Source organism: Pseudomonas sp. R151218B TE3479 (genome assembly GCF_053629195.1).
This window is the reverse complement of the sequence record NZ_JBRJHV010000001.1, coordinates 3,146,508-3,202,012: the sequence shown is the minus strand read 5'-3', so window position 1 is coordinate 3,202,012 and position 55,505 is coordinate 3,146,508. Positions and strand designations below refer to the sequence as shown.

The window sequence follows — 55,505 nt, the reverse complement described above, 5'->3', positions numbered from 1 at the left end:
GCCCAGAACGCCGAACCGTCGATATAGCGCACCAGCACCGGATAGCCCGCCGCGACCTGCTCCAACAGCGCAGGCAGCTTGGCGTCCAGGGGATACACCAGCAACCCGTACTCCCGCGCCAGGGTGGGCATATTCTGCTGCAAACCGGCTTCGCCACCGGGCAGGTGCAATGGTTTTTCCAGCAGCCCCGGGGTGATGACAGTGCCTTGCAACGTCAGCAAGGCGGCCAGGGACTGCGGAGCCCCCTGGTACATTTCGCCACGATAGAACGGCACGCTGTTGAGCTCCACCCGCTCGGGCAGGCGCTGGATCTGCGGCGATACGCTGCCCGCGCAACCCGCCAGGGCGACGAGGCAGGACACCGCCAGTACCAGTGATCGAAACGATGAAATGACCGGCGACATGACGACTCTCTTGTTCAGGCACCCGGCATCCGGGCCGGGCTTGGGTCGACGATCATAAGGTGCGCACAGCCCTGGGTATAGCCATAACCATCGTTTTACGGCGGCAATAGAACGAACCGATCCGAACCCCAACGCCATGGATCGATTAGCTGCAACACTTGAGCGACTAGACTGTCCATTGTACTAGGTGCGATATCCCGAACCGGGGATAGAAGGAGGCACAAATGAGCCTGACGACGACAATCCTGATGCTGATATTCGGCTGGCTGAGCGTAGCCACGGCCATGCTGTGGGGGGTGCTTCGAATCGCTCGGCGCCATCATCATGCACCACCTTCGCCATCGGAAAAAGCCGCCAAACCTGCCCGGCGCCACGCCGCCGCACACTGACCTTTCACTTTCAAACCCGTAGCGCTCATCCAAAAAAAAAGCCACCCGGGCCTGGACCCGGGTGGCTTCTGTGTGCCTGGAATCAGGCGTTGTCGGCCAGTGCCTTTTCCCTGGCCCGACGGGACAACATGTTCAACACCTCGATCGCCGCCGAGAACGCCATGGCCGCATAGATATAACCTTTCGGTACATGGGCACCGAAGCCTTCGGCGATCAGCGTCATGCCGATCATGATCAGGAAGCCCAAGGCCAGCATGACCACGGTCGGGTTGTCATTGATGAACTTGGCCAGCGGTTCAGCCGCCAGCAGCATCACCAGCACCGATACAACGACGGCGATGATCATGATCGGCAGATGCTCGGTCATGCCCACAGCGGTGATGATGCTGTCGATGGAAAACACCAGGTCCAACATCAGGATCTGACCGATGGCCGCGGCAAAGCCCAGGGTCACGCCGGACGTGGCCGACTTCGGATCATTTGGCGCTGGGTCCATGCTGTGGTGGATTTCAGTGGTCGCTTTCCACAGCAGGAACAGGCCACCGGCGATCAGGATCATGTCTTTCCAGGAGAACGCCTGGCCCAGGATTTCGATGACCGGTTCGGTCAACTGCACAATGAAGGCAATGGTGCTCAACAAGCCCAGGCGCAGGATCAGCGCCATGCCGATACCGATCCGCCGCGCCTTGGCACGATGCTGTACGGGCAGCTTGTTGGTCAGAATCGAAATGAAGATCAGGTTATCGATGCCAAGCACGATTTCCATCACGACCAGAGTCGCCAGGGCGATCCACGCGGTGGGGCTGGCGGCGAGCTGTAAAAGATAATCCATGGGTCAGTCCTGACTGATGTGACGCGTTAGATGGTTTTGGTAGGGGTTTGTGTTTCGTCAGCTTCTTCCGCCGGCTCTTTCTTCGGGCTGATCAAGCCACCGGTGGCTTCGCTGATCGCCTGTTCGGCGGCCTTGTGGGTATCGTCGATGGCCTGCTTGGCGGTTTCCGCTGCCTGTCCCATCAGTTGCTGGGCACTTTTTTCAGCCTGTTCACAACCCGCCAGTGTCGTTACGGACATCACCAACAGGGCTGCCAGCCCCAGGGATTTGTATGTCATGGAATGAATGCCTCTTGGGAGAATAAAAGGAGCACGAAAGTGGCCCACCAATGGCGAGGCATTCTAGAGACGCGGATACTTCAGGAAAATTCGTATTTTTAGCGGTTATACTTCGGTTTTTACGAATCAATGTGAACCCATGCTCAATTATCGGCAACTGCATTACTTCTGGGTGGTGGCGAAAACCGGCAGCATCGTGCGCGCGTGCGAACAGTTGAACCTGACGCCACAGACCATCAGCGGCCAGATTTCCCTGTTCGAGCAGACGTACAACATCAAATTGTTTCGTCGTGTCGGGCGGCAACTGGAACTGACCGAAGCCGGCCGCCAGACGCTCCCCTACGCCGAACACATGTTCCAATTGGGCGGTGAGCTGGAACTGATGCTGCGGGCCCAGCCCAACGAACAGCAAACCCTGTTCCGGGTCGGGGTGGCGGATGTGGTGCCCAAATCCATCGTCTATCGACTGCTGGCACCGACCATGGAATTGAGTGAGCCGCTGCGCATCACTTGCCGCGAGGACAAGCTCGAACGGCTCCTGGCGGACCTGGCGATCCAGCGCCTGGACCTGGTGATTTCCGACAGCCCGATGCCGACTCACCTGGACATCAAGGGCTACAGCCAGAAACTGGGGGAATGCGGGATCAGTTTTTTCGCCACCGCCGCGCTGGCCAAACGCTACGGGCAGGATTTCCCCCATGGCCTGCATGACGCTCCGCTATTGATTCCCGGGCCGGAAACCGTGGTGCGAAGCCGCTTGCAACGCTGGTTCGCCGAACAACAGATCCAGCCGCGCATCGTCGGTGAATTCGACGACAGCGCACTGATGCAGGCCTTCGGTCAATCCGGCAGCGGGATTTTCATCGGCCCGAGCGTGATCGCCGAAGAGGTCAAGCGCCAATACGGCGTAGAAGTGATCGGCCAGACCGATGCGGTGAGTGAATCCTTCTACGCCATTTCCGTGGAACGCAAGGTCAGCCATCCCGGCATCGTTGCGATTGCCGAAGGTGCGCGTCGCGAGTTGTTCAGTGCTTAGCCATCCATGCAAGTCGCGCGGGGCTTGACGGTCATCAGCAGCAACGCCAGCAGAATCGATACAAAGATGAACCCGGCTGCCGCGAACCCGACACTGCCCAGGCCCAGGTTATCGATGACTCGGCCACCGACCATCGCCCCCATGCCAATCCCCAGGTTGGCCCCGGCAATGTTCAACGAGGCGGCAAACGCCGGGGCCTGCGGGGCCGCCTTCATCAGCCGCACATGACTGACCAGGAACAACGCGGCCTGGGTCACGCCCCAGATGCCCATCGCCGCCGCCAGCGCGAGGGGCGAATGAATGCTCGGCACCAACGCCACCATGCCGCCGATCAGGAACAGGCAGAACACCATCGACGCAATCAACGGATGCCGGTCCACCGCACGGCCGCCCAGGGAATTGCCCAACAACCCGACTGCGCCAAAGCCCATCAGGCACCAGCCCACCAGGGTGCCATCGAATCCGGCGAGGCGCTCGAGGATATCCGCCAGATAGGTGTAGGCGGTGAACATGCCGCTGAACACCAGGATCGACAACAGCACGTGCCCCTGCATCAGTGGGCTGCGCAGGATCTTCAATTGGGAGCGGAAGCTCACCTGATGCTGGTGCAAATTGGTTTTCGGCAAATAAATAAACAGCAATAAGGCCTTGGCGAAGGCAATGACCGCCAGGATCGCAAACGCGCTGCGCCAGCCAAACGCATCGGCAATCAACGTACCCACGGGGATGCCAAACACCGTGGCGCAGACGATGCCGAAGCCGATCCGGGCGATGGCTCGCCCAGCCAACTGCGGCCCGACAATGTCCACCGCCGTTTCACTGGCCAGCGCCCAGAACACCGGCAGGCCCAGGGCGGGGATCAACCGAGCAATGGCCATCACCCAGATGTTGGGGGCGAAGGTGGCCAGCAGGTTGGCCAGGCCGAACATCACCAGCACGCTGATAAACAGCTTGCGCCGCTCGAAGCGAGCGAACCACGCCGTCAGGAAGGGCCCGAATGCCGCCACCGTAAACGCGAACAACGTCACCAGCAGCCCAGCCTGGGGAATGGTGACGTGCAGATCGCGGGCGATGGACGGTAACAGGCCAACGATGACGAATTCCGTGGTCAGCACGGTAAAACCGGCGGCCGACAACAGGAAAATGGGTAACAACATGCAGAACTCCAGCAAAACGACGACACCAGCGCGAGTGGCCTGTGTGGTTAGTTCGTTAGTTCAAGTTCGGATGACAGGAGTCCATAGCCAAGGCGCTGCGACGAGTCATAGCCCGCTATGGCGAGGAGCAGCAACGCAGGATATGGGCTTCTGGCGCCGAACTTGACTAACAGAACTGACCACACAGGCCACTAAAGGCCCGCTGGCGGAAAGAAAGTGAGAACGACAAAGCCTAACAGAATGCGCGCCTCATACAAACGCTTGGCATGGCCCGGATAAGGGTGACGGACTGTCACAGGTCCGTCAGATTTTTCATCGGCTGTGATAAAGTCCGCGGCCTGCAAATGCCGTACTTTCTCTCGGTCCGCTCATGTGGCCTGCCCGCTTGTTGCCCTGATTGGTCGACCGTTGAACACAATAAAATCAGAGATGCCGCTATGACAGCTTCGTCCGTTACCCCTTTGCAACGCCTCAAACGCACCAGCCTGGTGACGCAAATCATCATTGGCCTGATCGCCGGTATTGTCCTGGCATGGCTGGCGCCCGACCTGGCGAAATCCACCGCATTCATTGGCAAGGTCTTCGTGTCCGCGCTCAAGGCTGTGGCGCCGATTTTGGTGTTCGTGCTGGTCATGGCGTCGATCGCCAACCATAAACACGGCCAGGAAACCCATATCCGTCCCATCCTGTTCCTCTACTTGCTGGGCACGTTCGCCGCGGCGGTGGTCGCGGTGGTTGCCAGCACCTTGTTTCCGTCCAGCCTGGTGCTGTCGACCCAAGACGTCGCGGTCACGGCGCCCGGTGGCATCAGCGAGGTGCTGCAAAGCCTGCTGCTGAGCGTGGTGGATAACCCGGTCCGGGCGCTGATGGACGGTAACTTCATCGGCATCCTGGCCTGGGCCATCGGCATGGGCATCGCCATTCGCCATGCGGGCCAGACCACGCGCACCGTGCTCGAAGACCTGTCCAACGGTGTCACCGTGATCGTGCGCCTGGTCATCCGCTTCGCCCCGCTGGGGATCTTCGGGCTGGTGGCTTCGACCCTGGCCACCTCCGGCTTCGGCGCCCTGCTCGGCTACTTGCAACTGCTCACCGTGCTGATCGGTTGCATGCTGTTCGTGGCGTTGGTGGTCAACCCACTCATCGTGTTCTGGAAACTGCGTCGCAACCCTTACCCACTGGTGTTCACCTGCCTGCGCGAAAGTGGCATCACGGCGTTTTTCACGCGCAGCTCGGCGGCGAATATTCCGGTGAACCTGGAACTGAGCAAACGCCTGGGCCTGCACGAAGACACCTATTCGGTATCGATCCCCCTGGGCGCGACCATCAATATGGCCGGCGCCGCCATCACCATCACCGTACTGACCCTGGCAGCCGTGCACACCCTGGGTATTGCGGTGGATCTGCCAACGGCCGTGCTGCTGAGCGTTGTCGCCGCCATTTGCGCGTGCGGTGCATCCGGGGTGGCTGGCGGTTCGCTGTTGCTGATTCCCCTGGCGTGCAGCCTGTTTGGCATTCCCAGTGAAATCGCCATGCAAGTGGTCGCGGTGGGTTTCATCATCGGTGTCCTGCAGGACTCGGCGGAGACAGCGTTGAACTCGTCGACGGATGTGCTGTTCACGGCAGCGGCATGCCTGGGTGAGGAAGAGAAGCTCGCACGTACGGCTTAACGACTGTGGCGGCTGTTTGGTCGCCATCGTCGGATCGCCGCCCGGAGCAAGCTCCTGTGAGAGCGAGCTTGCTCGCGATAGCGGCGGCAAACCCGCCGAGGATGTAACAGACAGCCACAAAAAAGCCCGGGAACGGCCCACACCGTCCCGGGCTTTTTCATGCCCGCGGGGTTAGAACGCGCCCATGTAATCGCGCTTGCCCACTTCCACGCCATTGTGGCGCAGCAATGCATAAGTGGTGGTGACGTGGAAGAAGAACTGCGGCAAGCCGTAGGTCAGCAGATAATTCTGGCCGCTGAAGCGTTTTTCCTTCGGCGTCCCCGGACGGGTAACGATTTCGATGCCTTCCTTGCCATCGATCTGCGCAGGGCTGATGCCGTCGATAAAGGCCAATACCTTGGCGATCAGGGCTTGCAGCTCGGCGAACGTGGTCTCGCTGTCCTCATACTTCGGCACCTCGACCTCGGCCAGGCGTGCGGACACACCCTTGGCGAAATCCACCGCGATCTGCACTTGGCGCACCAGCGGGAACATGTCCGGGTACAGGCGGGCTTGCAGGAAAGCGTTCGGGTCGATGTTCTTCGCGGTGGCGTGGGCTTCGGCCTTGTTCAGAACGTCGCTCAACGCGTTGAGCATCTGCTTGAAAACCGGGACGGAAGCGGCGTACAGGGAAATAGTCATGGCAATCTCATGCAGGTGGCAGGAAAGAATGAATCAAACGGCTGCGATTATAGCCACGCCTTGTTGCGCGGCTTGTCTTTTATTGCGCAAGGATTAGGCTAGGCGGCTTCCACAGCATAGGGAACGCGCGATGAGCATCGAAGAACAACAGCAGGCTGAAGAACCACGGCTCAATAGCACGGAAATCCGCATTCTCGGCGCGCTGGTCGAGAAACAGGCCACCAACCCCGAGACCTATCCGCTGACCCTCAACGCCCTGGTACTGGCCTGCAACCAGAAAACCAGCCGCGAACCGGTGATGAACCTCAACCCGGGCCAGGTCGGCCAGAGCCTGCGGGCGTTGGAAGGTCGCGGTTTTACCAAGCTGGTGATGGGCAGCCGCGCCGATCGCTGGGAGCATCGGGTCGACAAAGCCCTGGAGCTGGTACCGGCCCAAGTGGTCCTGATGGGCCTGCTGTTCCTGCGTGGCCCGCAAACGGTCAATGAGCTGTTGACCCGCAGCGGACGGATGCACGACTTCGAAGACGCCGAACAAGTGGTCCACCAGCTCGAACGTCTGATTGCCCGCGGCCTGGCGTTGCTGGTGCCACGCCAGGCCGGCCAGCGCGAAGACCGCTATGTGCACGCCATGGGCGACCCGGCGGACATCGAAGCGATTCTCGCCGCCCGCCAGCACCCGGTGGAGCGTGGCGCCGGCGGCGGTGTCTCGCTGGAACGCATCGAAGAGCTCGAAGCGCGGATAGCGGCACTGGAAGAACGCCTGGCGCGGCTGGAATAGCAGCGCTTACGCCGACCGGGCGAAGGCCACGGCCTTTTCGAATTGCTCCAGATTGGGCCGCACACCGGTGTACAGCACGAACTGCTCCAGGGCCTGGATCGCAATGACTTCCAACCCGGTGATGACCCGTTTGCCTTCGGCCCGGGCGCGTACGATCAGCGGCGTTTCCGACGGGATCGCCACCACATCGAACACGGTCTCGGCCGCGGCGATGGTCTCGGGTTCAAACGCCAACTGATCGGCTTCCGGGCCGCCGGTCATGCCGATCGGCGTGACGTTGATCAGCATCTGCGGCCGCCGGGCACCCAGTTGCGCTTGCCATTCATAGCCCAAGGACTCGGCCAGGGCTCGCCCGGTGGCTTCATTGCGGGCAACGATCAGCCCGTTCTGGTAGCCCCCATCGCGCAAGGCACTGGCCACCGCCTTGGCCATACCGCCGCTGCCGCGCAGGGCAAAGGTCGAACCCTGGGGCACGGCATGGCTTTGCAGCAACTGGGCGATGGCGATGTAGTCCGTGTTGTAGGCCTTCAGATGGCCGTTGGTGTTGACAATCGTGTTGATCGACTGGATCGCGGCGGCGGAAGGATCCAACTCGTCCACCAGGGCGATGCAGGCTTCCTTGAACGGCATCGACACACCGCAACCGCGAATGCCCAGCGCGCGGATGCCGCCCACCGCCCCAGCCAGGTCCTGGCTGCTGAACGCCTTGTAATAGAAGTTCAGCCCCAATTGTTCATACAGATAATTATGAAAGCGCAGGCCGAAGTTTCCGGGACGCCCCGAGAGCGACATGCACAGTTGGGTGTCTTTATTGGGATTGATCTGCATGCGTGTCTCCTTGCATTCACTTTCGGACAGACGGAAGCACCGCCGCCAAAGGTTTATTCGATGATGATACCGCCAGGCCCGGCCCGATTTCAGGCCGCTGGATGACGCGGCGCGGTAAAGAAAAGCGCTACAGACCTTACACAATATTTACCCAACGGCGTCGCAAATCCTGAAAAAATCGCTGTCATAGCAAGTATCCCCGCGACCCTCATCGGGTCTGTTGCAGACCACAGGCGCCGGGGCCGAAACGAGGAACAGCCATGAATCGTAGACTTCCCATCATCGCCCTGCTCATGGGGGCACTCGCGGTCACCGGCCAGGCATCCGCCCACGGTCGTGGTGGTTGGGAGGGGCCCGCCGTTTTTGGTGCCATCGTCGGTTCGGCCATCGTCGGCTCAGCCATCATCAACCGTGATCGGCCGGTGTATGTGCAGCAACCGGTCTATGTCCAGCCGCAGCCGGTCTACTACCAGGCCCCGCCACCGGTCTACTACCAGCCGCAGCCGGTGTATGTAGAGCGACCGATCTACTATCGTCCGGCGCCGGTGTATTACGGGCCACCACGGGGCTATTACTACGGCCCACCTCGGGGCCATTACGGCCGCTGGTAAACGGTTCCCGGGCTGCACAAAAAAGCCTGTGATCATTGATCACAGGCTTTTTCATGTCCGCTGGATAAACCGGTATTCGTCAGACGTGCTCGCTGCTTTTCAACCGGATCGGCCCATGCTCCACCGGCTCGTGAACAGGTTCTACCACGGGAATCTCGTTGCCATCACAATCATGCAGCTTGCCGTCACTGAAATAGTCGCCTTCGCGCAGCGCCGCCAGGTCCTGGTAGCGCAACACTCGCTCGGTGCCGGCGGCGAAGACTGACTGCTGGTCGGAATTGCCCGTGGTGAAGTGATTGAACGCCAGGTTCAGTACGATCGCCATGATTGCCGAAGAACTGATGCCCGAATGAAAGATGGTCGCGAACCAGCTCGGAAAATGGTCGTAGAAATTCGGCGCGGCAATAGGAATCATGCCGAAGCCGATGGAGGTGGCGACGATGATCAGGTTGACGTTGTTGCGGTAATCAACTTTCGACAGCGTGCGGATGCCGCTGGCAGCCACCGTGCCGAACAGCACGATACCGGCACCGCCCAGCACCGAGGTCGGCACTGCGGCGATCACCCGGCCCATGAACGGCAACAGGCCGAGCACCACCAGGAACACCCCACCGGTCGCCACCACGAAACGACTCTTGATTCCCGTCACGGCCACCAGCCCGACGTTCTGGGCAAAGGCACTCTGGGTGAAGGAACCGAAGATCGGCGCGATCATGCTCGACAGCATGTCAGCCCGCAAGCCGTTACCCAGGCGCCTGGAGTCGACTTTGGTGTCGATGATCTCGCCCACCGCCAGGATGTCGGCAGATGTTTCCACCAGGGTCACCATGATCACAATGCACATCGACAGGATCGCGGCGATATGGAACGTCGGCATGCCGAAATGGAACGGTGTCGGGAAGCCGAACATCGGGCCTTGGCTGACCGATGAAAAGTCCGCCATGCCGAGGAACACCGCGATGACCGTCCCCATGACCATCGCCAACAGAATCGACAACCGGGAGATGGTGGCGCTGCCCATTTTGCTCAGCAGCAGCACCAGCACCAGGGTCACTGCGGCCAGGCCAATGTTCGCCATGCTGCCAAAATCGGCGGCGTGGCTGTTGCCGCCCATCGCCCAACGCGCCGCCACCGGCATCAGGGTCAGGCCGATGGTGGTGATCACAATGCCAGTGACCAGTGGCGGAAAGAACCGGGTGATGCGTGAAAACACCGGGGTGATCAGCAGACCAATCAGCGACGCTGCGATCACCGCGCCGAGGATGGCTTGAAAGCCCCCTTCCCCTCCGCTGCCGACAATCGCCACCATGGTCGCGACGCCCGAAAACGACACGCCCTGCACCAAGGGTAATTGGCAGCCGAAAAACGGCAGGCCGAGGGTTTGCAGCAACGTGGCCAGGCCCCCCGCGAACAATGATGCGGCAATCAATAGGCCGATGTCCGCCGGCGAAAGCCCGGCCGCCTGGCCGATGATCAACGGTACGGCGACGATGCCACCGTACATGGTCAACACATGTTGCAGGCCGTAAGCCATATTCGCGCCGACGCCGAGGTTTTCGTCCTCGGGCCGTGGGAGTGAAACATGGGGCGTTTTCATGGTTCGGGGATTCCCTGTTTTTTGTTATGGGCACACTGTATTCAAAACTTAGGACAAATGTCCATAGAGTTGTATACAACTTACAGTATGCACATCCGGAACAGGCCTGCGGCCAACCGCCTTTTTATTCCTGGAGCAACCCCACAAGCGCGGGCCGCAACAGCTCCCGTGGCGGCACGCGCAGGCTGAACTCCTGTTCCAGCAGATCGATCAACTCATCGGCATCGATGATCACCCGCCGTTCGCTCTCCTGCCCCATGCGGTGCACGGCGTAGCTGTTGCCGTTCAAGGTCTTGCGCAATCCGTCACCCGTGCGGGCCACCATCAACCGGCCCATGAACGGCGACTCCGGATGGTTGCAGACGTACCAATTGCCGACGATGTAGTCGATGTCTTCCTGGCGTTGCAGGTCGAACAGGTACATCGGCCGCCATTCGCCAGCAACGTTGGCGCGCAACAGATAGCCGTCCGCAGGGGTCTCGATGCGGTACGGTTCATGGGGCGTTAACTGGGTCTCACGGCTGTCCAGCAGCAGCGGCGCGGTGGGCACCATGCCGCCAAAACCGACGTCGGTGATGTAGCGCACACCACCGATCGTCACCAGGCTCAGCCGATGGGTCCGGGCAGGCCAGGCGCCCTCAGGCGCATTCATCACCACGCGCCCAGTGATACCGCGGGCATCGAAACCCAATGCCTGCAACAGCGCCAGGAACAACTGGTTGAGTTCATAGCAATAGCCACCACGCCCCTCTTCAAAAACCTTGCGCTCGACCGATTCAAGGTCGATGGGCACAGGCTGACGCAGCAACGTCGACAGGGTTTCAAAGGGGAATTCAGCGGTGTGGCGCCATTGCAGCTGGCGCAAGGTGTCGAGCGTCGGCGCCGGCGGCGCGTCGAAACCCAGACGCCGCAAATAACGGGTCGTATCGCTCAGTTGGGGATGACTCATGGCGGGTGTCCTTTTCCGGGGTCGGCCAGCGCTCACAACAAGCGCACGGCTCATGGGCGCAGGTATAAGGCATTCCCTTCACAGAGACAACAATCGACCGGGACACCCTGCCACGTCAGCGCCGTTTACGCGAAGCCAGCCGGATCCAGGTGGGCGCATGGTCGCTGGGGTGGGGCTGGTTCCGGACCCAGGCATCCACGCCACCTTCGCTCAGGTAGGCGCTGGCGACCGGGTTGAGCAGCAGATGATCGATGCGCAGTCCGGAGTTCTTTTGCCAGTGCTGGCGGAAATAATCCCAGAAGGTATAGAGGCGCTCGTCCGGATACAGATGGCGCAGCGAATCGGTCCAGCCCTGGTCCAGCAACCGCTGGTAACACTCGCGGCTTTCGGGCTGCAACAGCGCATCCTTGAGCCAGGAGCGCGGGTTGTAGATGTCCATGTCGGTGGGCACCACATTATAGTCACCGGCGAGCACCACGGGATGGTCACTGGCCTGCAGCCCCTGGGCGTATTCGATCAGCCGTTCGAACCAGGCCAACTTGTAGTCGAACTTGGGACCCGGTTGCGGATTGCCGTTGGGCAAGTAAAGGCACCCCACCAGCACACCGTGCACCGCCGCCTCCAGATAGCGACTGTGGCTGTCGTCATCCCCGCCGGGCAGGCCACGGCGGCTCTCCAACGGCTGCGCGTCACGGGCCAGGATCGCGACACCGTTCCAGGACGCCTGCCCGTGCCAGATTGCCCCGTACCCCACCGATTCCAGCTCTGCCGCCGGGAAATCCTTGTCCACTGCCTTGAGTTCCTGCAAGCAGACAATGTCGGGTTTTTCCCGCTCTAGCCATTCCAGCAGGTTGGGCAGCCGTGCCCGGATGCCATTGATGTTGAAGGTCGCGATCCGCAGGTTTTTCATAGGGCCAACACTCGAAATGCCACGTCACTAGCTGTGACCGGCAACCGGACGCGGTGGTTGCAACGATCTTCATGAGCCTGTTTTCGGCAAGGGCTTGCCGTTCTCCAGCAACTGCGCGAAGGCGTGTTTGTCGATCGGCCGACTGAGGAAATATCCCTGCACTTCATGGCACTGGTCCGAGCCCAATGAACCGAGCTGGGCCAGGGTCTCCACGCCTTCGGCGGTGACCGTCAGCCCCATGGCCTTGCCCAGGTTGATGATCGCCTGCACCACCGCGCGGTCGTTGCTGCTGTTGCTCATGGAAGCGATGAAGCGCTTGTCGATCTTGATGCCGTCGAATGGATAGGTGCGCAGGTAACCGAGGGACGAATAACCGGTACCGAAGTCGTCCATGTTCAAGCGCACGCCCAGCTCCTTCAGGGCATTCATGACCTGGAGCGCCCCATCCACGTCGTTGAGCATGACGTTTTCAGTGATCTCGAGCTCCAGGCGGCTCGCCGGGAAACGGGTTTCGATCAGCGCCTTGCGCACATCTTCCACCACATCGCTGCGCTCGAACTGCGCCGGCGACAGGTTGACCGAAACCATCAGTTCCCCCGGCCAGGTCAGCGCGGTTTCGCAGGCCTCGCGCAACACCCAACGAGAAAGCGGGACGATCAGGTCGGTTTGCTCGGCCAAAGGAATAAAGGCATCAGGGCCCAACATGCCTTGGGTCGGATGCTGCCAGCGAACCAAGGCCTCGACCGCCACGATATTGCGCCCATCGACGGTGTAGCGCGGCTGGAAATGCAGGATGAATTCGTTGTTCTTCACGGCTTGGCGCAAATCGCTTTCCAGTTGGCGACGCTGCTGAATCTGATCGTTCATTTGCGAGGCGAAATAACACCAGGTTTTCTTGCCCTCGGACTTGGCCTGGTACAAGGCAATGTCGGCGCAACGGATCAGTTCACCGGGCACATAACCCTGGCGGCGGCTCACCGCGATACCGATGCTGGCGCCAATGTGCAGCGAATGGGTTTCGTAGAGGATCGGTTGCTGCAGCCTGTCGATCAGCCGCTCACAGAATCGATCGATCTCGTTGGTGTTTTCCACTCCGCTGAGCACCACCACGAACTCATCGCCCCCCAGGCGCGCCACCAGGTCTTGCTCGCGGGTACCGTCGCGCAACCGCTGGGCCACTTCCAGTAATACCGCGTCGCCGGCCGGATGACCGAGGGAGTCGTTGATCGGCTTGAAGTTGTCCAGGTCCACCATCAGCAACGCCAGGGGGGCGGAATGCTCCTTGGCCACCAGCGCATCATCCAGGTGCCGCGCCAGCTTGTTGCGGTTTGGCAAACCGGTCAGCGCATCGTGCATCGACAGATGCTGGACCTGGGCGTGGGCCGCCACTTCGTCGGTGATGTCACTGGCGGTGCCGCGATAACCCACCACCTCGGCCTTGCTGTAGATCGGGCGCGCCGACACCCGACAGAAGCGCAACTGCCCGGAATGATCGCGGTAGGAGCAGCGCAAGTTGCTGGCGCTCTGTTCTTCCGTCAGCTTGCCTAACCAGAGGGCGATTGGCGTGGTGTCGCAATACAACAACTGCTCGATGTCCTGCCCCAGCCATTGCTGGTCGGAAAACCCGGTGACCGTACTGAAGCGCCCCGACAGATAAGTGATGCGCTGCTGACCGTCGATTTCCCAGATCCAGTCGGAGGCGGCCTCGGCCACGGCCCGGAAGCGCTCTTCGCTGGCCTCAAGGGCGTGCGCCGATCTTTCCAGGCTGTCGTAACTGGCGTCCACGTGCCGTGCCGTGCGCAATGCATAGCGAAAAAAGTAAGCGGTCAGCAGTGCCAGAATCAGCAATGCGCCCCCCAGCGGCGGCACCAGGGACCAGAGCAAGTGCTGGCCCGGACGTTCCAGTCGGGACACCAGGCTGTAGCCGGTACTGTCCAGCGGCACGGCGGGCTGGCCGGGCTCAAGTTCGGTATCCTTCTTCAGATTCAAATCGATGAGGCCATAGCTCTTGCCCAGTTTGCGTAGCTTGACGGGCGTCAGCTGGTCGACGAACAACAGGACCGAGGTGCCTTTGGCCTCGACCTGGGGCCGTTCATCGTTGGGCAGAATCACCGAAGCAGTAACGACGGCCGGCCAGCCCTCGAACAACGTGTAACGGATCGTCGCCATTGTCAGGTCGGGCTGCGCCTGGAGCTGGTCCACCAGCTCCGTGAGCGGTGCGTTCACGTAAACCCCGGCATCACCTTGGACATTGCGCCCACGCACCACGGCATATTTGGTGCGTTGCCGATCGATGACAAACACGCCTTCGTACTCATCGTTGGTGAACAGGGTCTTGCCCATGTTTTGTTCGGCGTAGGCCCATTGCACATCGACTTCACCGTTGAGGCGCTCGTAGCCCGTGGTCCAGTAGGCATAACTGGCGATGTAGTTTTTCGAAGCAGTGATGCGATTCTCGAGGGCGCGTTCGATATAGAAATGCGTCTTGCGCACATCCTCCGCGTCGAGCTTTTGCGCAATGTTGAACAGCGCGGCAATCGCCACCAGGACACCCAGGACAAACAGCCCCGCGACGGCCACGACCAGGCGACGGGTAATCGGGGTATGACGTGCAGTGCTCGAAGGGGTATCGGCAGTGGAATCCATTGACCTGCTCCTATCCTGTCAACGCTGGCTTCGATACCTGGAAAGGTGAGGACCGAGGCCAGTCACTCCCAACCTTAGCAGCCACTACTCGATCAGTTGGCGAGCCCACGGTCTTTTGCGAAAGAGCCTACACACCTTTTGAAGGTCACCAGCGCGATGCCTGAATAGTTGACCGTGGCCCACGGCCGATGATTCCAATCGATCTCAACGATCCGAGCGCGCCAACGTATCGAGCCCGTTTTCTGTCGATAACACCGCCACCCGGTTGCGGCCATTGTGCTTGGCCTGGTAAAGCGCCGCATCGGCGCGCTGGATGAAGACTTCGATGTTGTCCAGGCTGCTGGGCACAAAGGCATAGCAGCCCAGACTCACCGTGAGAAAGCCGGTCGGGGAGCCGGAATGGGTGATGTGCTTGTCGATGACGCTGCGGCGGATCTGCTCGGCCAACGCCATGGCCCCCGAAAGGTTGGTGTCGGGCAGCAGTACGGCAAATTCTTCGCCGCCATACCGTACCGCCAGATCGGCCTTGCGATGGCAGCAATCCTTGAGCACCTTGGCCACTTCCGCCAGGCAGTGATCCCCGGCCACGTGCCCATAGGCGTCGTTGTAGCGTTTGAAAAAATCGATGTCGAGCATGATCAGGCTCAAGGGACTGCGCTGACGAGCGCCCCGACCGAACTCGATATCCAGGGCCCGTTCGAACAGACGCCGGTTCGCCAGCCCGGTGAGGCTGTCATGGGTGGCGATCAGTTCCAACGCCTCCTGCGCCTTGCGCAAGTCCGCTTCGATCTTTTCGCTGTTGCGTACCTGGCGCACGAAGACCCAGCCGAACAAGCAAATGCCCAGGACCACCAGGCCCACGATGAGGCTGGATTGGAAAGCCCGGTCGTGCCAGCCCGCCAGGATCGATTCTTCGGACAGCGCGGCGGTGACCACCAACGGGTAAGCCTGTAAATGTTGATGCCCATACAGCCTGACGACACCGTCGACATCTGAACGGATGATCGCATCGCCAGACATTCCTCTCGAGAGGGCATGGTTGTAGATATGTTCCTCGGCCAACGGGCGACCAATCCGCGCCTCATCGAAGGGGCGCCGGGCCAACAGCGTCCCGTCGGCCAAAGCCAGGGCCATCTCGCCTTGCTCATCCAGGCTGAAGCTTTTGAAGAACCGGTCGAAGTAGGACATTTTGATGCCGGCCAGCAACACGCCCTGGAAGTTGCCGTCGCGGTCATTCAAGCGCCGGGAAACCGGGATGATCCACTCACCGTTTTGCCGGCTGCGGATCGCCGGACCGATATGGGCGATCAGGGAGGCGTTCTGCTGGTGGAAAACGAAATAGTCTCGATCCGCCACTCCTGCGCCCCTGTGCAGGTCGTCGAAGGAGGTAGTGATCCAGTGGCCGTGCTTGTCGAACAGGAACAGGCCATGCAACTGCTCAAGCGATTGCACGCGTCGGGCGAAGGTTTGCTGCAAACGTGGCTGAACCGCAGGACCAAAACCGTCGACCTGCATCCAATCCGCCAGACTGGCCAGGACCAGATCGGCCTGGAGGAAGGTGTCCTGGGCCTGCTGGGCCATGGCCCGGGTAAGGGTGGCCGAGGCGATGCGGGCCGACTCCACGTCGTGGTTGCGAGATTGCTCCAACTGCAGGTAAAGCAAACCGCACAGGCACAGGCACACTGCCGCGATAAACGTAACTGCGGCTTTGAGCAGCGGCAGGCGTTTCAGGGCATCGGCAGGGATATGAAAAGGATCGTAGATGGAGATTGGCAAGCGAATTCCTGAAGAGGGCAAAGCATGCGCGAATTCGCGCATAACCCCCAATATTCGTGAGCTTAGCCTACCGCTTGTGAGGCGGCAATTTGCCTGTGCAGTGGAGCCGATGGGTGGCTGGAGTGGATCCAAAAAACCGCCCCTGTGCCAGCAAAAATGCCCGCTTCAGAACGAAGAAATTTCCGCTTGTCGAAGGGGGCTGCCGAAGGCAGCGATCTTTTGATCTTGATCTTGATGGTTCACTTTCGACTCAATTGTCTGGGACAAGATCGCAGCCTCGTTGCACTCGACAGCTCCTACACGGGGCAAGCTCCCCTCGCTACCGATCCTCTTTACAAACAAACCTTCCTGGGGGCTATCTAAATTGCGTAACGCACCATAACGTATGGTCGCCTTTGACTTCCAGGTGCAACGTCGACCATGAGCCAACCGACCCGAATCGCTGATGAACAAGCCCTGACCCGACCCGGCGCCGTCAGCCTGCGCGAAGCGTTCTGGTTCTGGCTCAAACTGGGTTTCATCAGTTTCGGCGGCCCAGCGGGGCAGATCTCGATCATGCACCAGGAGTTGGTGGAACGGCGGCGCTGGATTTCCGAGCGGCGCTTCCTGCACGCCCTCAATTACTGCATGTTGCTGCCGGGGCCTGAGGCCCAACAATTGGCGACGTACCTGGGCTGGTTGATGCACCGAAGCTGGGGTGGAGTGATCGCCGGCGCGTTGTTCGTACTGCCTTCGCTGTTCATCCTCATCGCGTTGTCGTGGCTGTACATCGCCTTTGGCGAAGTGCCGGTGGTGGCGGGTATCTTCTATGGCATCAAACCGGCCGTGACGGCCATCGTGGTGCATGCCGCCCACCGAATCGGCTCCCGCGCACTCAAGAACAATTGGCTGTGGGCGATTGCGGCGGCATCGTTCATCGCGATCTTTGCCCTTGATCTCCCCTTCCCACTGATCGTGCTGGGTGCGGCTGCCATCGGTTATTTCGGCGGTCGCTGGGCACCGGAAAAATTCAGCCTGGGCGGTCACGATACCCAGCACAAATCCTTCGGCCCCGCCTTGATCGACGACGACACGCCGACCCCGGACCACGCCCGGTTCAGCGCCGCCAGGTTGGCTCGCCTGGTGGTCGTCGGTGCCCTGTTGTGGATCGTGCCCATGGGCCTGCTGACCGCCGTGTTCGGCTGGGGCGGCACGTTGACGCAAATGGCCTGGTTCTTTACCAAGGCCGCGCTGCTGACCTTCGGCGGTGCCTATGCGGTCTTGCCCTACGTGTACCAGGGCGCCGTCGGGCACTTCGGCTGGCTGACGCCGACCCAAATGATCGACGGCCTGGCCCTGGGCGAAACCACGCCCGGGCCGCTGATCATGGTCGTGGCCTTCGTCGGTTTCGTCGGAGGCTACGTGATGCAGGTGTTCGGCCCCGAGCAGGCCTTCCTCGCCGGGGCCGTCGCGGCCACGCTGGTGACCTGGTTCACGTTCCTGCCCTCGTTCCTGTTCATCCTGGCTGGCGGCCCGCTGGTGGAATCGACCCACAATTCGTTGAAATTCACCGCACCGCTGACCGCGATCACCGCGGCGGTGGTCGGGGTAATCCTCAACCTGGCCTGCTTCTTCGGTTATCACGTGCTCTGGCCCAACGGTTTTGCAGGTGCCCTGGACTGGCCGTCAGCGATTATCGCGATTGCTGCGGCCGTTGCGCTCTTTCGCTACAAGCGCGGGGTGATCCAGGTGTTGCTGGCGTGTGGGCTGGCCGGGCTGGCGGTGCATTTGCTGCGCTAAACGAGGCGCTTGCTCAGGTACGTCGCCGAGGCCGGGCACAAGGTCTTGAACTGGGCCGTCGCGCTGATCGACGCGGGCGCCAGCGAGCGATCCTCCGGCAGATAGCCCTGGCCGGTAAAAAACGCGGCGGCGCTGTCGGTCAACAGATGGAGCCGCTCCACCCCCTCGCGTCTTGCAAACGCTTCGACAGCGGCCAGCACCGCCACACCAGCCCCCCGGCCCCGCTGCCCCTCAAGGACAACCAACGAACGCAGCAACCGCTCGGCCCCCTCCCCCTCGATGCCAGCAAACCCCACGTCGACACCCTGGTGGTTGAAGCTGAAGAACTGTCGACCGGAATATGACAGGTCGTCCACGGGTAGCCCGGCCTGGGTGAGCGCATCGCGCAAGGGTCCCAGGTCGTTATTGCTTAGAGCTGTCATGTGCATGGTGGGTGCTCGTCTATGTCTTGCCTTGATCATCGGGCACCCCGAATTTGGTTACAACCCACGGGGTGCATCGGAGAGCGGGGTTCAATAGGATTGCTCGAAAGTAAGCCACTGGCGTACATTAGCAATGATTTTTATTGAAACTCCAATTTTTACCCGTCGGGTCAAAGAACTGATGGATGACGATGATTTCGCTGTCCTACAGAAAATACTGGTCTGCAATCCTTCCGCTGGTGAGGTTATGGAAGCCACCGGGGGGATCCGAAAGATTCGTATCGCAGCCAAAGGCCATGGCAAACGGGGGGGAGCCAGGGTGATCTACTACCACTTCGTCCATGCTTCGCGGATCGCGTTACTGATGATATATCCGAAAAATGAACAGCAAGACTTGACTGTCGATCAACGAAAAGCGTTGAAATTGATTGTCGAGCACTGGAGATAACCATGAGCAAATTTTTCGATGAGCTGATGGAAAGCGTACAACAGATGGATGAAATCGTCCGAGGCGAGCGCCAGCCGTCACGGGAATTCATCGTCGATGCGTTGCAAGTGAAAGAGATACGCAAGGCTACCGGCCTGACCCAAGCCAAATTCGCAGCATTGATCGATGTCCAACTGGGCACGCTTCGCAACTGGGAGCAGGGACGACGCGAGCCTACCGGCCCCGCTAAAGCGCTGCTGCGGGCGATTCATAATGATCCGAAACACGTGATCAGCGCCTTAGCCGTTTAAGCATTGCCGAAATGAACAGAACGCTCAGGCAATGCTTTCATGTGGCGAAGGCGCTTGCTCCCATGACCCAGCGCAAATGGACACCTCTGCCCATCAGCTAAGCTCAACCTATCATCACGACAGGGAATCGACATGAGCAAGGCAGACGAGCTAGCGGCCAAACTGAGAAAAACCCAGCAGACCCGCGCCGATACCGACAACTGCGCCGACCTGGCGATCGAGCACTGGCCGGCCCAGGTCTACGAGCTGTATCGCCAGATCGAAACCTGGCTGGCGCCCGTGTGCGAGGCGGGCCTGGACATCCGGCGCAACCCCACCCACGTCTTTGAAAGTCATTCCAGCGGTTCGACGTACAACTACGCCATCGACCAACTGATGATCGAAGGCAATCATCGCCGCATTTCATTCGACCCGATTGCGCGCTTCTCGGCCAAGGGAGAGGGCTGCATTGAAGTCCATATGAAGGGGCAGGAACACTGCATCGTGCGCACGCTTGGCGAGCATGGTGAATCGCGCTGGCATATCCAGGCCCTGCGCTCGACGGGGCAAGAGCGCCCTGAACCTGCCACTCTGGACGAAGACGCCTTGCTCTCGCTGGTAGAAGAAGGCCTTGGCCTGTAACGCAAATGGGCGACCCTTGGTCGCCCATTTTCATTGGAGAGCACGCTAGATCTGCGGCGCTGATTCGAGTGCTGGATCGCCTCCGGGCACCGGCAGCGTCAGTTCTTGGGCCGGCCTTCCCACAAGTCCATTCAAGGCATTGTCGATTTCGTCAGCCGCACCTTGCGCGTATCGAACATCCGCCCAGCTCCAGTACGGATCGGATATCAGCCCGCCCACGGCCTGTGCGCACAATTCATCGCTGCTGATGCCCATCTTCCCGGCCGCGGCGATCACGGCCATAAGGGCTTGCTCTAATTGGGAAATTCGCTCGGTCGTCACAATGAACCAACGTGATGGATAACAAACCCAAAGCATAACAAGCCATCAATGTGCCACCAACTCCAGGCGCCCAACGGTCGCCCTTCCTGACGACGACGTTTCACCACCACTTCCGCCAGCTCACGGCGATGAGCCCGCTGCAATACCAGAAGTGGCTGCGGTTGAACGAAGCCAAACGCTTGATGCTCAACGAATACATGGACGTGGCAAGTGCGGCCTTCAAGGTGGGCTGTGAAAGCCCTTCGCAATTCAGCCGCGAATACGCCCGCTTGTTTGGCGTCCCGCCCAAGCGGGACATTGCGGCGATGCGTGGGCCGGCCAATCACACCAAGGCGGTTTGATAGATTCAGGTTTGACTCATTGTGGCGAGGGAGCTTGCTCCCTCGCCACAATGGCCAAATTTCAACCGTCAGATAGCAGCAACATCCTTCGACGTTTTCAGAACGCTCATCGGCTTGTCAGCCCTCTGCGCCAACGTCACGCACCTCAACGCCAAGATCATCGTCGGATCGACCAGCGCCACCCTGTGCCCATTGATATCGAACGCTTCGCAATGTTCCAGCACCAGCGGCAACTCCGTACACCCCAGGATCAACACCCCCGCCCCCAACTCGCACAGGTGCTCAGCCGCCAGCAACAATTGCTCCCTGCAGAGCCCCTGTGTGAAGCCAGCCTTGATACCCCGCGGTCCGTAGATGGCGTCCATGACCATCGCCTGGTAATCGACACCTGGCGTAAGGAGCTGGAGCCCGGCATGACGCGCCGCCTGGTGATAAACCTGACTCTGCACCGTACCGGACGTCGCCAGCAGGCCAATCGCCTTTCCCGAACCATAAGTGCGCGCGATCCACGCCACCGTCTCGCTCAGCATGTTCACGATGGGCACCCTCAGGTGCGCCTGGATCCGCTCAACGAAGGCATGGGCGGTGTTGCAGGGAATTGCGATGGCGTTGGCACCGGCACTTTCGAGACGTTTGCATGTGGCGTACATCGCCATCGTCGGATCGGCCTCATCCCGCAACAGGTTCGCCGTCCGATCCGGGATCTGGGGGTTTTGCTCGACCACCATCTTGATATGGTCCTGGTCCTTTCCCGCTGGCGTATTGGCCACCACCTTGGCCATGAAATCCACCGTGGCGGCAGGCCCGACGCCCCCCACGATGCCCAGCTTGAAGGGTGGGCGCCTGGGCTGCTGGTTCAGCGTCGCGAAGTCAGCATAGATCTCATTGATGTCCAGCACGGTGACCCCGCGACGTTGCAAGTCGGCACAGACCAGGGAAAGCTCGGTCATGCCAGGCAGGGTCACCGTCGCACCCTGGGCCTGCAATGAGAGACACGCCCGATAGACCGCCTCAAGCGGCACGCCTTCGAGATGACCGTCCTTGATGCCATTGAGGCCGTACATCGCCTCCATCAACCCTGCTTGAGCGTCTGCATCGGGGTAAACGATCTGAAAGTCTTTGCCGAAATGTCGCTCGAACAATCCGCAATGGCGCACAAAGTCGGAGGCGATCACTCCCAACGTCGCCTGGGACGGCACCGTGTGGCTGACGTGCTGGGTCAAGGCGGCCATCATGTCCAGCACGGGAATGGCCAGCGCCTCCTCGATTTCAGCGCGAAAGGTGTGGCTGGCGAAGCATGGAAGCATCACCGCATCGAAGCCACTGTCCTCGAACGACTTGCACACCTGGAACACATAGAACTTGCGCGACGTCATGTTCGCGCCCTGGTCCAGCGGCAGCAGCACATCCTTGAAAGGGTGCTGCTCGAACAGGAAATGGTAGCGCCCCTGATCCTCGAGCACCGCCCGGGACTTGACCAACTTGTAGAACAGATCGCCCCCGGCCAGCGACCCAAGCCCACCGACGATCCCCAACTTGCGCACCACAGAAGCCTTGTGGCTGGACTTCGCTTTAGCCTTCATGAGTCTCTCCTCAAGCCACCGGCACTGGCTCGGATCGTGACCGATCCAGTGCATGTCCACCCTCTTCCTCGCCGGCTTCTTCGTGGGGTCCGGATTTGGCGACAACCGCCGTCGCAATGCTGTTACCCACCACATTGGTGGCCGTGCGGGCCATGTCGAGAAACTGGTCGATGCCGATGATCAACAGCAGTCCCGCCTCGGGAAGATTGAACATCGGCAATGTGGCGGCGACCACGACCACCGAAGCCCGGGCGACACCGGCCATGCCCTTGCTGGTGATCATCAGTGTCAGAAGAATCAGCAACTGCTGAGTGAAACTCAGATCAATGTTGTAGGCCTGGGCGATGAACAGGATGGCAAACGCCTGGTACATCATCGAACCGTCAAGGTTGAACGAATAGCCCAAGGGCAATACGAAGCTGGACACACGTTTTGGCGCGCCAAATTTCTCCAGCGCCTCGATGGTTTTCGGGTAGGCGGACTCACTGCTGGCGGTGGAAAAGGCCAGGAGAATCGGTTCACGGATGAGCTTGCCGAGGTGGAAAACAGAGCGGCCGAGGAACAGGTAGCCGGCACCGAACAGCAACGCCCAGAGAATCAGGATCCCCAGGTAGAACTCGGCGATCAGCTTGCCGTAATCCACCAGCAAGCCAAGCCCCTGGGTGGTGATTGCCGAGGCGATGGCGGCAAACACCCCAATCGGCGCGAAAGCCATCACGTAGTCGGTGATCTTGAACATCACCTTCGCCAACTCTTCGATGGAATCGCTGATCCGGGTGTAACCCGCCCGCTTCACCCCCGCCAACGCAAAGCCGAAGAACAGCGAAAACACCACGATCTGCAGGATCTCGTTGTTGGCCATCGCTTCGGCGATGCTGCGGGGAAACACATGGCCGATGAACGCCTTGAGACTGAAGTCGCCGGTATTGACCGGCACGGCCGCCGTTGCGTGCTGGGCCACGTCCATGTTCAGCCCCGCACCAGGTTGAAACAGGTTGACCAGCCCCATTCCGATCAGCAGCGAGACGACCGAGGCGGTGACAAACCAGGCCATCGCTCGGACCCCGATCCTGCCGACAGAGCGAGAATTGCCCATGCTGGCGATACCGCCCACCAACGTTGCGAATACCAGGGGCGCGATGATCATCTTGATCATGCGCAGGAAAATATCAGTGACTATCGAGAAGTAACTGGCGATCTCTTTGGCACTTTGCTCGCTCCCTGCGAAATGGTGACACGCCCAACCGACCAGCACGCCCAGGGCAATGCCCATTGCAATTCGACGTGGGAGCTTATTCTTCTTCACGGTGCTGTCCTCAAGTAGTTCTTGGAATTTTTTACTTGGCAGGATCGATTCTAAGGAGCGGATCCGGGAGGATGATGAGTAATCCGGCTAACCCCATGCGCTTTCAGAATAGTTAGCGAAAGGCCGCGCTATACCGGGGGATTTCCCACTAAAATCGCGCTCTCACAGGGGGAGTTTCTCGATATGCAACTCAAATGGCTGGATGATCTTCTGGCGATTGGCGAATGGAATAACTTTTCCCGCGCGGCCGAGGTTCGATGCGTAACACAATCGGCCTTGTCCCGGCGTATCCGCTCACTTGAGGAATGGGTGGGCGTCAAGCTGGTGGACCGGGGCACCTACCCTGTCCAGCTCACCCCCGCGGGCGTCACATTCTGCGATGAAAGCCGAGAGGCCCTCGCCGGATTAATGAGGTTGCGCTCGACGCTGCGGGACGTGGAACGAATGCCGGGACGCTCCATCCAGATCACCGCCGGCCACAGCCTGTCGATGACCTTCCTGCCCAAGTGGCTCTCGCAGTTCCAGCAACACAACGAGCAGTTCAACGCCCGGGTGGTGGCCGCCAACATTCATGACGCCGTCATTGCCTTGGAGGAAGGCAGTTGTGACTTGATGATGGTCTACCATCACCCGCTTGCCCCCATCCTGCTGGACGCCGAGCATTTTGGCAGCCTGGTGCTCGGCCACGACGCGTTCATCCCCTTATGCGCGCCCAACCGCAAGGGCGAACCGCTGTTCCGCCTGCCCGGTCGCGCCGGCAAACCGGTGCCCTACCTGGCCTACACGGCAACGACATTCCTCGGGCGCGTCGCCGACATCGTCATCAACAACGGCCCTGAACCGATCGCGCTGGAGCGCTGTTATGAGGCGGACATGGCGATGCTGCTGATGCGCATGGCCATCGAGGGCTACGGCGTGGCCTGGTTGCCGCAGAGTGCGGTGGCCGACGAGTTGGAGCGTGGGTTGTTGGTTCGGGCCGGCGGCGAGCAATGGAGCACGCGATTGGAGATTCGCTCGTACTGTGCGATTGCCAATCGCAATCCGACGATGCGCAAGTTGTGGAAGACGTTGGAGGGTGCTTCGTTGCATCGGCTGGGCAGCGCACCGAGTGCGAACTGATCAACACCACCCAAGCGTTGTTCGCAAAGGGTAGGTACACACCGATTGACTGTGAGAGCGAGCTTGCTCGCGACGACGGCATCACATCCAGCATCGCCATCGACTGAACCACTGCTATCGCGAGCAAGCTCGCTCCCACAGCGGATTGAGGGTGTACGCAACATTTGTGTGCCCACCAAACCCTGTGGGAGCGGGCTTGCTCAAGAAGACGGCAGCACATCCAGCATCCTGCAAACTGACACACCGCTTTCGCGAGCAAGCCCGCTCCCACACAGGGATTTGTGGTGAACGCACTATCTGTGAACAACCCGGAAAAAACTGTGGGAGCGAGCCTGCTCGCGATGACGGCGTCACATTCAGCATCACCATCAACTGACCCACCGCTATCGCGAGCAAGCTCGCTCCCACAGTGAATTGAGGGTGTACGCAACATTTGTGTACCCACCAAACCCTGTGGGAGCGGGCTTGCTCAAGAAGACGGCAGCACATCCAGCATCTTGCAAACTGACACACCGCTTTCGCGAGCAAGCCCGCTCCCACACAGGGATTTGCGGTGAACGCAGTATCTATGAACAACTCGGAAAAAACTGTGAGAGCGAGCTTGCTCGCGACGACGGCATCACATCCAGCATCGCCATCGACTGAACCACTGCTATCGCGAGCAAGCTCGCTCCCACAGCGGATTGAGGGTGTACGCAACATTTGTGTGCCCACCAAACCCTGTGGGAGCGGGCTTGCTCAAGAAGACGGCAGCACATCCAGCATCCTGCAAACTGACACACCGCTTTCGCGAGCAAGCCCGCTCCCACACAGGGATTTGTGGTGAACGCACTATCTGTGAACAACCCGGAAAAAACTGTGGGAGCGAGCCTGCTCGCGATGACGGCATCACATTCAGCATCACCATCAACTGACCCACCGCTATCGCGAGCAAGCTCGCTCCCACAGTGAATTGAGGGTGTACGCAACATTTGTGTACCCACCAAACCCTGTGGGAGCGGGCTTGCTCGCGAAGACGTCAACACAACCAGCATCCTGCAAACTGACACACCGCTTTCGCGAGCAAGCCCGCTCCCACACAGGGATTTGTGGTGAACGCAGTATCTATGAACAACTCGGAAAAAACTGTGGGAGCGAGCTTGCTCGCGATGACGGCATCACATCCAGCATCGCCATCAACTGCCCCACTGCTATCGCGAGCAAGCTCGCTCCCACAGGTTCCAGGCTGCACAGGATGATGAGCAAGGCAATGCGGGCGACCTTGTGAGGTCACCCACTTCCATTACGACGCCAAAACCTGCGCCTGCAATCGCCGCCCGATCACATCCAGCAAATCACACCCGTCGCGCAGGGGAATCGCCAGCACTTGGGCAAAATCCTGGAGTACCACCGCGTCCGTACTGATGTCGGAACGCATGGCGAGGTTTTCCAGTAACTGGGTGACAGCGGCGATGCGGTAAGCGGCGGTGTCGTGCAACACGTCCAACGGTGCTTCAGTGTCGATCAAGAGCGCGTGGAAATTGTTTTCGATACCGGTGATGGGCATGGGGCGGGACATGGGGTTACTCCTGCGGGAATGGGAGGTCAGTGGCGGATTGGGATGCCACTGGCGAAGGGAGCGAATCCGGGATTGAGATTCGGATACTTGGCAGGAAATGTTCGTGGGTGACGCTAGACGAAAGCCACCTTGGATTGGCTGTGGCTTTCGGAGGATTGGGGGTGAGTTTTTTCATTGGCTTGTACCTAGGTTATGTAAAGGAACTGCCTTCACCACTTCCACTTGGTGGGTGGCAGCTGTACGCGGGTGTGGAAGACCGAGAACCTAGGACCCGGCGCACCCGAAGGCGCCCCGCGTACAGCCGCCGTAATTTAACAGCAGACCTAGGAAAAGCGTCTGCTTTTTAATTTAGCGGTGCAACGCGCTAGGTTTTCACAAGGGCTTCCACACCCTCTCGCTGAATTTGCAGCGACGGAGAAAACTTAGCGCACGAGGTGATTGGGTGGATAGTCAGCGGGAGCGACGCAGCTTGAGGGAAATTTCCGATGGAGGTGTCCGGAGCTGGACTCAGCAGTTCAGGCGGTGGGATGCAAAGAATGATTTCGATACGAATGAGCGCTCAACGCCATAAGCAAGGGCTGAGGTTTCATCGTATTGTTGAGCGCACCCGTCCTACACAAGGTGAGCCTGGCCGATGCCGAAGCTGTGTTTTATGACGAAATGGCTCTTGAGCGTGAGGATAATGATCATGATGAAAAGCGGTGGATTATCATGGGGCAAGACGCCTGCGGTCGTGTACTCGTCGTTGCATACACCTACCGTGAGCCAGATTTCGTTCGTCTTATCAGCGCACGACTAGCCTCCAAAAAAGAACTACGTCAGTACCTGGGAGGTTGAACCCATGAAAGAAGAATACGATTTCAGCACAGCCAAGCGTGGGGCGGTTGCAAGCAGCAAAGGCAAAACCCGCATAACCATCATGCTTGATGAGGACGTGATCGAGGCCGCTCGCGAACGCGCCGAAAGTGCTGGTACTGGATATCAGACACTCATCAACAATCTACTGCGTCAGGCTTTGATATCTGAAACTGCCCACAATCTGTCACCGGCAGCCCAAAAGCGAACCCGAACAGTTAAACCCTATGCAAACGGTATTACCCGGTCCGACGTGAAGGATCTGGAAAAGCGCCTAGCCGCCATGACTGAGGAGCTGCACAAGATGGTGGACGCATCCAAGCCCGGTAAAGCCAAAGCGTCGGTATGAACCGAGAAGATCGATTTACTCAGGAGCAAGGCACTGTCTTACCTCAGTGCCTTCACCCACAATGATCCGCTTGCCCATTTTCTCCCCCACCTCCAACGCCTGCCCATCCCGCTGCTTTCCCCGCCGCGCCAAACCCACCAGGCGCGGAATCAACTCTCCCTCCGGCAAGTGCTGCCAGAATCGCCCCGGCATGTGCTGACGCAACGCCTGGGGATTGAGCCGCGCCGGGTTGAAGATGTGCCTGTAATAGGTTCGCCACAGCTCAGCGCCGGGATCTTCAGCGTGACGCGCCCAATGCTGCCACTGCTCGGGACAACGTCGCTGGTAATCCAACGACTGCCCATCGAAACGGATACCGTCGCGAGGCGTTGCGATCAGCCAGCGTTGTTGCCCCAATCGCTCGGCAAAATGGCCGCTGGCACTTTCGAGGATGTCATGGGCCGGCTGGTGAAAGGCGACCAAATCCAGTTGCAGTCGCTCGGCCAATGCTTGCGGCAAGGGGATGAAGCGCACGAAGGCATGCAGGTGATGAGCCTCGCGCTGGACCTGCTTGATCCGCCGCTGCAGCTCACTGCCCAGGCGGTCGCCCGCGAGCATTGCGGTGCGGTCGCCATGGGCAACCCGCCAAAGTACTTCGTACAGCAGGTTCCAGCGCTGTTCGCCCTGGTAGCGGCCAGCCTGTTCGAGTTGGGTCAGCAAGGCCGCGGGAACCCGCGTACGGAACGGGCCCGGCCCTTGGGGCAGCGGCGCCGGCACGGCCAACAAGTCGGCCATCGGGCCCTGGGCCCATGTGACATCGCTCGGGTCGATGCCGTGGCCGAGCAGCGTTCGAGCCTGGTCCCGCCACGTAGCGAAATCATCCTCGCAATCCAGGGCAATCACGACCAAAGCCCCATCTGTACAGGCCGCTGGGGGTCACGCAACCGCGCCCGCAGCAAACCGCTGCGCACCTGGGCGTCGGCAGGCCGGTAATCGCTGGTGACAATGAACGGTCGCGCCTTCTCCAGCACGCACCGCAACTGCACCAGGTCGTCATAACGCACCCGCCGCTCCCGGCGCAGTGCAACCAGGCGTTGCACACTACGCAGGCCAATCCCCGGAATACGCGCCAACAATGCGGGTTCGGCACGATTGATATCCAGCGGGAACACCTCGCGATTGGCCAGCGCCCACGCCAGCTTGGGGTCGATGTCCAAGTCCAGGTTGTGGGTTTCGCTCAAAAGCTCGCCTGCCTTGTAGCCATAACCGCGCATGAGAAAGTCGGCCTGATAAAGCCGGTGCTCGCGCAGCAACGGCGGTGCCGCCAGGGGCACGCTGGCGGGGCTGTCGGGAATCGGGCTGAACGCTGAATAGTAAACCCGCCGCAAACCGTACCCCTGGTAGAGCGACTCGGCGTTGCTCAGGATGGCGTGATCATCAGTCGCATCCGCCCCCACAATCACCTGCGTGCTCTGCCCCGCCGGGGCGAAGCGAGGCGCCCGTGGCTCGCCGGCCACCGCCTGTTGTCCCTGATGAATGGTGCCCATGGCTTGGCGGATGGTCGTCAACTGCTTTTCCGGTGCCAGGCGCTTGAGGCTGATATCCGAGGACAGTTCGATATTCACGCTCAAGCGATCAGCCAACCGCCCCGCTTCCTCGATCAACAGCGGATCGGCATCGGGAATGGTCTTGAGGTGGATATAGCCACGAAACTGGTGCTCCTCCCGCAACAACCGCGCCACTCGTATCAACTGCTCCATGGTGTAATCGGCCGAGCGAATGATGCCCGAACTCAAAAACAACCCACTGATGCAGTTGCGGCGATAAAAATCCAAGGTCAGCCGCACCACCTCCTCCGGCGTGAAGCGCGCCCTCGGCACGTTGCTGGAACGACGGTTGACGCAATACTGACAGTCGTACAGGCAAAAATTGGTCAGCAACACCTTCAGCAACGAAACGCAGCGCCCATCCGGCGTATAGCTATGGCAAATGCCCATGCCATCGGTGGCCCCCAACCCCTCACGACCACGGGAGCTACGCTTGGGGGCACCGCTGCTGGCGCAGGAAGCGTCGTACTTGGCAGCATCGGCGAGAATGCCGAGCTTGGCGATAAGCTGCATGAAGTGAACTCACATACTGGATATAAACACAGTATTTTGAGAAGCGCCGCGATGCAAGCGCCATTGGTCAATTCGACACCTGCCATGAGTCGCCCAGGCCGTGACGCAGGCCATGCCAGTGGGATGGGCTATAATCGGCCAACCAACGCGATTGAGGTCCAGCCCCATGGGCAATGTCAGCCTTGAAACCAAAAAGGCCTATGCCGCCAGGACGCGCAGATCCAACTACGCGGCCAGCCTGCGCCTGGAAGGCTTCAAAACGACCTTCGCGGACGGCGAACGCAAAATGCCAACGCGCGAAGAGGTCTTGAAGGCCTTCACCCGAACTGAACCTGATGCCTGACAAATATGGAGTCGGTGAAGACGCTTACTGCTACCCTGGCTCCGCGGTCCTTCGCAACAAACTCGATATCCGTGACGAACCGACCCTAAGCGAAGCCGAACAGCAACTCTCCGCCATCGCAGCGGACAACGTAGAATTCAGCCCTCCTCCTTACGGCCTGGTCTATCTTCAAGGCATTCATCAGGTGCTCTTTTGCGACTTGTATGAATGGGCCGGACAATTGCGAACCGTTGGAATGGCCAAGCAGGACACCCGTTTCTGCCAACCGCAATTCATGGAAGCGCAAGCCGGGAAGATCTTCAAAGGCATGGCGGCGCAGAACTGGTTCGAGGGCCTGTGCCGCACAGACTTGATCAGTGCCGTTGCGGAAACTTACTCAGATATCAATGTGATCCATCCCTTTCGCGAAGGAAATGGCCGCGCCCAACGGATTCTCTTCGAGCATCTCATCATGAATGCCGGTTTTGAGATCAGTTGGTGGGGTATTGAGAAAGAAGAGTGGATCGACGCCAACATCGCGGCCTACCACTGCACCCTCGGCCCCATGCAGCAGGTGTTTGAAAAATGTATTGGCAACCCGCTTAGTCCGTAAGATAGCGGCAGCTGATACTCGCCATCCGTGTCTTCACCACTTTCGACCCCTAGAACACCTGCATGAATATACTAAACACATTCCCCTCCAACCCAGAAGGCCGTGACTTTGTCGTGGGTGATGTTCATGGCCATTTCAAACTTCTGAGCGCACTTTTGCAGCGTTCGAAGTTCGAGGGTGAACGGGATCGCCTTTTCTCCGTCGGCGACCTGATTGATCGCGGCCCTGACTCCGTGGAAGTGCTCGATTGGCTCTCGCAACCCTGGTTTCATGCCGTGCGAGGCAATCACGAACAGATGCTCATCGATGGCGTCTCCGGGGACGGCGACATACCCCGGCACATCCGAAACGGCGGGGCCTGGCTCTATGAACTTGCACCAATGCTTCAACAAGAACTCGCCAAGGCCCTCCAGGCGCTGCCGTGGATCATTGAAGTCGACTTACCGGACGGCGAAACCGTCGGCATCGTGCACGCCGAAGCCCCATTGACCCAAAAAGGTGACGACTGGCAGCAAGCCAAACAAGCCTTGTCAGGGCAACTGGGAGAAATTTGCCGCCTGCGCGCGCTGAGCATGGCCCTGTATGCCAGGGGAAAAATCGAGGAGCAAAACCACGAGCCAATCAAGGGCATCCACCGGCTCTATGTCGGTCATTCGACGGTGCCTAGCGTCACGCGCCTGGGCAACGTTGTCTATATCGACACCGGCTGTTCCTTTGGGGATGGCGCCTTGAGCCTGGTGGAGCTCAATAGCGAAACCATCACCCACCTGACCATGAGCCAATGACTACAGGTTTATCCGATCAGGTCGATGGACTCGCCCCCTCTCCTACCTTGAAATCGCACCCACCATGTATTGGTTCAGATCGCGCAGATCCTGAACCTTCCAGGCAAACGGTGGCAGCTTCACTCCGTTCTCTTTTAACGTTCTCGGAATCAAGTCGCCATTTGGACGAAGTATGATCGACGAGACGATAACGCCTGGATAACCCTTCAGTCTTTTCTGAAAAGAAGACGTCGTCAGGTCAGGCGAGGGCGGATTGCTTTTCCTGGCCAAGGGGCCTGTGCCCTTGAGATCCGCTCCGTGGCACATGGCACATCGTTGTGAATAGAGCGTCTTCCCGTTGGCCATGTCCGCGAAGGAAAGTAATGGTGAATGAGCGATAAAATCCCCCGGGATGCGATGAAGCCTACTTTCACTCTCAACTGTCCTTGTCGTTTCAAATCAGAACTGAATCCCTTACTCTTTACCTGCACCGATGGAGTCCACCCCCGCCAAGGGGATAGGGGACCTGATCATTCATGACCGAGTAAATTCAATATAACCAATAATCGTGTCTTCGATAACACTCAGATTTATCATGGGGGCCTGCGGACTGCTTCCACTCTTAGATGCCACGAACAAACATTTGAGAAATTTCAGTTTCTCACCGGCCGGCAAAATAGCGAATATCCTCTCCACATCCGCCCCCCACATCTTGGTTCTATTTGATTTGAAATAGACAACATAGGGCGAGAAGGTATACCAGTTCAACGTCGTATTGAACACCGCCCCAGCGGTTTTATCCATAGCTCCAAAAACTATGTACTGGATCGCACAGAAGGTACAACAAAACTTATCAACGTAGACATTCATGAACGTCCGCTTTCCTGCTTGAAGCTGAGTTTCAAGATGTCGAATTTCAGCGTGCACAAGTGAATTCCTTCCTGAATACTGCTTTTTATCAAGCTTAAACTTTTCAGCCAAGGCTCCGAAGCCATCGAGAAAGTTAACCGCAAAACTGCCCTCTTCAGTCTTGGCCAGACAATTGGTATACAGTAATGTCCGGTCACCGCTCTTTGTTGAATAGCCCGTTTCTGAAGATATTTTCTTGACCTCAAGGTCACCGGCGCGCAATTTTGCATTAGAAACAGCGGGCGCTATCGCATTGAAAATAAATCGATAGGCGTGCAATGCCAGCTGATTGACCACATCATCCATCGCAATTGTCGATTCAATCTTCCTATGCCCCCCTTCAAAAGGATCGTAGCCAAATCCGTCACGAAACCCCTTGCAAGTCATGGCAAGCTTGGCTTGGGTTTGCAGCGGCAATGCCGGGCCTTTTAGCAACACTACCCCAAGGGCGGGATGAACATGATCGGTGCCGATCAAGTCTAAAACCACGTGGGGCTCGAAGATCCCATCTTTATGCAGTTTGTAGAGGTCGACCGCGTACTGTGCCAGCTCCGATCCCGCTTCAAAGTCCCCCAATATGTCCCCATCAGCACGCTCAGGGTACGTCCAATAGGTCTGCATCGCCCACTGTTCAAGGAAGCTAAAACTTTCAATGGGTTGATTTGACCGCATATTGAAAACTGACTGGATAATCGCATCCTGCAGGTCTCTAAAGTTGTCAGAACCTTCAAAGATTTCAGGATTGGGACAAGCATGGAAGGCACAAACAATCCATTTCCTTTTGGCTTCAGTAAGCATAGCCATCACCCCTCCCTTGGGTCTTGCCGAGTACAGCCTGCTAGTGAGCGTAGTCCACAGCAGCTAACGTAACCAGACGTACCTAAGCCCTCAAAATTCTGGACTACAGAACCGCGAGCTAGCCCAAGGGTTTAGCCAAACGCTCCTGGGGTAAACACTTATGCAGCCCCCCAAACCTCCCCCACCCCATTCCTGATAAACTGCGTCCCTCAGCCTCCCCATCCAGATCTCCAATGTCTCTCTACCCAGCTCCCCCGCAATCCTTGTCCCGCCGCTTCAGTGTGGCCCCGATGATGGATTGGACCGACGCCCACTGTCGCTTCTTCCTACGCATCCTCTCCAAACACGCCTTGCTCTACACCGAAATGGTCACCACCGGTGCGCTGCTCAACGGTGACCACGAACGCTTCCTGCGCCATCACTCATCCGAACACCCCCTGGCCCTGCAATTGGGTGGCAGCGTCCCTGGCGACCTGGCCGCCTGCGCCCGTATGGCCCAGGAGCACGGCTACGACGAGGTGAACCTCAACGTCGGCTGCCCCAGCGACCGGGTGCAGAACAATATGATCGGCGCGTGCCTGATGGGGCATCCGGGGTTGGTGGCCGATTGTGTGAAGGCGATGCGTGACGCGGTATCAATTCCGGTGACGGTCAAGCATCGCATCGGGATCAATGGGCGGGACAGTTATGAACAGTTGTGTGAGTTTGTCGGGACGGTGCGTGAGGCCGGTTGCACGAGTTTTACCGTGCATGCGCGGATTGCGATCCTCGAGGGGCTGTCGCCGAAGGAGAATCGCGACATTCCGCCGCTGCGTTATGACGTGGCCGCGCGGTTGAAGGCGGATTTTCCGGAGTTGGAGATTGTGCTCAACGGTGGGATCAAGACGCTGGAGGCCTGTCACAAGCATCTGCAGACATTCGACGGTGTGATGCTGGGGCGCGAGGCTTATCACAACCCATATCTGCTGGCCGAAGTGGATCAGCAGTTGTTTGGCAGCACCGCGCCGATCATCACCCGGGCCGAGGCGCTGGCGCAGTTGCGGCCTTACATCGCCGATCACCTGGCCGCTGGCGGGGCGATGCATCACATCACCCGGCACGTATTGGGGCTGGGCACCGGGTTTCCGGGGGCGCGGCGGTTTCGGCAGTTGTTGTCGGTGGACATCCACAAAACCAAGGATCCGCTGGCGTTGCTGGATCAGGCGGGGCAACTGCTGGAAGGGCGTTAACCGTCACTTGCTTTGAACCTGCACGCTGTTTTGGCATCGTATCTACCGATACCGCCCCGGCCTTTCAAACAGCCGTTTTCAGGTTGTTGCTGCTGGGGCCGTCGATACCTCTTCACGCCCTTGAGTGGCTGCCGGCCCTCGGGTAATGTCAACGGACCCATAGGACAGAGCACGCTCATGACTTCCAAGCTGGAACAACTCAAACAATTCACCACCGTCGTGGCCGATACCGGCGACTTCGAGGCCATCGCCCGCGTCAAACCCGTGGACGCCACCACCAACCCTTCCCTGCTGCTCAAGGCGTCGGCCATTCAGGGCTACGCCGAGCAACTGAACGCCTGCGTGGCGGACTGCAAGGGCGATGTGGGCCTGGCCAGCGACCGTTTTGCCGTAGCGGTCGGGCAAGAAATCCTCAAAGTGATCCCTGGACGTATTTCCACTGAGGTGGATGCGCGCCTGTCGTTCGACACCGAAGCCATGTTGAAACGTGCGCATCGTTTAATAGACCTGTACGAAAAGGCCGGCATTGGCCGGGATCGGGTGTTGATCAAGATTGCCTCCACCTGGGAAGGCATTCGTGCCGCCGAACAGCTGGAGCGTGAAGGTATCCAGTGCAACCTGACGCTGCTGTTCTCCTTCGCCCAGGCCGCGGCCTGTGCCGATGCCGGGGTGTTCCTGATTTCGCCGTTCGTGGGCCGTATCTACGACTGGTACAAGAAAGCCAATGGCAACGACTACACCGGCGCGGATGATCCGGGCGTGCAGTCGGTGACGCGCATCTACAACTACTACAAGGCCAATGACTACAAGACCGTGGTCATGGGCGCGAGCTTCCGCAACCTCAACCAGATCGAGCAACTGGCCGGGTGCGACCGCTTGACCGTGAGCCCGGACCTGCTGGAAAAACTCGCCGCCGACGAAGGCAAGCTGGAGCGCAAGCTGGCGCCAGGGCAAGCCGGGGAGGCACGCTTGATCCTCAACGAAGCGCAGTTCCGCTGGTTGTCCAACGAGGACGCCATGGCGACCGAGAAACTGGCCGAAGGTATCCGTCAGTTCGCCCGCGACCAGGAGAAGCTGGAGGCATTGCTGCAAGCCAAGCTTTGAGCTGATTCAGCCGGCATGCAAAAAGGGCGAACCTGGTTGGGTTCGCCCTTTTTTATGCGGCTTGGCTTAAGGGATGTGGCGGGTCGACAAACGCCATCGCGGGCAAGCTCGCTCCCACAGGGGATGTCAGAACGCCACAAAACCTGTGGGAGCGAGCTTGCTCGCGATGAAGCCGGTGCAGCCTACGCAAAGCCCAAGGCTCAAGGCCGCTCCAGTGCATTCACCAGATCATGGAACGCTTCACGATTGGAATCGTTGAGCCCCATGAGGATCTTGTGGGCTTCAAGCACCTTGATCCGCACTTCCTCTTCGGACTGATCCTGATCAGGCAGGTCGTCCAGGCACTCCGGACACGGCACAGGGTCGCCCACGATGTTGAACACCTGGTCGAAGCCCATCGATTGCAGCAGACGGGTGATGTCGTTGTGGGTGGTGACGACGGTCGGCAGCAGGCCGACCTTTTGCCGCGACAGGATCGACAGTTTGGCCAACAGGCCCAATGTGGTGCTGTCGATGCTGCGGGTTTCGGTCAGGTCGATCACGATGGCGCTGAAGTTCAGCGCAGTGAAGATCCGCTCAATAGTCGCATCCAGCGCCGAACACAGGGTCAGGCGCACTTCACCGACAAACTTCAGGACGAAGGTGCCGTCCTGCTCGGCGAACTGGATTCTACCGGTACTCATCAAAGGTTCCTGCTCAACACTAACAGGGCGATATCATCCGGCATCTCCCCGAGCGTGGCTAATCCAAACACTTGACGCAAGCCTTCCAGGCTACCGCCCGCTGCGCTTACCCGTTCAGGCAAGGCCGCTTCTTTCTCTTTGAGTGTAGGTTCTGTCAAAAGGTCCAAAATGCCATCAGACATCAGCGTCAAGCTGAATGTCGGTGGCAATTCCAGTACGTGGTCTTCGTAGGTGGCCTCGTTGAACAGGCCAACCGGCAAACCACGCCCTTCCAGGTAACGAACACTGTCTGGCGTATACAACACAGGCAACGGCAGATGACCGCCGATGCTATAGGTCAACAAACCCGTCTCCTCGTCGATGACTCCACCGACCATTGTGACGTGTTTGCCCAGCTTACAACTGATCAGGCCTCGGTTGATATGCCCAAGGACCTCCGACGGCTTGAACTCTGGCAGCGTGCCGTTGCGCTTGGATTCGAACAGCAGCCGCGTGGTCATGAACTTCAACAGCACCGTCACGAACGCCGAGGACGCCCCATGGCCGGAAACGTCCGCCAGGTAGAACGCCACTCGCCGCTCATCGACGCGGAAATAGTCCACAAAATCGCCCGACAGGTACAGCGACGGGATGATCTGGTGGGCAAAACGGAAATCGTCGACGGTCCAGGGACTGACCGGCAGCATGTTCATCTGCACCTGGCGCCCGGCGTTCTGGTCTTCCTGCAACAGGTTCAGGCTGGCTTCCAGCTCGCGGTTGGCGGTTTCCAGCTTCTCGCGGTAGCGCTGGTTTTCCACCAACAGCCGCGAACGGTCCAAGGCCCGGCGCACCGAGTGCTCGAGCACAGCAAGGTCTTCAAGGGGCTTGATCAGGTAGTCCGCCGCGCCCAGGCGCAATGCCTCGACCGCATCGTTCATCACGCCCGCGCCCGACACCACGATCACCGGGGTCTGCGAGGAAATCTCGGTCACCTGGCGAATGAGTTCGAGTCCGCCCATCTGCGGCATGCGCAGGTCGCAGATGACCAGGTCGGGCTTGTCTTGCTCGAATACCTGAAGACCCTGTTGGCCATTGCTGGCCTGCAGGACGCTGAAACCACTGTCTTCCAAGTAGGCTGCGAGACTGGCTCGCACCACTTCGTCATCATCGATTATCAGCAGCGTGGCACTGGTTTTTGGCATGTGGGCAAACGGCGCCAGAATTAGGTTGGCGTAGCGGGCTGGGCGGTCTGGCCTGGCACGCACTACTGGATTCGCTTTCTAGCCTCTCTGTCGTACCGGTTTCAGGCCTTTGCCCTACACGCCCTTACATCAGAGGTGCCCTTCTAAGGCGCAGACGGTACTCCCATCCGCGGGGCGTTTCAAGCTCATGCAGATAGCCGCTTGCCGTCTTTATTTGTCAAAGCACAGAGAGTTATAAGAACCGAGCGAAGCGTAACTCAATGGAAGGATCAAACCCGCACAAACACGACGCCAAAGCACAGAAGGCGGCCTTTGGGCCGCCTTCGTGGTTTTACGGGTCGAAATCAAAAGTCGTCTTCGACCTGGCCATCCTTGACTTTGAATTCGCGGTTCTGCAGGTAGGCATTGCGGATGAAGACGTATTTGTCGCCACTCACCATCTTCTCGGCCGACAACAGGCTGGCGCGGGTATCAACGATGTTCAGGCCGTGAATGGAGTTACGCACCGAGACGTTATCGATATAACGATAAGGCGCGGTGTAGTCATCGACCAGCTTGGCCGGCGCGTCACGCAGGGTGCTTGGCCCCAGCAGCGGCAGCATCACATACGGACCACTGCCCAGGCCCCAGTAGCCAAGGGTCTGGCCGAAATCTTCATCGCTGCGCTGCAGGCCCATCTGGGTGCCCACGTCAAAGAAGCCCAGCAGGCCGAAGGTGGTGTTGAAGATCAACCGGGCAGTGTCGACCCCAGCGGCGGCCGGCTTGGCCTGCAGCACGTTGTTGGCCAGGTTGCCGACGTCGCCGACGTTACGGAACATGTTGTGGATGCCGTCTTCGAGGAACTGCGGCGTCACATATTGATAACCCTGGGCCAGTGGCTTGAGCGCATAGGTATCGAGGGTGTCGTTGAAGGTGAAGATTGGACGGTTGACGCTTTCCCAAGGATCTTCTTCCGTCGCGGCCTGAGTGGCGAACGGAACCAGCAGGACACAAGCGGAAAGACACAGCTGAGCTAGACGATGGCTCCAGCGCATAGGGAAAAACTCCTTGGATTATTCAGGCAAGGGCGCCGAGCCCAGGCGGTAAGCTGGCTAGTATAAGACGGAACGCGTGGATAGGCAGCACCGAAAAACACCCAGGCCGTAGGACTTTTCCGCGACTGGCACCCTTCATCTCACTGTCACCGGACTGTCATCGGAGCCCATTAGGCTGCTGGTTATTTCAAGGACGTTCCCATGCCCCGCGCCGAAGCCCTGCCCCTCCCCGCCCCCAGCCTGACCGCCGTACTGTTTGGCCTCAGCGGATGCCTGGTGGATTTCGGGGCGCGCATTCGTCAGCCAGGGGCAGCGCCAGCGGATCACGCCCACCCGACACCCGGCGCCCTGGAAAGCCTGCAACGCTTGCAACATCTGAATATCCCCTGCGCCTGGCTCGACGAATTGCCTCCCGCCATCAGCCATAGCCTGGCGGCTTCATTGCCCACCTCCATCAAAGCGCCGCAACTTCCTGCAACAAATTATCCATGGCCAGCGCCGCATGCCTGCTGGCAAGCGCTGATGGCGTTGAACGTCCAGCAGTTGGACGGCTGCGTATTGGTCAGCGGCGAACCACGGTTGTTGCAGTCAGGACTCAACGCGGGGTTGTGGACTATCGGACTGGCATCCTGCGGCTCTTTGTGTGGCCTGGCGCCCGCCGAGTGGCAGGCATTGAGTCAACAGGCGCGGGAAACCAAACGCGCCAAGGCCACCGTGCAATTGTTCGGCCTTGGGGTGCATTCAGTGATCGATCACTTGGGCGAACTCGACACTTGCCTGGCCGATATCTGCCTGCGCCGCATTAAAGGCGAGAAGCCCTGACCGGGATCATGCAGGGCGTGCGAGTGTGGATTACTCTTAAGGCAGGCCATGGACTTTTGACGCAGCGTCGCGGTCCATGGCTGTGCCTATCAATAAAGGGAGTACGCCAATGCCTGCCCGCGAATTGCAAGATCAGCTCAATACCCTGCGCGAGCAATTGGAACAGAATCCACCGCTTACCGAAGTCGAGCGCGATGACCTGCACGCGCTGATGCAACAGATCGAACTTGAGCTTGAGTTGGAAACCCAAACACCGGACACCAACCTCGCGGACAATGTGAACCTGGCCGTCGAACGCTTCGAGCTGGAGCACCCCACGCTGGCCGGGACCTTGCGCAACATCGTGCAAGCCTTGGGCAATATGGGGATCTGAACCCTTCGCATGCAAAAAGCCCTGCTATCGCTAGCAGGGCTTTTTAGTTTCACGTGCCTGCAATGCGTCCCCTGTGGGAGCGAGCTTGCTCGCGATAGCGGTGTGTCAGCCAACCTCAATGTTGGATGTGCTGCTCTCATCGCGAGCAAGCTCGCTCCCACAAGAGCTCACCTCCACAAGAAAAGTTTACTGACGCACCAGGCGGTGATTCGGCAGTTGGACGTCTTCAGTACTGCGATACGGGTTGATGTCCAGCCCACCACGCCGTACATACCGCGCATACACCGTCAATTTCTCCGGTTTGAGCAAGCGCTGCAGGTCGAGAAAGATCCGCTCCACGCATTGCTCATGGAAATCCGAATGCTGGCGGAAGCTGACGATGTAGGCCAGCAGGCTGGCATGGTCCAGGGCAGCGCCGCGATATTCCACCGCCACGCTGCCCCAGTCTGGCTGGCTGGTCACCGGGCAGTTGGACTTGAGCAGATGGCTGTGCAGGCTTTCCTCGACGATGCGCGAAGCGTCGCAACGCAGCAGTTCCGGGCGCGGGTGCGCGTAGGAGTCGACGCTGATGTCCAGATCGTCGATGCAGGTACCGGGCAACGCTACGATGCCTTCACGCTCCACGTCCTTGAGGCTGCGGATTCGCACACCCACCGCCTTGCCGGCCGCGGCCGACAGGTCCTGGCGCAGGGTGGCTTCCAGGCTTGCGGTGTCGGCGAACGGCGTCTGGTTCAAGGAGTTGAGGTACAGCTTGAAGGATTTGGATTCGATGATATTCGGCGAGTCCGCCGGGATCGCGAATTCACCGATGGCCACCACCGGCTTGCCGGACGGCAACAGCCACGACAGCTCGAAACAGTTCCAGAAATCCACGCCCTTGTACGGCAGGGTCTCGGCCGTCAGGCCCAGTTCCGCCCATTTCGCGGTGCGCGGGATCGGGAACAGCAGTGACGGCGTGTACGTGGCGATGTATTCGCTGGATTTGCCCAGCGGCGAATGTTCGGCTGCGGGATGCATGACGGAAACCTGACTGAAGAATCAGCGGATTCTATCAGCCTTTGCCGCAGCCTTTGAGTGCTTACTGACTGACTGTCAGGTCGCCCTTCATCCCGGCCTGGTAGTGGCCGGGAAAATTGCAGGCAAATGCCAGGCGCGCGGCCTTGCTGAAGGCCCAGGTCGGCTCGGCGGTCTTGCCCGGCTTCACCAACACGCTGTGATCAAGCGGGTTTCCATCAACATATCCATACTCCAATCGGATTCAGCGTGTGGGAAACTCTATCGCTGCAGGCCTGCCAGTCGGCTGACCGCTCGATTACAACTTTGTCAGGTTGCGCCACGAGCCCGCCTGCCACGGTATAACGCCCTCGTCCCAACCCTGCCTTGAGCCGCCCATGAAACTGCTGATCGTCGAAGACCAAACCAAAACCGGCCAGTACCTGCGCCAAGGCCTGGGCGAAGCCGGGTTCAACGCCGACCTGGTGGCCGACGGCGTCAGTGGCCAGCAGCTGGCCTTGAGCGGTGACTACGCCTTGCTGATTCTCGACGTGATGTTGCCAGGCCGCGATGGCTGGCAGATTCTGCAAGCCGTCCGCGGGGCTGGCCTGGATACCCCGGTGCTGTTCCTCACCGCGCGGGACGCGGTACAGGATCGAGTCCACGGGCTGGAATTGGGCGCCGATGATTATCTGGTCAAGCCCTTTGCTTTTTCCGAGTTGCTGGCGCGGGTGCGCAGCCTGTTACGCCGAGGCAGTTCGACGCAACAGGAAACCAGCCTGCAACTGGCAGACTTGCGCCTGGACCTGATCCGCCGTCGCGTCGAACGCAGCGGTCGGCGCATCGACCTCACCGCCAAGGAGTTCGCCTTGTTGGAAATGCTTCTGCGCCGCCAAGGTGAAGTGCTGCCCAAATCGCTGATCGCATCCCAGGTCTGGGACATGAACTTCGACAGCGACACCAACGTCATCGAAGTCGCCATCCGGCGCCTGCGCATCAAGATCGACGATGAGTTCCCCAATAAGCTCATCCACACCGTGCGGGGCATGGGCTATGTGCTTGAAGAGCGCAGCCTGTGAGGGGCCGCTGGTCGCTGAGCAGCCGCCTGGCGCTGCTGTTCGCCGCCTGCACGGCAGTGGTGTCGTTGTTTGCCGGCGTGCTGTTCAGCCGTGGCAGCGAGGCACACTTCATCGAGCTGGACCAGCAACTGCTCGAAGGCAAGCTGATCGGCCTGCGCCGAGCCCTGCAAGACCTTAACGCCGAACAGACCCAGCGCCGGTTGGAGGACGAGCTGAGCCGTCAGGCCGACCTGGCGCTGCGCATCAAGGGCAGCGATGGCGTGCGTTGGTACGACAGTTCGATCCGGATTCCGGCTCAGTTGCCGGAGCGGCCCGGCCTGTCGACCCTCAGCGATGCCGACAACGATTACCGGGTGTTGAACGCGCCGCTGTATCCCGACCGAGCCGACTCACCGCAACTGACCCTGTTGCTGGACATCACCCATCACCAGCACTTCCTGCAACGCATGCAAAGGCTGATCTGGCTGACTGTCGGCCTTTCGGCCCTGGCCACCGCCCTGCTCGGTGCCTGGGCCGCCCGGCGGGCCTTGCGGCCGTTGCGACGCATGGGCGCCATCGCCGGCAACGTCTCGGCCCGCTCCCTGAACGCCCGCCTACCCGAAGAGCAAATGCCCGCCGAACTGGCGGAATTGGCCCACAGCATCAACGCCATGCTCGGACGCCTCGACGATGCGTTTCAGCGGCTCTCGGCGTTCTCTGCCGACATCGCCCATGAGTTGCGCACGCCGCTGTCGAACCTGCTGACCCACACCCAGGTCACCCTCACCCGCGAACGCTCCCTGGAGGATTACCGCGAGGCGTTGCACAGCAATCTCGAAGAACTGCAATGGATGGCGCAACTGGTCAACGACATGCTGTACCTGGCCAAGGCCGACCATGGCCTGCTGGCGCTCAATCGCGAACCACTGCAGTTGGGCGAGGAAGTGGACGTGCTGCTGGAATTTTTCGCTCCCCTGGCCGAAGACACCAGGGTCCGTTTGAGACGCGAAGGCGACGGCCGCATCGAGGGTGACCGCAACATGTTGCGCCGGGCGCTCTCCAACCTGCTGGACAACGCCCTGCGCTTCACCCCCGTCGACGGCGAAGTGCGGGTGCGGGTGGTCGAGGGAACTCAAGGCGTGAGGGTCAGCGTGGAGAACAGTGGCGAGGGGATTCCAGCGGACTTGCTGCTGCGCCTGTTCGACCGTTTCTACCGCGCCGACCCGGCCCGTCAGGAAGGCAGCAGCGAACACGCGGGGCTTGGACTGGCCATCACCCGCTCGATCATCCGCGCCCATGGGGGGCAGATCCGTTGTGAATCGGCCGATGGCTGGACGCGGTTCCTGATCGAGTTGCCGAAGGGGGATTAAGCCCGACGCAACCCCTGTGGTGAGGGAGCTTGCTCCCGCTGGAGCGCGAAGCGCTCCCAAAAAAAGCCGGAGGCCTGCCTATCATCATGGGTAAGCCCAAAGCGTTTGGGGCTGCTGCGCAGCCCAGCGGGAGCAAGCTCCCTCGCCACAGGCCTGGCAAGCATCCAGACCTACGGGCTATCAGGAATACCGCAACGCCTGGGCCGGTTCGATCTTCGCCGCGCGCCATGCCGGGTAAACGGTGGCGAGGAAACTCAGGATGAACCCGGCCGAGCAGATCAGCACTACGTCACCACGCTGCAGCTCAGACGGCAGGTTGCTGACGAAATACACATCGGAACTGAAGATGTGCTGGCCGCTGACCCGTTCCAGCCAGCCCACCAGCGCACTGACGTTCAACGCCGCGATCACCCCCAGCACGCCACCGATGAGCGTGCCGACGACACCAATCACCGTGCCCTGGACCATGAAGATCGCCATGATCTGCCGCGGTGTGGCGCCGATGGTACGCAGGATCGCGATGTCCGCGCCCTTGTCGTTCACCACCATGATCAGCGTGGCGATGATGTTGAACGCCGCCACCGCGACGATCATCAGCAACAGCAGGCCAATCATGGTTTTTTCCATTTTCATGGCGCTGAACAGGCTGCCCTGGGTATGAGTCCAATCGTCAGCCTTGTAATCCGCGCCAAGGCCAGTGGCGATGTCACCGGAGACCTTCGGCGCTGCGTACAAGTCTTTCACTGCCAGGCGCACGCTCTGCACCTGGTTCGGCTGCCAATGCTGCATCTGCGCGGCGTCGGCCAGGTGGATCAGGGCCATGGAGCCGTCCAGTTCGGCGCCGACCTTGAACACACCCACGACGTTCAAGCGCTGCATCCGCGGCGTGATGCCCCCCGGCGCGGTGCTGACTTCCGGCACGATCAACGTCAGTTTGTCACCGACATTCAACCGGAAACGCCGGGCCGTGATCTCGCCGATGACCACACCGTATTCGCCCGGTTTCAAGGCATCGAGACGCCCCTGGACGATATGCTGGGCAACGATGGACACCTTGCCTTCCTGGGCCGGATCGATGCCGCTGATCTGGATCGGCTGCATCGAACCTTTATGGCTCAGCATGCCTTCCATCTCGGTAAACGGCACGGCAGCGGTCACTTCAGGATTCTTCAGTGCCGCGGCGGCCACCGGCTGCCAGTCGTCGATCGGGTTCACACCGACGATCGTGGCGTGGGGCACCATGCCGAGGATGCGCGAGCTCATTTCGCGCTGGAAGCCGTTCATCACCGACAGCACCACGATCATCGCCAGCACACCCAGGGCGAGGCCGATCATCGAGGTCATGGAGATGAACGAAACAAAGCGATTGCGGCGCTTGGCGCGGGTATAGCGCGTGCCGATAAAGATCGATAACGGTCTGAACATTCGCGGGGCACCGTATGAAAATAAAAGACCCGACACTGGTTTCAAGTGTCGGGTTTCGGTCGGTCAGATGGGCGTCAGGCAACCTTCCTGCAAGTGCAGGACGCGGTCCATCTGCCGGGCCAGGTTCATGTCGTGGGTCACCACCAGGAACGCCGTGCGCATCGAGGTGCTGAGCTCCAGCATCAAGTCCTGGATGCCTTGGGCGGTGTGGGAGTCGAGGTTGCCGGTCGGCTCATCGAGCATCACCAGGCCAGGCTTGTTGACCAGGGCCCGGGCAATCGCCACGCGCTGGCGCTCGCCACCGGACAGTTCGGCCGGCTTGTGTTCCAGGCGATGCCCCAGCCCTACCCGCTCCAGCAACGCCGTGGCGCGCTGACGGGCCTCGGGAATCGCCGTGCGGCCGATCAACAGCGGCATGCAGACGTTTTCCAGCGCGGTGAACTCGGGCAGCAGATGGTGGAACTGGTAGACGAAACCCAGGGAACGGTTGCGCAGCAGGCCACGGGCCTTCTCGTTCAGTGCCGACAGTTCTTCGCCGGCCAGCCAGACACTGCCGGCGGTCGGCGTATCCAGGCCGCCCAGCAGGTTGAGCAAGGTACTTTTGCCGGACCCGGAGGTGCCGACAATCGCCACGCGCTCGCCCGGGTGCAGTTCCAGTTGCAGGCCCGACAACACCACCACCGACTCCGGGCCTTCCTCGTAGGATTTACCCAGGTTGCGGCAGCTCAAGATTGCTTTTTCACTCATGCCCGACTCACTCATAACGTAACGCCTCCGCAGGCTGGGTGCGCGCGGCACGCCAGGCAGGATACAGGGTGGCGAGGAAACTCAGGACCAACGCGGCGGCGCAGACCATCAACACGTCATCGGACTGCAACTGCGATGGCAGGTAGTCGATGAAGTACACGTCGGCGTTGAGAAACTTGTGCCCGATCAGGCCTTCGAGGGCGGCGATCGCGGCGCTGACATTCAGTGCGGCGAACATCCCGACCAGGGCCCCCACGAACGTACCGATCACGCCGATGACCGTGCCCTGGACCATGAAGATCCGCATGATCTGCCCTGGTGTGGCACCGAGGGTGCGCAAGATCGCGATATCGCCCTTCTTGTCGTTCACCACCATCACCAGCGTGGAGATGATATTGAATGCCGCCACGGCGACGATCAGCAACAGCAGCAGGCCGATCATGGCTTTTTCCATGCGGATCGCCTGGTACAGATTGCCGTGGGTACGGGTCCAGTCCCGGGCGTAGTAGCGGTCTTCGCCAAGCTGCTGGGCGATGGTCCAGGCCACACGCGGGGCCTGGAACAGGTCGTCGAACTTCAGCCGCAGGCCCTGGACCTGGTCCGGTTTCCAGCGATGCAGGCGGGCCAGGTCCTGGAGGTTGGTGACCCCCAGGTAACCGTCCAGCTCGCCGGCGCCGACATGGAAGATGCCGACCACGGTAAAGCGTTTCATGCGCGGAAACATGCCGCCCGGGGTCACGGTGACCTCCGGGGCGACGAAGGTCAGCTTGTCGCCGATGGCCACGCCAAGCTTGGCCGCGGCCTTGTCGCCGATGACGATGCCGAAGCTGCCGGGCGCCAGGTCGTCGAGTTTGCCCTGCTGCATGAAGTTATCGATGATCGACACCTGCCGCTCGAGCCCGGGGTCGATGCCATTGAGCAACACCTTGGACACCTTGCCGTCGTTGGTCAGCAACCCCTGCATCTGGATGAATGGCGCCACGGCCAGCACCTGCGGGTTCTGCTTGACCTTGGCGGCCAGGCTCGGCCAGTCGCTGATGGCTTCGCCGGTTTCGAGGGTCGCGTGGGGCACCATGCCCAGCACGCGGGTGCGCATCTCATGGTCGAAGCCATTCATCACCGAGAGCACGACGATCATCACGACCACGCCAAGGGCCAGTCCGATGATGGACGTCAGGGAAATGAACGATACGAAATGATTGCGACGTTTTGCACGGGTATAACGCGTGCCGATAAATACGAAGAGAGGTCTGAACATGTCGGGGCTTGTTCGGAGGGAAAAGGAACGTCCTTGTGGCGGGGGTCACAAACCAGCTTTACACTCAGACCACCGCCGCTACCATGGGTTCGCCATGTCGACATTAGATGAAGAAGATCGCCGCGAATACTACCGTATCGAGGACACGATCGCACTGGAAATTCGGCCCCTCTCCATTCCTGAAGCTGCTGGCCAGGAAGTGTTGCAGGATGCTTCTCCACTGTTCAACCTGCTCAGTGAACTGCACCTGAGCGAATTCGAGTCACAGCACCTGCTGCGCCAGATCAGCGAGCGCGAACGCAGCGTCGCGGCGTACCTCAAGGCGATGAACAAACGCATCGACCTGCTCAGCCAGGTCATTGCCCTGACGGTGCTCGGCGAAATCGGCGAGCCACAGCCGGTGATCATTTCCGAAGGCGGCGTGGACTTCCAATACCCCACGCCAATCGCCGTCGGCGCCCACTTGTCGATCAAGCTGGTGCTGATGCCCCAGGCCCTTGGCTTGCTGCTGCGGGCGCGGGTCACCCACTGTGACCCCAAAGGCGACGGCTACGACGTGGGCACCGAGTTCGAACGCCCCACCGACGCCCAGCGCCAGTTGCTGGCTCGCTACATCCTGCAGAAACAGGCGCAAGAACGGCGCCTGGCCCGGGAACTGAACGAATCAGGTATCAATAAGGAAGAACCGTGACCCTCATTTATGGCCACCGCGGCGCCAAGGGCGAAGCGCCGGAAAACACCCTGACCGGTTTTCAGGAGTGCCTCAAGCACGGCGTACGCCGTTGCGAGCTGGACCTGCATCTTTCAATGGATGGCGAGTTGATGGTCATCCACGACCCAACACTCAAGCGCACCACGGACCGCCGCGGCAAGGTGGTGGAACACTCCGCCGCCGAGCTGGTGACCTACGATGCGCGCAAAGGCAGCCCGGGCTGGATCAAGCCGTGCCCGATCCCACGCCTGGAGGAGCTGTTCGAGAAGTGTGATTTCGAGCACTGGCAGCTGGAGGTCAAGAGTGCCTCGCGCACCCGCGCTGCGGCCACGGTGCTGGGCATCCGCGAAATGGCCCAGCGTTTCGGGCTGCTGGACAAGATCACCATCACGTCCAGTTCCCGGGAAGTACTCAAGGCGGCCCTGGACCTGACCCCGGACATCTCCCGCGGACTGGTGGCCGAATACGCCTGGCTCGACCCGTTGAAGGTCGCCCAGAGCTACGGCTGCGAGATTCTGGCGTTGAACTGGACCTTGTGCACGCCGGAACGCCTGATCAAGGCGCAGCGCCAGGGGCTGCATGTGTCAGTGTGGACCGTCAACGAACCCGCGCTGATGCGCAGGCTCGCCGACTTTGGCGCTGACAGCCTGATTACAGACTTTCCCGGTTTGGCCACTGCCACCCTTGGGAAAGGCTGAAATCGGTCTCCCCGGCCGGCTCAGGCCACCGGCCGGAGCCGCTCAAAAAAGCCGGTTGAGCCCGTCATAGGCCGCTACCCGATAGGCTTCGGCCATGGTCGGGTAGTTGAACGTGGTGTTGACGAAGTACTTCAGCGTGTTCAGCTCGCCCGGCTGGTTCATGATCGCCTGGCCGATGTGCACGATCTCCGACGCCTGGTAGCCGAAGCAGTGCACGCCCAGCACTTCCAGGGTCTCGCGATGGAACAGGATCTTCAGCATGCCTTGCGGCTCGCCGGCGATCTGTGCGCGCGCCATGCTCTTGAAGAACGCCTTGCCCACTTCGTACGGCACCTTGGCCTGGGTCAGCTCCTGCTCGTTCTTGCCGATCGAGCTGATCTCCGGAATGGTGTAGATGCCGGTCGGCACGTCGTTGACGAAGCGCCAGCTGCCGTTGTCGACAATGCTGCCGGCGGCCGAGCGGCCCTGGTCGTGGGCGGCACTGGCCAGGCTCGGCCAGCCGATCACGTCACCGGCACCGTAGATGTTCGGCACGCAGGTGCGGTAGTTCTCGTCGACTTCGATCTGGCCGCGGCTGTTGACCTTCACGCCGATGTTTTCCAGGCCCAGGGTGTCGGTGTTGCCGGTACGGCCGTTGCACCAGAGCAAGGCGTCGGCCTTGATCTTCTTGCCGGACTTGAGATGCAGGATCACGCCATTGTCGACGCCTTCGACCCGGTCGTAGTCTTCGTTGTGGCGCACGGTGATGTTGTTGTTGCTGAAGTGATAGCTCAGGGCCTGGGAGATTTCCGAGTCCAGGAAGCTCAGCAACTGGCCGCGGTTATCCACCAGTTCCACCAGCACACCCAGGCCGCTGAAGATCGAGGCGTATTCGCAACCGATCACGCCGGCACCGTAGACGATGAGCTTACGCGGGGTGTGACCCAGGCTCAGGATGGTGTCGCTATCGTAGATCCGCGCATGGTTGAAATCGATGTCGGCCGGGCGGTACGGGCGCGAACCGGTGGCGATGATGATGTGCTTGGCCACCAGCTTCTCGACCACGCCATTGCCGCAAACCACTTCGACCGTCTGCTCGTCGGCAAAACTGCCGGTGCCGAAAAAGACGTCGACACGGTTGCGGGCGTAGTAACCGGTGCGCGAGGCCACTTGCTTGGAGATCACCTTCTCGGCGCTCTTGAGCACGTCCGGGAAGGAGAACCAGCGCGGCTCGCCGATGGCCCGGAACATCGGGTTGGTGTTGAACTGCATGATCTGCCGGACCGAGTGACGCAAGGCCTTGGACGGGATGGTACCCAAGTGGGTGCAGTTGCCGCCGACCTGCCGACGGCTGTCGACCATCGCCACCTTGCGCCCTGCCTTGGCCGCGTTCATTGCCGCGCCTTCCCCCGCCGGGCCGGAGCCCAGTACCACCACGTCGTAGTTGTAGACAGCCATGCGTACTCCTCAGAACAGGCCGCGACGCCTCACTAGGCATCGACGGCTAAATCATGCCGGCCTGCGGCATGAAGGAACAATTTGGGGCCGGTTCACGAGCCCGGCCACAGTCTATAGAAGCGTCAACGCCGCGCACATTACCCCTTGGTCGCGTCGTAGGCTAGTTTTGCCTGCGCTATTTCGCCACATCTACGCTTTCACCAGCCTGTCGTCGCTACTATTCAAGGTTTGCCTTAATCAATGTGGCGAGGGAGCTTGCTCCCGCTTGAGTGCGAAGCGCTCACAGAAACGGGTCTGCTGCGCAGCCCAGCGGGAGCAAGCTCCCTCGCCACAGGTCGCCTACATCCTGAAGACTGTCATCATTGGGTTTTCCCGCCGCTGATCCGTTCAAACGCATCGTTGGTGCGCGTGATGAACCGCTCGCCGTCCCGGAGCACGAAAAATACCCCGACACCATGTTTTTCGGCATAGTCCCAACCCCGTTCGGGGCCGAGAATCAGCAACAGCGTCGATAGTCCATCGGCCATCAGCGCCGAAGGATGAATCACCGTGACTGACGCCAGGTTATGTAGGACCGGCGCACCAGTGCGTGCATCAAAGGTGTGGGAATAACGCTGACCGCCCTGTTCGAAGTAATTACGGTAGTCGCCCGAGGTGGAAACGCCGTAGCCGTTGACCTCGATGACACGCTCCGCCACTTGCTGGTCATCCCGGGGCTCTTCCAGGGCGATGCGCCAGGCCGAACCATCGGGTTTGCGCCCGAAGGCCTTGAGTTCCCCGGTGGCTTCGGCCAGGTAACTGTCGATGCCCAGGGCCTGGAGCCTGGCGGCGATGCGGTCGACGGCATAACCGGCGGCGATGCTGTTGAAATCGACTTCCACCGCTGCGTCCTTGCACAACCGGTCGCCCTCAATACGCAAATGAGCATGACCGACGCGCTGGCGCGCCAAGGCCAAGGTTTCTGCAGTCGGCACTTTCTCTTCCCGGGACTGGGGCCCGAAGCCCCACAGGTTCAACAGCGGCTCCACGGTCAGATCAAAGGCCCCATCGCTTTGAACCGACAACTGCTCGCCCACGCGGATCAACGCCAGGACCGGCCCAGGCATGACCTGACAACTGTTGGCCGGCAATGCGTTGAAGCGCTCCACATCCGAATCGCCGCGATAGGTCGAGAATTGCCGATCCACTTCGGCAAGGATGTTTTCCACCTCGGTCTGCACCGTTTTCGGAGCGGGCCCGGCGGAATGCCTGACGTATTGAATGGAATAATGGCTGCCCATGGTCGGACCGTCGAAACGTTCCAGGGTGTCGCCGATGCCACAACCGGACAACATAACGGCCAGCACCACAAGCTTTCCCCACCGTCCAGTTAACAAATCTTCATCTCCCCTCAAAACCGCGCCGGCCATTATGAGCTTCAGCGCGTGCGTGCGCGAACCTGTGGGAGCGAGCTTGCTCGCGATGGCGGTGTGTCAGCTACATCGATACTGGTTGATCCAACACTATCGCGAGCAAGCTCGCTCCCACAGGGGATACAGCGCCCTCATACAAGATTTGCCAGAGTGAGTACCTACCCATGTCTTCCACCACGAGCAACGGCAAGGCGATTTTTCGCGTTGTCAGCGGCAACTTCCTAGAGATGTTCGACTTCATGGTCTACGGCTTCTACGCCACGGCCATCGCCAAGACGTTCTTTCCCGCCGACAGTGCGTTCGCCTCGCTGATGCTGTCCCTGGCCACGTTCGGTGCCGGGTTTCTGATGCGTCCCCTGGGGGCGATTTTTCTTGGTGCCTACATCGACCGCCATGGCCGCCGCAAAGGCTTGATCATCACCCTGGCGATGATGGCCATGGGCACCCTACTGATCGCCTGCGTGCCAGGCTACGCCGTCCTCGGCGTGACGGCCCCCTTGCTGGTGCTGCTGGGCCGATTGCTGCAAGGCTTCTCCGCGGGTGTGGAGCTGGGTGGGGTGTCGGTCTACCTGGCGGAAATCTCCACGCCGGGGCGCAAGGGTTTCTTTGTCAGTTGGCAATCCGCCAGCCAACAGGCGGCGGTGGTGTTTGCCGGCCTGCTGGGGGTTGGCCTCAATCACTGGCTGAGCCCCCAGGAGATGGGCGATTGGGGCTGGCGCGTACCGTTCCTGGTGGGGTGCATGATTGTCCCGGCCATCTTCATGATTCGTCGTTCGCTGGAAGAAACACCTGAATTCCAAGCAAGAAAACACCGCCCCACCCTGTCGGAAATTGTCCGCTCCATCGGTCAGAACTTCGGCATTGTCTTGGCCGGCATGGCGCTGGTGGTGATGACCACCGTGTCGTTCTACCTGATCACCGCCTACACACCGACCTTCGGCAAGGCCGAGTTGAACCTGTCGGACCTGGATGCGCTGCTGGTCACGGTGTGCATCGGCTTGTCGAATTTCTTCTGGCTGCCTGTGATGGGGGCGTTTTCCGACAAGATCGGACGCAAACCCCTGCTGCTCGGTGCGACGATCCTGGCGATCCTGACCGCCTATCCGGCGCTGGCCTGGCTGGTGGCGAATCCCAGTTTCAGCCACTTGCTGATCGTCGAACTATGGCTGTCGTTCCTGTACGGATCCTACAACGGTGCCATGGTGGTGGCCTTGACGGAAATCATGCCGGTTGAAGTGCGCACCACCGGTTTCTCCCTGGCCTACAGCCTGGCGACAGCGACGTTCGGCGGATTTACTCCGGCGGCCTGTACCTACCTGATCCATGTGCTCGACAACAAGGCTGCACCGGGGATATGGCTCAGTGGGGCGGCGGTGCTGGGGTTGATTGCGACCCTGGTGTTGTTCAAGGGCAATCGGCATGAACTGCGGACCGCGCAGGCTTCAGTCATCGGCGGCGCCTGACAGATCGCCATCGCGAGCGAGCTCCCACAGTTTGATCGTGTACATCCTGTGGGAGCGAGCTTGCTCGCGATGAGGCCAACCCAGGCACCCCAAAACCCGGACAAAAAAAACGCCCCGACAAGTCGGGGCGTTTTCACAAACGGCTAAGGCTTAGCGCGGGAACGCTGGCGGGTTTACCCCGGCCATGTCTTCCATCACGCGAACCACCTGGCAGCTGTAACCGAATTCGTTGTCGTACCAGACGTACAGAACAACGCGGTTGTCTTGGCTGATGGTGGCCTCGGCATCCACGACACCGGCGTGGCGCGAGCCCACGAAGTCGGTGGACACCACTTCTTGCGAGTTAACGAAGTCGATCTGCTTGTGCAGGTCGGAGTGCAGCGCCATGTAGCGCAGGTACTCGTTCATCTCTTCACGGGTGGCGGCTTTCTCGAGGTTCAGGTTGAGAATGGCCATCGACACGTTCGGCGTCGGCACGCGGATCGCATTGCCGGTCAGCTTGCCGGCCAGTTCAGGCAGGGCCTTGGCGGCGGCGGTGGCGGCACCGGTCTCGGTGATGACCATGTTCAGCGCGGCACTGCGGCCACGGCGATCGCCCTTGTGGAAGTTGTCGATCAGGTTCTGGTCGTTGGTGTACGAGTGAACCGTTTCGACGTGACCGTTGACGATGCCGAACTTGTCGTTCACTGCCTTGAGCACCGGCACGATGGCGTTGGTGGTGCAAGAGGCGGCGGAAACGATCTTGTCGTCAGCGGTGATGTCGCCGTGGTTGATGCCGTGAACGATGTTCTTCAGCTTGCCCTTGCCTGGCGCGGTCAGGACAACGCGATCGACACCCGGGCAGGCCAGGTGCTGGCCCAGGCCGTCGGCGTCACGCCATACACCGGTGTTGTCCACCAGCAGCGCATCCTTGATACCGTACTGGGTGTAGTCCACCTCGGTCGGGTTCTTCGCGTAGATCACCTGGATCAGGTTGCCGTTGGCGGTGATGGTGTTGTTTTCTTCGTCGATGGTGATGGTGCCGTTGAACGAACCATGGACCGAGTCGCGGCGCAGCAGGCTGGCACGCTTGGTCAGGTCGTTCTCGGCGCCCTTGCGCACCACGATGGCCCGCAGGCGCAGGCCGTCGCCACCACCGGTTTTTTCGATCAGGATGCGCGCCAGCAGACGGCCGATACGGCCGAAACCGTACAGGACCACGTCAGTGCCTTTGCGAGGCGAAGCGTTCTGCTGGCCAACCACATCAGCCATCTCTTCACGCACGAACTGCTCGGCGCTACGGCCATTGCCTTCGTTGCGGAACTTGAACGCCAGCTTGCCCAGGTCCACCGACGCCGCGCCGAGCTTGAGCTCGCTCATGGCCTTGAGCAGGGGGAATGTTTCGTGGACGGAGAGTTCGCTGTCGTCGGAAGAACGGTGGCGAGCAAAGCGGTGGGCTTTGAGGATCGCGATGACAGACTGGTTGATCAGGCTGCGGCCATAGATCGAGCTCACCACGTTGTTATTGCGGTAGAGCTGACCGATGAGAGGGATCATCGCTTCGGCGAGCGCTTCACGATCAATCCATTCACCAAGACACTGGTCGGGCTTCTGAGTCACGGTAACCTTCCACATGTAGGGGCTGAAAAAAGGGGCTACATTATGCCGCCGAGTCCTCGGCGGAGCAATGCGCGCCCGTCGCGCCGTGGTTTTCCTGCCGGCCTGGGTAGTCTGCGACTGACAGCAGCCCCCTTCCCCCGCTACAATTGTCGACTTTGTCGCAATGCTGGAGCTCAATCTTCCGTGCCCGTTCTGCGTCTTCCGCTTCTCCCTGCCGCGGCAGGTAAACAGCACTGGGGCAACCTGCCCGGTGCCGCCCTGAGCCTGGCCATCGCCGAGGCTGCCAGCGCTGCAAAGCGTTTCACTCTGCTGCTGACCGCCGACAGCCAAAGCGCCGAACGGTTGGAACAGGAGCTGAGTTTTTTCGCTCCGGATTTGCCGGTCTTGCATTTCCCGGACTGGGAAACCCTGCCCTACGATCTGTTTTCACCGCACCAGGACATCATTTCCCAGCGAATCGCCAGCCTTTATCGGCTGCCGGAGCTCAGTCATGGCGTTTTGGTAGTGCCGATCACCACGGCCCTACATCGCCTGGCTCCGACCCAATTCCTGCTCGGCAGCAGCCTGGTGCTGGACATCGGCCAGAAGCTCGACGTCGAACAAATGCGCACCCGCCTCGAGGCCAGTGGCTATCGTTGTGTCGACACAGTGTACGAGCACGGCGAGTTCGCGGTGCGTGGCGCCTTGATCGACCTGTTCCCGATGGGCAGCAAACTGCCGTATCGCATCGACCTGTTCGATGACGAAATCGAGACCCTGCGCACCTTCGACCCGGAAAACCAGCGTTCCATCGACAAAGTGCAGTCGATCCGCCTGTTGCCGGCCAAGGAATTCCCGCTGCAGAAAGACGCCGTGACCCGTTTCAAGGCGCGCTTTCGCGAGCGCTTCGATGTGGATTTCCGCCGCTGCCCGATCTTCCAGGACCTGAGCAGCGGGATCACGCCCGCCGGTATCGAGTATTACCTGCCGCTGTTTTTCGAAGAAACCTCCACCCTGTTCGATTACCTACCCCAGGACACCCAGGTGTTTTCCCTGCCGGGCATCGAGCAGGCGGCGGAAAACTTCTGGAACGACGTGCGCAACCGCTACGAAGAGCGTCGCGTCGACCCTTCCCGGCCTTTATTACCGCCAGCCGAACTGTTCCTGCCGGTGGAAGACTGCTTTGCCCGCCTCAAGAGCTGGCCGCGGGTGGTGGCAAGCCAGCAGGACGTGGAAACCGGCGTTGGCCGTGAACGCTTCCCGGCCAAGGCGTTGCCGGACCTGGCCATCGAAGCCAAGGCCACGCAGCCATTGGCGGCACTGGCGGGCTTTCTCGACGCATTCCCCGGTCGCGTCCTGTTCACCGCTGAATCCGCGGGGCGTCGCGAAGTGCTGCTGGAACTGCTCGAACGCCTGAAGCTGCGGCCGAAGACGGTGGACAGCTGGCCGGACTTCGTCGCCGGCAAGGATCGCCTGGCGATCACGATCGCGCCGTTGAACGACGGCCTGGTCCTGGATGACCCGGCCCTGGCGCTGGTGGCGGAAAGTCCTTTGTTCGGCCAGCGCGTCATGCAGCGCCGCCGTCGCGAGAAACGCGCCGACGCCGCCAACGACGCCGTCATCAAGAACCTCACCGAGCTGCGCGAAGGCGCGCCGGTGGTGCACATCGACCACGGCGTTGGCCGCTATCTGGGCCTGGCGACCCTGGAAATCGACAACCAGGCCGCCGAGTTCCTGACCCTGGAATACGCCGAGGGCGCCAAGCTCTACGTGCCAGTGGCGAACCTGCACCTGATCGCCCGCTACACCGGCAGCGACGACGCTCTCGCCCCGCTGCACCGCCTGGGCTCGGAAACCTGGCAGAAAGCCAAGCGCAAGGCGGCCGAACA

The 55,505-nt window shown here is 60.2% G+C and carries 54 protein-coding genes and 3 pseudogenes (2 of these 57 cut by a window edge); 26 read left to right on the top strand and 31 right to left on the bottom strand.

The genetic code is table 11. The features are described from left to right. Nucleotides 1-404, bottom strand: partial view of a peptidase C39 family protein gene (locus AB7M32_RS14250; protein WP_454250265.1) — the 5' portion only. It extends 274 nt beyond the left edge of the window; only the first 404 of its 678 coding nucleotides appear in the window; its start codon is at nucleotides 402-404; its stop codon lies beyond the left edge, outside the window. Nucleotides 405-628: 224 nt separating this feature from the next. Here AB7M32_RS14250 and AB7M32_RS14245 point away from each other — a divergent pair, with 224 nt between their 5' ends. Beyond that, nucleotides 629-793, top strand: a complete 165-nt coding sequence (locus AB7M32_RS14245) for a hypothetical protein (RefSeq protein WP_454250264.1) — start codon at nucleotides 629-631, stop codon at nucleotides 791-793. Nucleotides 794-875: 82 nt separating this feature from the next. Here AB7M32_RS14245 and AB7M32_RS14240 read toward each other — a convergent pair whose 3' ends face one another. Both AB7M32_RS14240 and AB7M32_RS14235 read right to left on the bottom strand, forming a co-directional pair. Then, entirely contained in the window at nucleotides 876-1,625 is a 750-nt protein-coding gene (locus tag AB7M32_RS14240; RefSeq protein WP_454250263.1) for a TerC family protein, read from the bottom strand. A 26-nt stretch (nucleotides 1,626-1,651) separates the two neighbouring features. Beyond that, a complete protein-coding gene (locus AB7M32_RS14235; RefSeq protein ID WP_454250262.1) occupies nucleotides 1,652-1,903 on the bottom strand; it encodes a hypothetical protein in 252 nt (83 codons plus the stop codon). 139 nt (nucleotides 1,904-2,042) lie between these two features. Here AB7M32_RS14235 and nhaR point away from each other — a divergent pair, with 139 nt between their 5' ends. Continuing rightward, nucleotides 2,043-2,939 carry a transcriptional activator NhaR gene (nhaR, locus tag AB7M32_RS14230; protein ID WP_454250261.1) on the top strand — a complete coding sequence of 299 codons (897 nt, stop codon included), beginning with the start codon at nucleotides 2,043-2,045 and terminating at the stop codon, nucleotides 2,937-2,939. Here nhaR and AB7M32_RS14225 read toward each other — a convergent pair. Further along, nucleotides 2,936-4,096, bottom strand: a complete 1,161-nt coding sequence (locus tag AB7M32_RS14225; protein WP_454250260.1) for an MFS transporter — start codon at nucleotides 4,094-4,096, stop codon at nucleotides 2,936-2,938. The two genes, nhaR and AB7M32_RS14225, sit on opposite strands and share 4 nt — an antisense overlap. A 437-nt stretch (nucleotides 4,097-4,533) precedes the next feature. Here AB7M32_RS14225 and sstT point away from each other — a divergent pair, with 437 nt between their 5' ends. Beyond that, a complete protein-coding gene (gene sstT, locus AB7M32_RS14220; RefSeq protein WP_454250259.1) occupies nucleotides 4,534-5,766 on the top strand; it encodes a serine/threonine transporter SstT in 1,233 nt (410 codons plus the stop codon). A gap of 171 nt (nucleotides 5,767-5,937) precedes the next feature. Here sstT and AB7M32_RS14215 read toward each other — a convergent pair whose 3' ends face one another. Next, complete coding sequence (locus AB7M32_RS14215) at nucleotides 5,938-6,447, bottom strand: DUF1993 domain-containing protein (protein WP_060738333.1); 510 nt, start codon at nucleotides 6,445-6,447, stop codon at nucleotides 5,938-5,940. A gap of 130 nt (nucleotides 6,448-6,577) precedes the next feature. On the opposite strand from AB7M32_RS14215, the gene AB7M32_RS14210 reads away from it, so the two are divergent. Continuing rightward, nucleotides 6,578-7,225, top strand: coding sequence for a YceH family protein (locus tag AB7M32_RS14210; protein ID WP_053120815.1), 648 nt, complete (start codon nucleotides 6,578-6,580; stop codon nucleotides 7,223-7,225). 6 nt (nucleotides 7,226-7,231) lie between these two features. On the opposite strand, the gene AB7M32_RS14205 is transcribed toward AB7M32_RS14210, so the two are convergent. Next, nucleotides 7,232-8,053, bottom strand: coding sequence for a shikimate 5-dehydrogenase (locus tag AB7M32_RS14205; RefSeq protein WP_454250258.1), 822 nt, complete (start codon nucleotides 8,051-8,053; stop codon nucleotides 7,232-7,234). 260 nt (nucleotides 8,054-8,313) lie between these two features. On the opposite strand from AB7M32_RS14205, the gene AB7M32_RS14200 reads away from it, so the two are divergent. After that, a complete protein-coding gene (locus AB7M32_RS14200) occupies nucleotides 8,314-8,664 on the top strand; it encodes a hypothetical protein (protein WP_063322141.1) in 351 nt (116 codons plus the stop codon). 79 nt (nucleotides 8,665-8,743) lie between these two features. Here the strand turns inward: AB7M32_RS14200 and AB7M32_RS14195 are convergent, their stop codons facing one another. From AB7M32_RS14195 to AB7M32_RS14175, 5 genes are all read right to left on the bottom strand, one after another. Further along, nucleotides 8,744-10,261, bottom strand: coding sequence for a nucleobase:cation symporter-2 family protein (locus AB7M32_RS14195; RefSeq protein ID WP_454250257.1), 1,518 nt, complete (start codon nucleotides 10,259-10,261; stop codon nucleotides 8,744-8,746). Between the two features lie 124 nt (nucleotides 10,262-10,385). Further along, complete coding sequence (locus AB7M32_RS14190; protein ID WP_454250256.1) at nucleotides 10,386-11,210, bottom strand: arylamine N-acetyltransferase family protein; 825 nt, start codon at nucleotides 11,208-11,210, stop codon at nucleotides 10,386-10,388. Between the two features lie 115 nt (nucleotides 11,211-11,325). Continuing rightward, nucleotides 11,326-12,120 (bottom strand): exodeoxyribonuclease III, encoded by a 795-nt coding sequence (gene xth / locus AB7M32_RS14185; RefSeq protein ID WP_072405365.1) that lies wholly within the window; start codon nucleotides 12,118-12,120, stop codon nucleotides 11,326-11,328. A gap of 69 nt (nucleotides 12,121-12,189) precedes the next feature. Next, complete coding sequence (locus AB7M32_RS14180) at nucleotides 12,190-14,766, bottom strand: bifunctional diguanylate cyclase/phosphodiesterase (protein WP_454250255.1); 2,577 nt, start codon at nucleotides 14,764-14,766, stop codon at nucleotides 12,190-12,192. 204 nt (nucleotides 14,767-14,970) lie between these two features. Further along, nucleotides 14,971-16,542 carry a sensor domain-containing diguanylate cyclase gene (locus tag AB7M32_RS14175; protein ID WP_454250254.1) on the bottom strand — a complete coding sequence of 524 codons (1,572 nt, stop codon included), beginning with the start codon at nucleotides 16,540-16,542 and terminating at the stop codon, nucleotides 14,971-14,973. A gap of 420 nt (nucleotides 16,543-16,962) precedes the next feature. Here AB7M32_RS14175 and chrA point away from each other — a divergent pair, with 420 nt between their 5' ends. Continuing rightward, nucleotides 16,963-18,321, top strand: coding sequence for a chromate efflux transporter (gene chrA / locus AB7M32_RS14170; protein ID WP_454250253.1), 1,359 nt, complete (start codon nucleotides 16,963-16,965; stop codon nucleotides 18,319-18,321). Here chrA and arsN2 read toward each other — a convergent pair. Beyond that, nucleotides 18,318-18,749: an arsenic resistance N-acetyltransferase ArsN2 gene (gene arsN2 / locus AB7M32_RS14165; RefSeq protein ID WP_454250252.1), complete on the bottom strand. Its 432-nt coding sequence runs from the start codon at nucleotides 18,747-18,749 to the stop codon at nucleotides 18,318-18,320. The genes chrA and arsN2 overlap by 4 nt on opposite strands. Nucleotides 18,750-18,876: 127 nt before the next feature. Here arsN2 and AB7M32_RS14160 point away from each other — a divergent pair, with 127 nt between their 5' ends. The 3 genes from AB7M32_RS14160 (at nucleotide 18,877) to AB7M32_RS14150 (ending at nucleotide 20,102) form a co-directional block, all read left to right on the top strand. Further along, nucleotides 18,877-19,191, top strand: a complete 315-nt coding sequence (locus AB7M32_RS14160; RefSeq protein ID WP_106269851.1) for a type II toxin-antitoxin system RelE/ParE family toxin — start codon at nucleotides 18,877-18,879, stop codon at nucleotides 19,189-19,191. Nucleotides 19,192-19,193: 2 nt separating this feature from the next. Continuing rightward, a complete protein-coding gene (locus tag AB7M32_RS14155) occupies nucleotides 19,194-19,481 on the top strand; it encodes a helix-turn-helix domain-containing protein (RefSeq protein WP_058545613.1) in 288 nt (95 codons plus the stop codon). 132 nt (nucleotides 19,482-19,613) lie between these two features. Next, nucleotides 19,614-20,102: a hypothetical protein gene (locus AB7M32_RS14150; protein WP_454250251.1), complete on the top strand. Its 489-nt coding sequence runs from the start codon at nucleotides 19,614-19,616 to the stop codon at nucleotides 20,100-20,102. 45 nt (nucleotides 20,103-20,147) lie between these two features. Here the strand turns inward: AB7M32_RS14150 and AB7M32_RS14145 are convergent, their stop codons facing one another. Further along, on the bottom strand, nucleotides 20,148-20,384 hold the full coding sequence (locus AB7M32_RS14145) for a hypothetical protein (RefSeq protein WP_454250250.1): 237 nt from the start codon (nucleotides 20,382-20,384) through the stop codon (nucleotides 20,148-20,150). Between the two features lie 131 nt (nucleotides 20,385-20,515). Here AB7M32_RS14145 and AB7M32_RS14140 point away from each other — a divergent pair. Beyond that, nucleotides 20,516-20,764, top strand: a pseudogene (locus tag AB7M32_RS14140) (helix-turn-helix domain-containing protein); the annotation flags it as partial. Nucleotides 20,765-20,832: 68 nt separating this feature from the next. Here the strand turns inward: AB7M32_RS14140 and AB7M32_RS14135 are convergent. Together AB7M32_RS14135 and AB7M32_RS14130 are read right to left on the bottom strand one after the other, a co-directional pair. Further along, the gene (locus tag AB7M32_RS14135) at nucleotides 20,833-22,347 is read right to left on the bottom strand and encodes an amino acid racemase (protein WP_454250249.1); all 1,515 of its coding nucleotides are present in this window, start codon (nucleotides 22,345-22,347) and stop codon (nucleotides 20,833-20,835) included. 10 nt (nucleotides 22,348-22,357) lie between these two features. Next, a complete protein-coding gene (locus AB7M32_RS14130) occupies nucleotides 22,358-23,653 on the bottom strand; it encodes a dicarboxylate/amino acid:cation symporter (RefSeq protein ID WP_454250248.1) in 1,296 nt (431 codons plus the stop codon). Nucleotides 23,654-23,836: 183 nt separating this feature from the next. Between AB7M32_RS14130 and AB7M32_RS14125 the strand changes: the two genes are divergently transcribed. Continuing rightward, on the top strand, nucleotides 23,837-24,772 hold the full coding sequence (locus AB7M32_RS14125; RefSeq protein WP_454250247.1) for a LysR substrate-binding domain-containing protein: 936 nt from the start codon (nucleotides 23,837-23,839) through the stop codon (nucleotides 24,770-24,772). Between the two features lie 1,282 nt (nucleotides 24,773-26,054). On the opposite strand, the gene AB7M32_RS14120 is transcribed toward AB7M32_RS14125, so the two are convergent. Continuing rightward, complete coding sequence (locus AB7M32_RS14120; protein WP_454250246.1) at nucleotides 26,055-26,330, bottom strand: hypothetical protein; 276 nt, start codon at nucleotides 26,328-26,330, stop codon at nucleotides 26,055-26,057. A 588-nt stretch (nucleotides 26,331-26,918) separates the two neighbouring features. Here AB7M32_RS14120 and AB7M32_RS14115 point away from each other — a divergent pair. Then, a complete protein-coding gene (locus AB7M32_RS14115) occupies nucleotides 26,919-27,167 on the top strand; it encodes a BrnT family toxin (protein WP_454252139.1) in 249 nt (82 codons plus the stop codon). A gap of 4 nt (nucleotides 27,168-27,171) precedes the next feature. Continuing rightward, entirely contained in the window at nucleotides 27,172-27,534 is a 363-nt protein-coding gene (locus tag AB7M32_RS14110) for a DUF6364 family protein (protein ID WP_454250245.1), read from the top strand. Nucleotides 27,535-27,549: 15 nt separating this feature from the next. Here the strand turns inward: AB7M32_RS14110 and AB7M32_RS14105 are convergent, their stop codons facing one another. Both AB7M32_RS14105 and AB7M32_RS14100 read right to left on the bottom strand, forming a co-directional pair. Continuing rightward, complete coding sequence (locus AB7M32_RS14105) at nucleotides 27,550-28,422, bottom strand: TIGR03915 family putative DNA repair protein (RefSeq protein WP_454250244.1); 873 nt, start codon at nucleotides 28,420-28,422, stop codon at nucleotides 27,550-27,552. Beyond that, the gene (locus tag AB7M32_RS14100; protein WP_103308883.1) at nucleotides 28,413-29,633 is read right to left on the bottom strand and encodes a putative DNA modification/repair radical SAM protein; all 1,221 of its coding nucleotides are present in this window, start codon (nucleotides 29,631-29,633) and stop codon (nucleotides 28,413-28,415) included. The genes AB7M32_RS14105 and AB7M32_RS14100 overlap by 10 nt, the downstream gene beginning before the upstream one ends. Before the next feature lie 166 nt (nucleotides 29,634-29,799). Between AB7M32_RS14100 and AB7M32_RS14095 the strand changes: the two genes are divergently transcribed. The 3 genes from AB7M32_RS14095 to AB7M32_RS14085 all read left to right on the top strand — a co-directional run bounded on the left by AB7M32_RS14095 (nucleotide 29,800) and on the right by AB7M32_RS14085 (nucleotide 31,353). Next, the gene (locus AB7M32_RS14095) at nucleotides 29,800-29,976 is read left to right on the top strand and encodes a YhfG family protein (RefSeq protein WP_454250243.1); all 177 of its coding nucleotides are present in this window, start codon (nucleotides 29,800-29,802) and stop codon (nucleotides 29,974-29,976) included. Continuing rightward, complete coding sequence (locus AB7M32_RS14090) at nucleotides 29,969-30,568, top strand: putative adenosine monophosphate-protein transferase Fic (protein ID WP_454250242.1); 600 nt, start codon at nucleotides 29,969-29,971, stop codon at nucleotides 30,566-30,568. The genes AB7M32_RS14095 and AB7M32_RS14090 overlap by 8 nt, the downstream gene beginning before the upstream one ends. Before the next feature lie 62 nt (nucleotides 30,569-30,630). Beyond that, on the top strand, nucleotides 30,631-31,353 hold the full coding sequence (locus AB7M32_RS14085; protein ID WP_454250241.1) for a metallophosphoesterase: 723 nt from the start codon (nucleotides 30,631-30,633) through the stop codon (nucleotides 31,351-31,353). Between the two features lie 42 nt (nucleotides 31,354-31,395). On the opposite strand, the pseudogene AB7M32_RS14080 reads toward AB7M32_RS14085, so the two are convergent. Then, nucleotides 31,396-31,766: pseudogene (locus AB7M32_RS14080) on the bottom strand (c-type cytochrome). A gap of 100 nt (nucleotides 31,767-31,866) precedes the next feature. Beyond that, nucleotides 31,867-33,045 carry a hypothetical protein gene (locus AB7M32_RS14075; protein WP_454250240.1) on the bottom strand — a complete coding sequence of 393 codons (1,179 nt, stop codon included), beginning with the start codon at nucleotides 33,043-33,045 and terminating at the stop codon, nucleotides 31,867-31,869. 227 nt (nucleotides 33,046-33,272) lie between these two features. On the opposite strand from AB7M32_RS14075, the gene dusA reads away from it, so the two are divergent. Further along, nucleotides 33,273-34,268 (top strand): tRNA dihydrouridine(20/20a) synthase DusA, encoded by a 996-nt coding sequence (gene dusA, locus AB7M32_RS14070; protein WP_454250239.1) that lies wholly within the window; start codon nucleotides 33,273-33,275, stop codon nucleotides 34,266-34,268. Nucleotides 34,269-34,445: 177 nt separating this feature from the next. After that, entirely contained in the window at nucleotides 34,446-35,372 is a 927-nt protein-coding gene (tal, locus tag AB7M32_RS14065) for a transaldolase (RefSeq protein ID WP_072407787.1), read from the top strand. A gap of 200 nt (nucleotides 35,373-35,572) precedes the next feature. Here tal and rssC read toward each other — a convergent pair whose 3' ends face one another. The 3 genes from rssC to AB7M32_RS14050 form a co-directional block, all read right to left on the bottom strand. Continuing rightward, entirely contained in the window at nucleotides 35,573-36,055 is a 483-nt protein-coding gene (gene rssC, locus AB7M32_RS14060) for an anti-sigma factor antagonist RssC (RefSeq protein ID WP_025212773.1), read from the bottom strand. Continuing rightward, the gene (gene rssB, locus AB7M32_RS14055; RefSeq protein ID WP_053120765.1) at nucleotides 36,055-37,236 is read right to left on the bottom strand and encodes a two-component system response regulator RssB; all 1,182 of its coding nucleotides are present in this window, start codon (nucleotides 37,234-37,236) and stop codon (nucleotides 36,055-36,057) included. Before rssB ends, rssC begins: the two co-directional genes overlap by 1 nt. A 344-nt stretch (nucleotides 37,237-37,580) precedes the next feature. Then, a complete protein-coding gene (locus tag AB7M32_RS14050; RefSeq protein ID WP_072407791.1) occupies nucleotides 37,581-38,270 on the bottom strand; it encodes an MlaA family lipoprotein in 690 nt (229 codons plus the stop codon). A gap of 201 nt (nucleotides 38,271-38,471) precedes the next feature. Here AB7M32_RS14050 and AB7M32_RS14045 point away from each other — a divergent pair, with 201 nt between their 5' ends. Together AB7M32_RS14045 and AB7M32_RS14040 are read left to right on the top strand one after the other, a co-directional pair. Continuing rightward, nucleotides 38,472-39,092, top strand: coding sequence for an HAD family phosphatase (locus AB7M32_RS14045; protein ID WP_454250238.1), 621 nt, complete (start codon nucleotides 38,472-38,474; stop codon nucleotides 39,090-39,092). A gap of 109 nt (nucleotides 39,093-39,201) precedes the next feature. Further along, complete coding sequence (locus AB7M32_RS14040) at nucleotides 39,202-39,465, top strand: DUF4404 family protein (protein ID WP_454250237.1); 264 nt, start codon at nucleotides 39,202-39,204, stop codon at nucleotides 39,463-39,465. A 186-nt stretch (nucleotides 39,466-39,651) separates the two neighbouring features. Here the strand turns inward: AB7M32_RS14040 and queF are convergent, their stop codons facing one another. Continuing rightward, nucleotides 39,652-40,482 carry an NADPH-dependent 7-cyano-7-deazaguanine reductase QueF gene (gene queF / locus AB7M32_RS14035; RefSeq protein WP_454250236.1) on the bottom strand — a complete coding sequence of 277 codons (831 nt, stop codon included), beginning with the start codon at nucleotides 40,480-40,482 and terminating at the stop codon, nucleotides 39,652-39,654. A 61-nt stretch (nucleotides 40,483-40,543) separates the two neighbouring features. Next, nucleotides 40,544-40,681 (bottom strand): annotated as a pseudogene (locus tag AB7M32_RS14030) (plastocyanin/azurin family copper-binding protein); the annotation flags it as partial. Nucleotides 40,682-40,856: 175 nt separating this feature from the next. Between AB7M32_RS14030 and AB7M32_RS14025 the strand changes: the two are divergent. Together AB7M32_RS14025 and AB7M32_RS14020 are read left to right on the top strand one after the other, a co-directional pair. Continuing rightward, nucleotides 40,857-41,537 carry a heavy metal response regulator transcription factor gene (locus AB7M32_RS14025; RefSeq protein WP_454250235.1) on the top strand — a complete coding sequence of 227 codons (681 nt, stop codon included), beginning with the start codon at nucleotides 40,857-40,859 and terminating at the stop codon, nucleotides 41,535-41,537. After that, nucleotides 41,534-42,886, top strand: coding sequence for a heavy metal sensor histidine kinase (locus tag AB7M32_RS14020; RefSeq protein ID WP_454250234.1), 1,353 nt, complete (start codon nucleotides 41,534-41,536; stop codon nucleotides 42,884-42,886). Before AB7M32_RS14025 ends, AB7M32_RS14020 begins: the two co-directional genes overlap by 4 nt. A 180-nt stretch (nucleotides 42,887-43,066) precedes the next feature. Here the strand turns inward: AB7M32_RS14020 and AB7M32_RS14015 are convergent, their stop codons facing one another. The 3 genes from AB7M32_RS14015 to AB7M32_RS14005 all read right to left on the bottom strand — a co-directional run bounded on the left by AB7M32_RS14015 (nucleotide 43,067) and on the right by AB7M32_RS14005 (nucleotide 46,316). Next, nucleotides 43,067-44,311: a lipoprotein-releasing ABC transporter permease subunit gene (locus AB7M32_RS14015; protein ID WP_072407805.1), complete on the bottom strand. Its 1,245-nt coding sequence runs from the start codon at nucleotides 44,309-44,311 to the stop codon at nucleotides 43,067-43,069. A 63-nt stretch (nucleotides 44,312-44,374) separates the two neighbouring features. Continuing rightward, the gene (gene lolD / locus AB7M32_RS14010) at nucleotides 44,375-45,058 is read right to left on the bottom strand and encodes a lipoprotein-releasing ABC transporter ATP-binding protein LolD (protein WP_162843734.1); all 684 of its coding nucleotides are present in this window, start codon (nucleotides 45,056-45,058) and stop codon (nucleotides 44,375-44,377) included. Between the two features lie 7 nt (nucleotides 45,059-45,065). Continuing rightward, nucleotides 45,066-46,316, bottom strand: a complete 1,251-nt coding sequence (locus tag AB7M32_RS14005) for a lipoprotein-releasing ABC transporter permease subunit (protein ID WP_454250233.1) — start codon at nucleotides 46,314-46,316, stop codon at nucleotides 45,066-45,068. Nucleotides 46,317-46,410: 94 nt separating this feature from the next. Between AB7M32_RS14005 and AB7M32_RS14000 the strand changes: the two genes are divergently transcribed. Both AB7M32_RS14000 and AB7M32_RS13995 read left to right on the top strand, forming a co-directional pair. Continuing rightward, the gene (locus AB7M32_RS14000; protein WP_060738399.1) at nucleotides 46,411-47,007 is read left to right on the top strand and encodes a PilZ domain-containing protein; all 597 of its coding nucleotides are present in this window, start codon (nucleotides 46,411-46,413) and stop codon (nucleotides 47,005-47,007) included. Continuing rightward, entirely contained in the window at nucleotides 47,004-47,726 is a 723-nt protein-coding gene (locus tag AB7M32_RS13995; protein WP_454250232.1) for a glycerophosphodiester phosphodiesterase, read from the top strand. Before AB7M32_RS14000 ends, AB7M32_RS13995 begins: the two co-directional genes overlap by 4 nt. 42 nt (nucleotides 47,727-47,768) lie before the next feature. Here the strand turns inward: AB7M32_RS13995 and sthA are convergent, their stop codons facing one another. Together sthA and AB7M32_RS13985 are read right to left on the bottom strand one after the other, a co-directional pair. After that, nucleotides 47,769-49,163: a Si-specific NAD(P)(+) transhydrogenase gene (gene sthA / locus AB7M32_RS13990; protein ID WP_003183399.1), complete on the bottom strand. Its 1,395-nt coding sequence runs from the start codon at nucleotides 49,161-49,163 to the stop codon at nucleotides 47,769-47,771. A gap of 359 nt (nucleotides 49,164-49,522) precedes the next feature. Further along, the gene (locus AB7M32_RS13985; RefSeq protein WP_454252138.1) at nucleotides 49,523-50,497 is read right to left on the bottom strand and encodes an FAD:protein FMN transferase; all 975 of its coding nucleotides are present in this window, start codon (nucleotides 50,495-50,497) and stop codon (nucleotides 49,523-49,525) included. A gap of 242 nt (nucleotides 50,498-50,739) precedes the next feature. On the opposite strand from AB7M32_RS13985, the gene tcuC reads away from it, so the two are divergent. Further along, the gene (gene tcuC / locus AB7M32_RS13980) at nucleotides 50,740-52,038 is read left to right on the top strand and encodes a tricarballylate/proton symporter TcuC (protein WP_454250231.1); all 1,299 of its coding nucleotides are present in this window, start codon (nucleotides 50,740-50,742) and stop codon (nucleotides 52,036-52,038) included. Between the two features lie 150 nt (nucleotides 52,039-52,188). Here tcuC and AB7M32_RS13975 read toward each other — a convergent pair whose 3' ends face one another. Further along, nucleotides 52,189-53,652, bottom strand: a complete 1,464-nt coding sequence (locus AB7M32_RS13975; RefSeq protein WP_072347504.1) for a glyceraldehyde-3-phosphate dehydrogenase — start codon at nucleotides 53,650-53,652, stop codon at nucleotides 52,189-52,191. Between the two features lie 168 nt (nucleotides 53,653-53,820). Here AB7M32_RS13975 and mfd point away from each other — a divergent pair, with 168 nt between their 5' ends. Further along, nucleotides 53,821-55,505, top strand: partial view of a transcription-repair coupling factor gene (mfd, locus tag AB7M32_RS13970; protein ID WP_092166598.1) — the 5' end (the start) only. The gene runs 1,765 nt beyond the window's last position; 1,685 of the gene's 3,450 nt are visible here — the first part of the coding sequence; its start codon is at nucleotides 53,821-53,823; the stop codon falls past the right edge of the window.

Coding starts and splice junctions, on each gene's coding strand:
- AB7M32_RS14180 (WP_454250255.1), bottom strand. CDS start 14,766: ATGGATTCCACTGCCGATACCCCTTCGAGCACTGCACGTCATACCCCG.
- AB7M32_RS14235 (WP_454250262.1), bottom strand. CDS start 1,903: ATGACATACAAATCCCTGGGGCTGGCAGCCCTGTTGGTGATGTCCGTA.
- AB7M32_RS14090 (WP_454250242.1), top strand. CDS start 29,969: ATGCCTGACAAATATGGAGTCGGTGAAGACGCTTACTGCTACCCTGGC.
- AB7M32_RS14145 (WP_454250250.1), bottom strand. CDS start 20,384: ATGGCCGTGATCGCCGCGGCCGGGAAGATGGGCATCAGCAGCGATGAA.
- AB7M32_RS14190 (WP_454250256.1), bottom strand. CDS start 11,210: ATGAGTCATCCCCAACTGAGCGATACGACCCGTTATTTGCGGCGTCTG.
- AB7M32_RS14110 (WP_454250245.1), top strand. CDS start 27,172: ATGAAAGAAGAATACGATTTCAGCACAGCCAAGCGTGGGGCGGTTGCA.
- lolD (WP_162843734.1), bottom strand. CDS start 45,058: ATGAGTGAAAAAGCAATCTTGAGCTGCCGCAACCTGGGTAAATCCTAC.
- AB7M32_RS14125 (WP_454250247.1), top strand. CDS start 23,837: ATGCAACTCAAATGGCTGGATGATCTTCTGGCGATTGGCGAATGGAAT.
- tal (WP_072407787.1), top strand. CDS start 34,446: ATGACTTCCAAGCTGGAACAACTCAAACAATTCACCACCGTCGTGGCC.
- AB7M32_RS14155 (WP_058545613.1), top strand. CDS start 19,194: ATGAGCAAATTTTTCGATGAGCTGATGGAAAGCGTACAACAGATGGAT.
- AB7M32_RS14050 (WP_072407791.1), bottom strand. CDS start 38,270: ATGCGCTGGAGCCATCGTCTAGCTCAGCTGTGTCTTTCCGCTTGTGTC.
- AB7M32_RS14100 (WP_103308883.1), bottom strand. CDS start 29,633: ATGCAGCTTATCGCCAAGCTCGGCATTCTCGCCGATGCTGCCAAGTAC.
- AB7M32_RS14025 (WP_454250235.1), top strand. CDS start 40,857: ATGAAACTGCTGATCGTCGAAGACCAAACCAAAACCGGCCAGTACCTG.
- AB7M32_RS14135 (WP_454250249.1), bottom strand. CDS start 22,347: ATGAAGGCTAAAGCGAAGTCCAGCCACAAGGCTTCTGTGGTGCGCAAG.
- AB7M32_RS13985 (WP_454252138.1), bottom strand. CDS start 50,497: ATGTTGTCCGGTTGTGGCATCGGCGACACCCTGGAACGTTTCGACGGT.
- AB7M32_RS14150 (WP_454250251.1), top strand. CDS start 19,614: ATGAGCAAGGCAGACGAGCTAGCGGCCAAACTGAGAAAAACCCAGCAG.
- AB7M32_RS14240 (WP_454250263.1), bottom strand. CDS start 1,625: ATGGATTATCTTTTACAGCTCGCCGCCAGCCCCACCGCGTGGATCGCC.
- AB7M32_RS14040 (WP_454250237.1), top strand. CDS start 39,202: ATGCCTGCCCGCGAATTGCAAGATCAGCTCAATACCCTGCGCGAGCAA.
- arsN2 (WP_454250252.1), bottom strand. CDS start 18,749: ATGCACATGACAGCTCTAAGCAATAACGACCTGGGACCCTTGCGCGAT.
- AB7M32_RS14120 (WP_454250246.1), bottom strand. CDS start 26,330: ATGTCCCGCCCCATGCCCATCACCGGTATCGAAAACAATTTCCACGCG.
- AB7M32_RS14195 (WP_454250257.1), bottom strand. CDS start 10,261: ATGAAAACGCCCCATGTTTCACTCCCACGGCCCGAGGACGAAAACCTC.
- sthA (WP_003183399.1), bottom strand. CDS start 49,163: ATGGCTGTCTACAACTACGACGTGGTGGTACTGGGCTCCGGCCCGGCG.
- sstT (WP_454250259.1), top strand. CDS start 4,534: ATGACAGCTTCGTCCGTTACCCCTTTGCAACGCCTCAAACGCACCAGC.
- rssC (WP_025212773.1), bottom strand. CDS start 36,055: ATGAGTACCGGTAGAATCCAGTTCGCCGAGCAGGACGGCACCTTCGTC.
- AB7M32_RS14015 (WP_072407805.1), bottom strand. CDS start 44,311: ATGTTCAGACCGTTATCGATCTTTATCGGCACGCGCTATACCCGCGCC.
- AB7M32_RS14045 (WP_454250238.1), top strand. CDS start 38,472: ATGCCCCGCGCCGAAGCCCTGCCCCTCCCCGCCCCCAGCCTGACCGCC.
- AB7M32_RS13975 (WP_072347504.1), bottom strand. CDS start 53,652: ATGTGGAAGGTTACCGTGACTCAGAAGCCCGACCAGTGTCTTGGTGAA.
- nhaR (WP_454250261.1), top strand. CDS start 2,043: ATGCTCAATTATCGGCAACTGCATTACTTCTGGGTGGTGGCGAAAACC.
- queF (WP_454250236.1), bottom strand. CDS start 40,482: ATGCATCCCGCAGCCGAACATTCGCCGCTGGGCAAATCCAGCGAATAC.
- AB7M32_RS14205 (WP_454250258.1), bottom strand. CDS start 8,053: ATGCAGATCAATCCCAATAAAGACACCCAACTGTGCATGTCGCTCTCG.
- AB7M32_RS14085 (WP_454250241.1), top strand. CDS start 30,631: ATGAATATACTAAACACATTCCCCTCCAACCCAGAAGGCCGTGACTTT.
- chrA (WP_454250253.1), top strand. CDS start 16,963: ATGAGCCAACCGACCCGAATCGCTGATGAACAAGCCCTGACCCGACCC.
- AB7M32_RS14075 (WP_454250240.1), bottom strand. CDS start 33,045: ATGGCTATGCTTACTGAAGCCAAAAGGAAATGGATTGTTTGTGCCTTC.
- dusA (WP_454250239.1), top strand. CDS start 33,273: ATGTCTCTCTACCCAGCTCCCCCGCAATCCTTGTCCCGCCGCTTCAGT.
- AB7M32_RS14245 (WP_454250264.1), top strand. CDS start 629: ATGAGCCTGACGACGACAATCCTGATGCTGATATTCGGCTGGCTGAGC.
- AB7M32_RS14200 (WP_063322141.1), top strand. CDS start 8,314: ATGAATCGTAGACTTCCCATCATCGCCCTGCTCATGGGGGCACTCGCG.
- xth (WP_072405365.1), bottom strand. CDS start 12,120: ATGAAAAACCTGCGGATCGCGACCTTCAACATCAATGGCATCCGGGCA.
- AB7M32_RS14210 (WP_053120815.1), top strand. CDS start 6,578: ATGAGCATCGAAGAACAACAGCAGGCTGAAGAACCACGGCTCAATAGC.
- AB7M32_RS14000 (WP_060738399.1), top strand. CDS start 46,411: ATGTCGACATTAGATGAAGAAGATCGCCGCGAATACTACCGTATCGAG.
- AB7M32_RS14160 (WP_106269851.1), top strand. CDS start 18,877: ATGATTTTTATTGAAACTCCAATTTTTACCCGTCGGGTCAAAGAACTG.
- AB7M32_RS14215 (WP_060738333.1), bottom strand. CDS start 6,447: ATGACTATTTCCCTGTACGCCGCTTCCGTCCCGGTTTTCAAGCAGATG.
- AB7M32_RS14225 (WP_454250260.1), bottom strand. CDS start 4,096: ATGTTGTTACCCATTTTCCTGTTGTCGGCCGCCGGTTTTACCGTGCTG.
- AB7M32_RS14095 (WP_454250243.1), top strand. CDS start 29,800: ATGGGCAATGTCAGCCTTGAAACCAAAAAGGCCTATGCCGCCAGGACG.
- tcuC (WP_454250231.1), top strand. CDS start 50,740: ATGTCTTCCACCACGAGCAACGGCAAGGCGATTTTTCGCGTTGTCAGC.
- rssB (WP_053120765.1), bottom strand. CDS start 37,236: ATGCCAAAAACCAGTGCCACGCTGCTGATAATCGATGATGACGAAGTG.
- AB7M32_RS14005 (WP_454250233.1), bottom strand. CDS start 46,316: ATGTTCAGACCTCTCTTCGTATTTATCGGCACGCGTTATACCCGTGCA.